The organism is Achromobacter sp. K91, from assembly GCF_003576205.1.
GTDB lineage: Bacteria > Pseudomonadota > Gammaproteobacteria > Burkholderiales > Burkholderiaceae_B > Achromobacter > Achromobacter aegrifaciens.
Genome location: NZ_QWFB01000036.1, coordinates 56,048 through 109,147 on the forward strand (window position 1 = coordinate 56,048; position 53,100 = coordinate 109,147).

A 53,100-nucleotide genomic window follows, 5' to 3' on the forward strand; every position below is an offset into this window, starting at 1 on the left:
TTCGACAAGGGCGGCGACGCGTTCTACGACCAGATCAGCGCACTGCACAAGTCGGTGCGCGGCTCCAACCCAGACGCCGCGCTGTACTGGTTCTGCCGCATGATCGACGGCGGCGCCGATCCCAAATACCTGTCGCGCCGGCTGGTGCGCATGGCGGTGGAAGACATCGGCCTGGCCGATCCCCGCGCCACCGACCTGGCCGTGAACGGCGCCGATATCTACGAACGCCTGGGCTCGCCGGAAGGCGAACTGGCGCTGGCGCAGGCGGTGGTCTACATGGCCTGCGCGGCCAAGTCGAACGCCGTCTACAACGCCTACAACCAGGCGCGCAAGTTCGCGGCCGAGCACGGCAGCGCGCCGGTGCCGATCCACCTTCGCAATGCGCCCACCAAATTGATGAAGCAGCTGGGCCATGGCAAGGCCTACCGCTACGCGCACGACGAGCCGCACGGCTACGCCGCCGCCGAGCAATATTTCCCCGATGGACTCAACCCCTCCTTCTATCGGCCGACCGATCGCGGCCTGGAGGCTAAAATCCAGCAAAAGCTGGCATTCCTGCGCGAGCTGGACGCACAGGAACGCGCCAAGAAACGGTAACGGGCGCCGCCCGTTGCTTCACGCAACCTCACCGATATCACCATGCTAGACCCGATACTGCTGCGCAAAGACCTGCAAACCGTCGTAGACCGCCTCAAAAGCCGTGGCGTGTCCTTCGACACGGAACGGTTCAATGAGCTGGAATCCCGCCGCAAGGCCGTCCAGACTGAAACCGAGTCCCTGCAAGCCCGCCGCAACGCGCTGGCCAAGCAGATCGGCCAGCTCAAGGCCAAGGGCGAGGACGCCAGCGCCGTCATGGCCGAATCGCAGGCCGTGCCCGTGCGCCTGAAGCAGCTGGAAGACGAGCTGGCCGCCTTGCAGCAGCCGCTCAATGAACTGCTGATGTCGGTGCCCAACCTGCCGCACGCCAGCGTGCCGCTGGGCGAATCCGCCGACGACAACGTCGAAGTGCGCCGCTGGCTGCCGGGCGCGGCCGGCGCCGACGGCAATCCGCCGGCCCTGGCGTTCGAGGCCCGCGACCACGTCGCCATCGGCGAGCCCCTGGGGCTGGACTTCGACATGGCCGCCAAGCTGTCCGGCGCCCGCTTCTCGTTCATGCGCGGCCCGATTGCGCGCCTGCACCGTGCGCTGTCGCAGTTCATGCTGGACCTGCAGACGGGCACGCACGGCTACACCGAGTGCTACACCCCCTACATCGTCAATGCCTCGACGCTGTACGGCACGGGCCAGCTGCCGAAGTTCAAGGACGATATGTTCGCCGTGTCCAAGGGCGGCGGCGACGACGATCCCAAGGTCGATGACCAGGGCAAGCCGTACGTGCGTGAAGACCAGTACCTGATCTCCACCTCGGAAATCACCTTGACCAGCGTGGCGCGCGACACCATCCAGGCCGCCTCCGACCTGCCGCTCAAGCTCACGGCGCACACGCCGTGCTTCCGCTCGGAAGCCGGCAGCGGCGGCCGCGATACCCGCGGCATGATCCGCCAACACCAGTTCGACAAGGTCGAAATGGTGCAGATCACCCAGCCCGATCAGTCCTACGAGGCGCTGGAAGACATGGTGGGCCATGCCGAGCGCGTGCTGCAACTGCTGGGCCTGCCCTACCGCGTTGTGCTGCTGTGCACGGGCGACATGGGCTTCGGTTCGGCCAAGACCTATGACCTGGAAGTGTGGCTTCCCGCGCAGAACACCTGGCGCGAGATTTCCTCGGTGTCGAACTGCGAAACCTTCCAGGCCCGCCGCATGCAGGCGCGCTTCCGCAATGCCCAGGGCAAGCCGGAATACGTGCACACGCTCAACGGTTCGGGCCTGGCCGTGGGCCGCGCGCTGGTCGCCGTGCTGGAAAACCACCAGCAGGCAGACGGCAGCGTGCTGATTCCGGAGGCGCTGCAGCCTTATATGGGCGGCCTGACGGTGCTGAATCCGGCACCGAAAGCCTGACGCTTTTCAGCTGTCCATCCGTCATTTGGCGGAGTAAAAGACGGAGCCTTCGGGCTCCGTTTTTTTTTATTATCTGTACATATTCCTGTCGCCTCGGGCCTTTAAGCTGCCTGCGCGAGTGTTTGATTATGATGTGAGCAATTGTGTATTCCAATAAAAGGGCCGGATAGTTACGGCACAATATGCCCCGTGTGCTACACGCTTCATTCACTTAAATAACAAGGAGTTGCCCATGACTTCAAGAATGATTGGAGATTTTCGTGTGAGATGCTCCGTGGCTCAGGAAGACGAGCAGGGCTACCGTGTGCAGATATGGACGCGCCGGGTTGGCGGCACCGCGCCGGAAAAGTGCTGGACCGTGCCCGGACAGGCGCCGTTTTCGAGCCTGCACGAAGCCGAGCAGGAAAGCCTGCAACTGTTCCAGGGCATCAACGGCGTGCGTTTCAACGGTGAACCGGAGTTTGCCCATGCGTCCGCATAATGGTTGGTGGCGGTCGTCGAGCGAGCCCCGCCGTTGGATCGATCTCGTTCAGGAAACGCCGCGGTGGAGCGATGCCAAAGCCAGCAAGGCTCCGCAGCAACCGGTGGTGTTGGTCGGCAAACCCGTGCAGGCTCCTGCGGCCTGAGGTGCTTTCCGCGCGGCACCGGACATTGCCCCGCAGAAAAAAAGGCCACTCGCAAGAGTGGCCTTTGCTTTTTCCGGCGCCTGGCGGCCGTCACGCGTTAATCGCGGTCATGTCCGCGGCCGCGGCCGTGGTGGTGGTCATGTCCGCGTCCGCGGCCATAGTAATAGCCGCGGTCGTAATAGCGGCCGCCGCCGCGGTAATACACCGGCGCCGGGTAGACCACCGGCGGCGCGACATACACCGGCGCGGGGCGGTAATAGACGGGCGGCGGGGGCGGCACATACACGGGCTGCGGCGCGACGTAGACCGGCGCGGGGTATACGATCCCCGGTATGCCGATCGAGATGCCGACGTCCACGCGAGCCAGGGCGACGCTGGAGATCAGCAGACCAGCGGCACCAGCACCAGCGATAAGCCATTTTTTCATCTTGCACCTGCCTGCCGCTTGACGCAGCAAAGTTGAGTATTCGTTGATGCCATTTTCGGGCTTTTCGATCAGGCAGACGTAAGCGGGCCCGCGTCAATCGCGACAATCCGCAACCGTCCCCGCCCATATGGCATGCGGCTTGCTGCTACGCAACAGCGTGAGTCCGCTCTGATGCGGCCGCGATTGAAATGGATTGAAATCGCCTGGAATCAGGTGAAGCCGAGTGGCCAGGTTACAGGCAGTCACCATCCGCCCCTGTTTCCGCGTAACGACGTTGCGCGGGCGCACCAGTTTTTTGGGGCCGGAGCTAGGCGTCCAGCTCCCCATCGGCCTGTTGGCGACGGAATTCGACCACCCAGACCCAGGGGTTCGCTGCCCAGGCGTGCGAGCCGTAACGCTCGCACCAGGTCAAGGCGAAGGCGGTCTGCAGCGGCACGCCCGGCAACAGGGCGGAGCTTTGGTACAGGGCTTGCGTGCCTTCGGCGCGGGCATCGGCTTCGGACAGCGTTTGCAGGCGCTGGACGCGCACCCCCACGATAACGGCGGTGGCGAAGGTATTGCCCGCTTCGTCGGTCAATTCGATACTGTCGCCGGATTTTCCAAATGGGCACCTGACCCAGCTTGAGGTCTTGCGCAATTCGGATGGATTATCCAGCGATGGGCCCATGGCCACCCATCTGCCGGAATCCGCGGCGTCCGCATACCAGACCGTGGTCAGTTTGGTCGGTTGCGGCTTCAGGATGCGCCGGCTCTGCACTTTACGGCCGTCCAAAACAGCTTGTTTAAGCGGCTCGCTGAATTGAAGAGACTGCCTTTTCATACGCTCGCGGTTCCTCCAACGGTCAAAGCATATGCGCCAATGCGGCGACAGCCTGGTCGACGCATGCCTACTGTGCGGGCGGTTTGGGCCTGGAATCGGGAAGTATGCCGCCTCAAGGCCATCATGTCAGGCATGAGCTGGATTTATGTGTCTTTTTGAATACGGCGCGGGGATGTTTGTATACTCGAAACATGACTACGAACCTGCATGATCTCAAGCCGGGTTACTACTGGTACACCATGGCAAATGACCCGCTCGCCATCATTCATATCCATGAGGATGGCGGCGCCACGCTGATGGGTACGGATTACCGCATCGGCGCCGAAGGCGTGGCCGACATGGTCCGCCAGGGTGAACGTTTCTTCTGGATAGAACCGCCCCAAGCCTGAGCTTGATGGCGCGTGCCGCCTGGTCTGCGCAAGGCCGGCCGCCACGCGCGGCGCCTGGAATCCTGCCATGACCAATCTGTTTTTGAAGAATGTCCGCGCCCCGCAAGGAGGCCCGGTGGACGTGCTGGTGCGCGACGGGCGCATTCAGGGTATCGGGCCGGGCCTCGCCGCCGCGCCCGGCATGCCTGTCGAGGACGGCGCAGGCGCCTTGCTGCTGCCTGGCCTGGTCGAAGGCCATACTCACCTCGACAAGACCACCTGGGATTCGCCCTGGTACGTGAACGAAGTGGGCCCGGCGCTGACCGACCGCATCGAGAACGAACGCGTCTGGCGCGCCCGCAGCGGCCATGACGCGGCCAGCCATTCGCGCGCCCTGGCGCTGGCCTTCCTGCGCGAAGGCACGACCCGCATCCGCACGCACGTGGACATCGATACCGACGCCGGGCTGCGCCATCTGGAGGGTGTGCACGCCACGCGCCAGGAGCTGGCCGGACGCGTCGAGATCCAGACCGTGGCCTTTCCCCAGTCGGGCCTGCTGGTCCGGCCCGGCACGGCCGAGCTGCTGGACCAGGCGCTGGCGCAGGGCGCGGATGTGCTGGGCGGGCTGGATCCCTCGGCCATCGACCGGGATCCGGCGAGGTCGCTCGACGTGCTGTTCGGCCTGGCGGACAAGCATCACAAGCCCGTCGATATCCATCTGCACGAGCCGGGCGAACTGGGCGCCTTTACCCTGGACCTGATCCTGGACCGCGTCCAGGCGCTGGGTATGCAGGGCAAGGTTGTCATCAGCCACGCCTTCTGTCTGGGAGGCGTCGACGCCAAGCGGCTGGACGGCCTGCTGCGGCGGCTGGCCGCGCTGGACGTGGCCTTGCTGACGACCGCGCCGCCGTCGCGGCCCGTGCCGGCCGTGCGCGCCTGTCGCGAGGCGGGGGTGACGATCTTCGGCGGCAACGATGGCATCCGCGATACCTGGACGCCTTACGGCAGTCCCGACATGCTGGCGCGCGCCATGCTGATCGGGCTGCGCAACGACCTGCGGCGCGACGACGAGGTCGAATGGGCGTTCGATTGCGTGACCGCCGCCGCGGCCCGCGCCTGTGGTTTCAGGGACTATGGCCTGGCGCCGGGCGCGCGCGCCGACCTGGTGCTGGTCGACGCCAGCTGTATTGCGCAAGCCGTGGCAACGCGCGCGCCGCGCCGCCTGGTGGTGTCGGGCGGCGTGGTCGTGGCGCGCGACGGCCGCGACGCAAACGCACAGGGCTGATCTTCCGCGCTCAGTCCAGGCCGAGCTGGGTCTCGGCCATTTCCACGAAGGCCTGCATCAGCGCCGAACGCACGCCGGAGCGCAGCCAGACCGCGCCCACGGTGCGCACCGGGCAGGGCGGCGGCAAGGGCCAGCGCCTGACGCGGGCTGACGGTTCACCGGTGGTCGCCCAATCCGGCAGCAGCGCCACGCCCAATCCTTCCGACACCAGTTTGGCAATGGAATCGATTCCATCCAGCTCGAAGCGCACGTGCGGCCGCAGGCTGCGCGCACGCAGGTAGTCGTCGGCCATCTTGCCGCCCACCACGCTGCGGTCATAGCAGATATAGGGTTCGCGAGCGATGACTTCCAGCGGATCGCGCACCTTCATGTCGGCCGGCGTGACCAGCACCAGCGGTTCTTGCCGCAGGTCGCGCCAGGCGCAGGTCTTGGGGATGGCGAATAGCGGATGCACCAGCAGCGCGCCGTCCAGTTCGCCGGACAGCACCTTGCCGTAGAGCAGGGTGGTGGGCGCGGGTTCTATGTAGATTTCAATGTGGGGATGGCGCGCGGTCCAGGCGCGCAGCACGGGCGGCATGATGCCGGTCAGCGCGGTGGGCGTGGCGCCCAGGCGCAAAGGGCCCGCCGGCAGTTCGGTGTCGGACGCGGCCGAACGCAGGTCGCGCACGTCGCGCAGGATGGCGCGGGCGCGCTCCAGGATCCGCATGCCGGCCTGGGTGGGCTTCACGGTGCGGCCGGAGCGCGCGATCAGGGCGCTGCCCATGTCCGCTTCCAGCGCGCGCAGGCGCTGCTGCACCGTGGCGGGCGTCAGCCCCTGGTGGCGCGCGGCCTGGGCGATGGAACCCAGCTCCACCACGTGCACATAGGTTTGCAGAAAGCGCGAATCCACGAACCAGCTTCTCCTGAAAAGATGTTTTTTCCATATTCTAAAGATGGATGAAGATAATTGTTGTTTTCTTTTGCCGCGGCAAGAATACGTTCAGAGCGTTGAGGCCCCGCAAGCCGCGCAGGCCCCGCCCGACCATCCCGATTACCAAGGAGCCAGTTGTGCCCATCATTGAATCCATAGACGTGTGCGCCGCCGCGGTGCCCCTGGACAAGGTCACCTCGTTTTCGAACCGCACCGTGTCCACGCGGCACTACGGCCTGGTGAAGGTTCGTTCCTCCGACGGCGTGGAAGGCATCGGCTTCTGCTACGTGGGCAGCGCCGGCGGCGCCATCTTCGAAGCCGCGGTGCAGAACCTGCTGGGCCCCGTGCTGCTGGGCAAGGATTCGCTCGCCGTCGAAGGCCTGTGGCAGGCGATGTACCAGGAAGCCCTGCTGCAAGGCAGGCAAGGCACGGTAATGCGCGCATTGAGCGCCCTGGACATCGCGCTGTGGGACCTGAACGCCAAGACCGTCGGCCTGCCGCTGCACAAGTACCTGGGCGCGGTCGAGCTCGAAACCGTGCCGGCCTATGCCAGCGGCGGCTATTACCTCGACGGCAAGACGCCCCAGCACCTGGGCGAGGAAATGGCGAGCTACGTGGACAAGGGCTTTCGCGCCGTGAAGATGAAGACCGGGCGCCTTTCCCCGGCCGAGGAAGAGGCGCGCCTGAAGGCGGCGCGCGAGGCCATCGGCCCCGACGTCGAGCTGATGATGGACTGCAACAACGCCTGGCAGGACGTGACCCAGGCCATGCAGTACATCCGCCGCTTCGAACAGTACGATCCGTACTTCATCGAAGAACCCTTCGGCCCCGACGACATCGACAGCCACGCCAAGCTCGCGCGCCTGACGCGCCTGCCCATCGCCACCGCCGAGATCGGCTATGGCCGCTGGTATCACAAGGAGCTGCTGGACAAGGGCGCAGCCGGCATCCTGCAGACCGACGCCGCCGTCTGCGGCGGCATCACCGAATGGAAGCGCATCGCCGCTACCGCTGCCAGCTACGGCGTCGTGGTTTGCCCGCACTGGTTCCATGACGTGCATGCGCCGCTGGTCGCCGCGACGCCGAATGCACGCTACGTCGAATTTTTCTGGGACGATCAGGTCCTGAACTTCCGCAGGCTGGTCGACCGCCAGTTGACGCACAAGCAGGGGCGCGTGGTGTTGCATCAGGAGCCCGGCCTGGGCTTCGGCTTCGACGAGCGCATGGTCGAGCGCTACGGCAAGTGGAGCCGGGTCGCTGGTTGAGGGCAGGGCGCGCGGCCTGCCGGCCGCGCGCAGCAGCGCAGGAGCATCGCAGCCAGGCCGCGCCAGACGGCCGCTTGCGGTGAGCGGTGACAGAGTTTCGAGAACCAGTCGCCGGCCATCGGACCGGCGCGCGAGGAGACAGCAATGCAACGTAGGCAATTCATGACCGGCGCCGCGGCGCTGGGAGCCGCGCTGGCCCTGCCGGCGGCGGCGCGGGCGCAAGACCTGCCGCAGGGGCCGGTGAAGATCGTGGTGGGCTTTCCCGCCGGCGGCGGCACCGACGTGCTGGCGCGCCTGCTGGGGCAGAAGCTGGGCGTGATGTGGAATATTCCCGTCATCGTCGAAAACCGCGCGGGCGCGGCCGGCATCATTGCCGCCGAACAGGTGGCGCGCCAGCCCAACGACGGCAACACGCTGTTGATGGCGCACGTCAACAGCCACGGCATCGCGCCGGGCCTGCAGCCCAAGCTGGCCTATTCGGTGGACCGCGACTTCACGCCCATCGCGCTGGTCGGAAAGACGCCCACCATCCTGATCGGCGGCGCCTCTCAGCCCGCCAGGACGCTGCCCGAGCTGGTCGCGCTGTGCAAGGCGCAGCCGGGCAAGATCGTGTTCGGTTCGGCCGGCAGCGGTTCGGCGCAGCACCTGGCGCTGGAGATCTTCAAGGCCCGCGCCGGGATTGACGTGCTGCACGTGCCCTACAAGGGTTCGGCTCCCTTGATGAACGACCTGCTGGGCGGCCACGTGCAGTACTGCTTCGAAGGCATGACCACCGCCACGCCGCTGGTGCAGTCCGGCAAGGTGATCGCGTTGGCGCAGACTCTGCTGCAGCGCTCCAAGAGCCACCCCAATGTGCCGACCGTGGCCGAACAGGGCTATCCCGGCTTCGAGGCCAGCATCTGGTTCGGCATGGTCGGTCCGGGCAAGATGCCCGCCGCCATGGTCCAGCGCATGAACCAGGACATCGACCGGGCGCTGGCGATGCCGGATGTGCAGGAAAAACTGGCGCAGGTGGGCGCGGAGGATGGCGGCGGCAGCGTCCAGCGCTTTGCCGACTTCATGAAGCAGGAGCAGCAGAAGTACGCCCAGACCATCCGCGACGCGAAGATCGTGGCGGAAGGCTGAAACGGCGGCTGCGAGCGGAAATTGATGGAGACACTGCCCCCTCAAAAAGTGTAAAAAGATATAACCTCGCCAGCCGGCGATCCCTGGGGACGGCCTCGATGCCGCGCAAGTTTGTAATCGGCATCGCCATCGCTCTCGCCGCCGCCGCGGCGCTGTTGCCCATCGGCTTCGCGCTGCACATGTCCTGGTCCCGCGCCGTCGCGGGCGAACAGCGCTATCTGGACGACCAGGCCCAGCGCATCCTGAGGGACACGCAGGACTTGCTGGACCAGACCGTGACCACGCTGCGCGATCTGGACGGGCTGGCATTCGAACCCTGTTCACCCCAGCACATCCGCCATATGCGGGCCCTGGCCCTGAGGGACCGGGCTGTGGACGATCTGGCCTACGTGGCGGGCGGCATCGTCCAGTGCACCACCTGGGGCGTGCCCAGCTACGAAGAGCCGCTGGTTCCGGCCCAGGTCGAACTGGCCAATGGTGGACGCCTGTTGCTGGACGCAGTGCCCGTCTTGAGCCCCGGCATCAGGATGGTGGCCGTGCGCCACGGCGATTACAGCGCCTTGTTCGAACCAGGCCGGTTCACCGAAAAGGCGCTCACGGACGGCGCGCAACTTGCCGTGGTCCTGCCGGGCGTGGGCATGCTGGGCACCCGCAACGACCCCGATCTCGTGCTGGTATCGCAGGCGCTGAATGGCGGCAAACTGGACATCGACGAGGCCTATCTCAGCGCCGTCGCCCGCAATGCGGACCTGGCCGTCGTCCTGCTCGAACCTCAAACCGAAGCGCTGGACATGCTGCCGCGCGAACGCCTGTTCTGGTTGCCCATGGGGACGCTGGTCGCGGCGGCCATGATCGCGCTGGTCGTCTGGCTGTCGCGCCGGCGCCTGTCGATCGCGGGCGAATTGGCCGCCGGCATCAGGCGGCGGGAATTCGTCGTCCACTACCAGCCCATCATCGACCTGCGCACTGGCCGCTGCATCGGCGCGGAGGCGCTGGTGCGTTGGATCAGGCGCGGCGGCAAGACCCTGAGACCTGATCTGTTCATCTCGATCGCCGAGGACAACGGCCTGATGGCCCGCATCACCGAAGAGGTGTTTCGCCTGGTGATCCGGGATATGGAGGATCTGCTGGGCGAGGACCGGGGAGCGCACATCTCGGTCAACCTGAGCGCCAGCGATCTCAAGGATGGCGGGGCGTTGCGGGTGTTGCAGCGCATGCTGGAAGGCACGGTCATCGATCCCCGGCAGATTTGGCTGGAAGCCACCGAACGCGGCTTCATGGACGTGGACAAGGCCTGCAGCGTGATCGAACAGGCCCGGGCGCAAGGCCATGCCGTGGCCATCGACGACTTCGGCACGGGTTACTCCAGCCTGTCCTATCTGCAGCGGCTGCCGCTCGACTCGCTGAAGATCGACAAGTCCTTCGTCGACACCATCGGCACCGATTCCGCGACCCACAAGGTCACGGACCACATCATCGACATGGCCAAGTCGCTGAACCTGCTGACCGTGGCCGAAGGCATCGAACGTCAGGAACAGGAAGACCACCTGAAAGCGCGCGAGGTGGATTTCGGCCAGGGCTGGCTGTACGGCAAGCCCATGCCGGCGCCGGAGTTCATCGCTTACTACAAGAAAAACGTGGCCAGCACGCCGCCGCCCAGCCGGCTGCCCGACGCGCGGAGGTGAGGGCGGCAGAAGCGCCTAGCGCGCCTGCGGCTCCACCCAGCCTGCCGTTGCCGAGATCGAGCGGGCTTTTTCACTGAGCAGCCGCGCCGTGTCGGATTGCAGGTCGTCGTCGATGGCGCCCACCGGGCCCATCAGCGTGATGGCCGCCTTCATCTCGCCCAGCATGTCGAAAATGGGCGCGGACAGCGACGTGAAGTGCGGCAGCAGCGCGTCGCGGCAACGGCTGAGGTGGTGTTCGAGCACTTCCTCGCGGATGGCCTGCACGTCCTTTTGCGTGTAGGACTTGCCGCCATATCCGTCCGAACCGGCCGAGGCCATTTCCTGTTCCAGCAGTTCGCGCGTGCTGGCTTCCGGCAGGTGCGCCAGGAAGTTGCGGCCCAGCGCCGAGGACAGCAGCGGCAGCACGCTGCCCACGCGCAGTTCCAGCAGGGGGCGGCTGCGGGCGCCTTCGACGCGGTAGACGATGGTCGGGCCCTTGTTGCCCCACACGCCCAGGAACACGGTGTGGCCGGTGACCGCGGCCACTTCGGCCATGATGGGCCGGGCGGTGGTGAATACGTCGAACTGTTCCAGGGCCGCCAGGCCCAGCCGCAGGGCATAGGGACCCAGGCCGTAATGGCCCGTATCCGCGTGCTGCTGCACCACGCCCACCTTCTGAAAGCTGACCAGGTAGTAGTGGACGTTGGGTACCGTCAGTTCACAGGCATCCGCGATTTCCTTCAGGGGCAGGGGGCGGCCGGCCTTGCGGATGACGTCCAGGATCCGGAATCCCACTTCGATCGACTGGATGCCCCTGCGCGCGGCGGCAGGCGCCTGTTCCGCGTTCTTTTCCATCTTGCCGGCGGGCCTTGCCATTGCTGCCTCCACTGTTTTTCTGGCGGGAGTGTAGCAGCGGGGCGGACCCTTGCCGCCCGGGCGCGCGGGCGGCTTCGCCGGGTTTCCCCTAGTTTTTCAGGTCCTGGGTTAAGTTTGATAATAGTTAATGAATACAGCATTATCAATCTAAAGCGATTGGGGAAAGCAAGCATGGAAGCGAATGTGGCAATGCCGCGGATCGACGCCGGTCCGACGCTCAGCAGGAAAGAGGAACGCCAGGTGGTGGTGGCCTCGACCCTGGGCACCTTGTTCGAGTGGTACGACTTTTTCATCTACGGGACCCTGGCCGTCTTCATGAGCCAGGTGCTGTTCCCGCAGGACAACCCCACGGTGGCACTGCTGGCCGCGCTGGGCGCGTTGGCGGTGGGCTTCATCATCCGGCCCCTGGGTGCCGTGATGTTCGGCTACCTGGGCGACAAGCTGGGCCGCAAGTACACCTTCCTCATCACCGTGGTGATGATGGGCGGCGCGACCGTCCTGATCGGCTGCCTGCCCACCTATGAATCGGCCGGCCACCTGTCGTGGATCCTGCTGCTGACCCTGCGCGTGGTGCAGGGCCTGGCGGTGGGCGGCGAGTACGGCGGCGCGGTCATCTATGTGGCCGAGCACTGCGAGCCCAAGCGCCGCGGGCTGCTGACGGGCTGGATCCAGATCACGTCCTCGGCGGGCCTGATCCTGTCGCTGATCGTGATCCTGTGCACCCAGGCGTCCATGAGCGCCGAGGATTTCCGCCAGTGGGGCTGGCGCCTGCCGTTCATCCTGTCGATCGTGATGCTGGCGATTTCGATCTACGTGCGCGCCAAGCTGCACGAGTCGCCCGTGTTCACGCGCATGAAGCAGCAGAACCGCCTGTCCAAGAACCCGGTCAAGGAGACCTTCGGCCAATGGTCCAGCCTGCGGCTGGTGCTGCTGGCGCTGATCGGCGTCACCGCCGGCCAGGGCGCTACCTATTTCACCGGCCAGTTCTACGTCATGATCTTCATGCAGCAGGCCGTGCAACTGGACCAGACCAGCGTCTACACGCTGATCCTGATCGGTTTCATCATCGGCGCGCCGACCTTCGTGCTGTTCGGCTGGCTGTCGGACCGCATTGGCCGCAAGTGGATCATGATGGTCGGCCTGTTCGTGGCGGCCATCGGCTACCACTCCATGTTCGACGTGCTGCTCAAGGCTGGCAACCCGGCCCTGGCGCAAGCCATGCAGACCACCCCGGTGCGCGTGCATGCCGACACCAGCGGCGGCGCCTGCGATTTCGGACTGCAGGCCGCCATGATCGGCAGCCATGCCGACCACAAGAAGGTCTGCGTGCAGGCCAAGAAATTCCTGGTCGGCAAGGGCATCAACTTCGAATACGCCGCGCCGCTGCCCGGGCAGAGCATCGCCATGAGCGTGGGCGGCACGACCGTCAACGGCTTTGACCGCGCCGCCTACACCAGCGCGCTGACGGCCGCGGGCTATCCGGAGCGGGCCGACCCCGCACGCGTCGACCGCACGACCATCATCCTGATCCTGGTGCTGATGACGGCCGTGGTCGCCATGGTCTACGGCCCGGTGGCGTCCTATCTGGTCGAACTGTTCCCGGCCCGCATCCGCTATACGGCGCTATCCTTCCCGTACCACATCGGCGCCGGCATCTTCGGCGGCATCGTGCCCTTTACCGCCACCTACCTGGCTCAGGCCAGCGGCAATATCTTTGGCGGTCTGATGTATCCGGTCGTCGTGACCGCGGTGGTCGGCGTCATCGGCAGCCTGTTCCTGCCGAACACCCGCGCCCGCGCCATCGACGAAGACGCTGCACACTGAGAAAGAGGAGAGACATGTCCACGCAACAGAGCTTCAAGGCTGCCGTCATCCAGGCGGCCTCCATTCCCACCGACAGCGTCGCCTGCGCCGAAAAGGCGGCATCGCTCATCCGCCAGGCGGCCGAGCAGGGCGCCCGCGTGCTGGTGTTCCCCGAGGCGTTCCTGGGCGGCTATCCCAAGGGCAACTCCTTCGGCGCGCCCATCGGCATGCGCAAGCCCGAAGGCCGCGACGCCTTCGCCAGCTATCACAACCAAGCCATCCGGCTGGATGGCGAAGAGGTCGCGCTAGTGGCCCAGGCCGCGGCCGACACCGACAGCTTCGTGGTCATGGGCTGCATCGAAGCCGATGGCGGCACGCTGTACTGCACGGTGCTGTACTTCAATGGCCGTGAAGGGCTGGCGGGCAAACACCGCAAGCTCATGCCCACCGCCGGCGAACGCCTGATCTGGGGCTTCGGCGATGGTTCCACCATGCCCGTCTTCGACACGCCCTACGGCAAGATCGGCGCGGTCATCTGCTGGGAAAACTACATGCCCATGCTGCGCATGTACATGTACAGCCAGGGCGTGGCGCTGTATTGCGCGCCCACCGCCGACGACCGCGATTCCTGGATTCCCAGCATGCGCCACATCGCGCTGGAGGGGCGCTGCTATGTGCTCACGGCCTGCCAGCATCTGCGCCGCGATGCCTATCCCGACGATTTCGAATGCGCACTGGGCGACGCGCCCGACACCGTGCTGATGCGCGGCGGCAGCGCCATCATCGATCCGCTGGGCGAAGTGCTGGCAGGGCCGGATTTCTCAGCCGAGACCATCCTGTACGCCGACATCAACCCCAACCAGATCCTGCGCGGCAAGTACGACTTCGACGTCTCGGGCCACTACGCACGCCCCGACGTGTTCCAGCTGCAGGTCGACACCCGTGAAAAGCGGGCCGTCTCGGCGCTGAATGCCGGGGAGGCTTGAATCATGCATTTTGATTTCAGCGCCTTGCCGACGCAGACGGTCTACAACGTGCTGACCTCGACCGTCACCCCGCGCCCGATCGCGTGGCTTACCACCATTTCGGACAAAGGCGTTGTCAACGCGGCTCCCTTCAGCTTCTTCAATGTCATGGGGCCTCAGCCGCCGACGGTCGCCATCGGCCTGATGCGCCATGCCAGCGGCGAACTGAAGGATTCCGGCGCCAACATCATCGAGAACGGCGAGTTCGTGGTGAACCTGGTGCCGGAGTCGCTGGTTGCGCAGATGAACCAGACCTGCGCCGATTACCCGGCGGACGTGGACGAGATGGCGGCGGCCGGCCTGACCGCGCTGCCGGCGACACACGTGCGTCCCCCGCTGATCAAGGGCAGTCCGGTGTCGCTGGAATGCGTCAGCCAGGCAACCATCGTGACCGGCCCGCGCCAGCTCGTGGTGATCGGCCGGGTGCTGGGCGCGCACGTCGACGATGCCTATGTGCAGGACGCCGAGCGCGGCTACATGGACACGCCGGCCATGGGGCTGATCGCGCGCATGCACGGCGGCGGCTGGTACGCGCGCAGCACGGACCTGTTCCAATTGGCGCGGCCAACGGCGCCCTTGTGATAGTCAGGCGGGGCGGCCCCGCCTTCGCTTGCTGCAATCCGATAGCGCTTCAGCAGGTTGAGGACATCGCCGGCGAAATTCGGATGATTGAACTGATGCGCGCTGACATTGACGCTCAACGTCCATTCGGAGGTTGTCGGATGTGTGGACCATCGCTCCTACTGCTGGCAGCCTGTTGCCAGGGCCCAGGCGCCCATGCTCATGATGGCGCCGGTTCGCTCCGCCAGCGGCACGAAATCCGAGGGCGGAACCTGGCCGTATTCCGCCGAGTTCCAGCGCATCAGGGCCTCCATGCCTATGATCTTCTGTCATCGATCCACAATGGGTTGATATTGCAGAAACAACTCATCGTGCACCAGCGCATTGCTCAACGCATCCTGCAGCGCATGGAATGACTGAATGGCAGCATGGTGATACATGGGCCCTCTCTAGCTGTTGGAGGGATTGCGGGCGTCGAAAGAACTGGGCGTCGGCCTAGGTTAGGAGAATGCCGCAGCCGGGTCTTGCCATTCGATGCCAAGTACGAAGCAGCCGTTCAAGCCGGTCTCGAAAAGGCATGGGAGACGCCGATCTTCCTGTCTTGACAGGTATTGCCTCGCTCTGAATACTCCTGGCGCGCCGATGGGGGGCTCGAGTCTGCGGCTTGCCATATGGTGCCAAAGTGACATGGGTCCATATCTGGCGATGGGGCGCTGTCGGGCATTTCGATGCTCGCCCCGGTGGGGCTGCACTTCGGATCCCTCCGTCCGGCCACCGGCTCAAGGCATCTACCCATGAACGGGGTCCAAACCCAACGCATTAGGCAACTGCCAGCCGAGGACCCCGGAGCCATCCGAAGCGCAGCCCCACCGGGGCGAGCATCGGAATGGCGCAGGGCAGCCTCGGCGGCTAAAGGACTCTGGCATCCGCAAGCTCGAAGCCCTACCGCCCCGCACTTCGGTTTTGTGAGGCAGCGTTCTTGAGTCGCCGCCGTCCGGACTGCGGGATTCCGATGCTCGCCCCAGTGGGGCTGCGCTTCGGATCCCTCCGTCCGGCCACCGGCTCGCGGCATCTGCCCATTACGGGATCCAAAACCAACGCATTAGGCGCCTACCAGCCGAGGACCCCCGGAGCCATCCGAAGCGCAGCCCCACCGGGGCGAGCATCGGAATGGCGCAGGGCTTGCCTACACGCAAGCCGGCGCGCGCCGAGCCTGTGCGTTTTTAGTTTTTATGAAGTCCGAAGGAAAAAGAAAAAGGCCAATCCCGAGGGATTGGCCTTTTTTGCAATACTTGGCGGAGAGGGTGGGATTCGAACCCACGGTACGGGGATACCGTACGCCTGATTTCGAGTCAGGTACATTCGACCACTCTGCCACCTCTCCGTGGCTGGGTTTCGTAACGGTGGTGTCCCTGGCTGGCCTGGGTTACCCCAAGAGCCGGGTCTTCCACTAAAGATCCCTGGTCGGAAGGATCTCGTTGTCGAAGCAGCGAAGCCCGCAATTCTACAGGATTTTTTTTGTTTGTGTAAAGGGGGTGGTTGAAAGTCCCCCACAGCGGGTTTCAACCGACTTTCAGCGGCGGCGATCTTTGCCCAGAATTCCGACATGCCCGGCGTCCCTGCCCGGCACTCTTCTCTTCTCGGCGCTCATCCCGGAACCGCTAGTCCCATGGATCTCATCCTTATCCTTTTGCTTGCGGCGGTGCTGTGCGTGCCCCTGACCCAGCTGCTGGGCCTGGGCGCGATCCCGGGCTATCTGCTGGCCGGCGTGCTGGTGGGGCCGTCCTGCCTCAGGCTCGTCACCAATGTGGACACCATGATCAATGTGTCCCAGTGGGGCGTGGTGATGATGCTGTTCATCATCGGGCTGGAGCTCTCGCCCAAACGCCTGTGGGCCATGCGCAACGAAGTCTTCGTGCTGGGTTCCTTGCAGATGCTGGCCTGCGGGCTGCTGCTGGCGGTGGTGTTCGGCGCGGCGCTGCGGCATCTGGCCGGCATGGAATGGCAGGCGGCAATCCTTTGCGGGCTGTCGCTGGCCCTGTCGTCCACGGCGGTGGCCTTGCGGCTGCTGGACGAACGCGTGCTGACGCGCACGCCGCTGGGCAGGTCGGCGCTGGGAATACTGCTGTTCCAGGACATGGCGGCGATCCCGATGCTGGTGGCGGCGGGCCTGCTGGGTTCGGATGGCGCCTCGGCGCCTTCCTTCAAGGAGGCGCTGATCGCCGTGGTGGTGGTCGCGGCGGCGTACCGGCTGCGGCTGCTGGGCTGGGCTGCCAAGGCGCAGTTGAATGAATTGTTCACGGCCGCCGCCCTGCTGATGGTGGTGGGCGCTGCTCAACTGTTCGACTACGCCGGCCTGTCCGCGGGCCTGGGCGGGTTCCTGGTGGGCGTGCTGATGGCCGAGTCGCGCTATCGGGATGACCTGGAAAAGGCCATCGACCCGTTCAAGGGGCTGCTGCTGGGCCTGTTCTTCGTAGCCATCGGCATGTCCGTGAATCTGAAGGTGGTGGCCAACCACTGGCCCTTCATTCTTGTAGGCGTATTCGCGCTGCTGCTGGTCAAGGCCTTGATTCTGTACGGCTTTTCGCGCTTTCTGGGCCTGCCGCGCTATCACCGCCTGCTATTCGCGCTGGCGCTGGCGCAGGGCGGGGAGTTCAGCTTCGCCATCTTCAACGAAGCCTGGGACAACAATCTGATGAACCTGGAACAGCGCGACTTGCTGTCCGTCATCGTGGCGATTTCGATGGGCGTGGTGCCGATGCTCATCAAGCTGCTGGAACGCATACCCGAGAACCGGGGCGGCATGGCCGATCTGCCGGCAGCGGAACCGGTCCAGGACGAGGCGCCGAAACCTCCTGCGCCGCGCGATCCTCCTCCCGCTGCTTGACCCTGCGGGCCGTACGGGCATGGCATGATTGCCGTCATGCCGGGCAGCTACACTTGACCCTTGCTTGGCCCGTCCAATGTGCCCGACCACAGGAGAATGCTCATGCTTAAAGGAAAAGTCGCCCTTGTCACCGGTTCCACCAGCGGCATCGGCCTGGGTATCGCCACTGCCTTCGCCCAGCAAGGCGCCGATATCGTCTTGAACGGCTTCGGCGATGCGGCCGAAATCGAAAAGCTCCGCGCCGGCCTGGCCGACAAGCATGGCGTGAGGGTCATCTACGACGGCGCCGACCTGTCCAAGGGCGCGGCCGTGCGCGAGCTGGTCGAGAACGCGGTGCGCCAGTTGGGCCGCATCGACATCCTGGTCAATAACGCCGGCATCCAGCACACCGCGCTGATCGAGGATTTCCCCGCTGAAAAATGGGACGCGATCCTGGCGCTGAACCTGTCGGCAGTGTTCCACGGCACCGCCGCCGCCTTGCCGCACATGAAGAAGCAGGGCTTCGGCCGCATCATCAACATCGCCTCGGCCCATGGCCTGGTGGCTTCGGCGAACAAGTCGGCCTATGTCGCCGCCAAGCACGGCGTGGTCGGCTTCACCAAGGTCACCGCGCTGGAAACGGCCGGCCAGGGCATCACGGCCAACGCCATCTGCCCGGGCTGGGTACGCACTCCGCTGGTCGAAAAGCAGATCACCGCGCTGGCGGAAAAGGATGGCGTGGACCAGGAAACCGCCGCGCGCGAACTGCTGAGCGAAAAGCAACCGTCGCTGCAATTCGTGACGCCGGAGCAACTGGGGGGCACCGCCGTGTTCCTGGCCTCGGACGCCGCCGCGCAAATCACAGGTACGTCCGTCTCGGTCGATGGCGGCTGGACGGCACGCTAAAAAAGGAATTCCCGAATGCTGTTTTTGCTTTCTCCCGCCAAGAAGCTGGATTACGACTCGCCGCTGCACATCGAGACGCATACCCAGCCGCTGTTCGTGGACCAGGCCGCCGGCCTCATCAAGGTGCTGAAGACCAAGTCGGCCGAGGACATCTCCGAGCTCATGAGCTTGAGCCCGGCGCTGTCCGAACTCAACGTGCAGCGCTATGCCCACTGGAAGCGCAGCTTCACGCAGGCCAACTCGCGCCAGGCGGTGCTGGCCTTCAACGGCGACGTCTACGAAGGGCTGGAGGCCGCGACCCTGTCGGCCAAGCAGCTGGACTGGGCGCAAGAGCACGTGGCCATCCTGAGCGGCCTGTATGGCGTGCTGCGCCCGCTGGACCTGATGCAGCCCTACCGCCTGGAAATGGGCACGCGCCTGGCCACGCCCAAGGGCAAGAACCTGTACGAGTACTGGGGCCCGGCCATCGCTGACTATCTCAACGAACGGCAGGCCGGCCAGAAGGCGCCCGTGATCGTCAACCTGGCGTCCGAGGAATACTTCAAGTCGGTCGACCTGAAGACGCTGAAGGCGCGCGTCGTGCAATGCGTATTCCAGGACTGGAAGAACGGCGCCTGGAAGGTCATCAGCTTCCACGCCAAGCGCGCGCGCGGCCTGATGGCGCGCTACGCGATCCTGCACAAAGTGTCCAAGCCCGAAGGCCTGCAAGGCTTCGACCTGGAAGGCTACAAGTTCGACGCCTCTGCCTCGTCGGAAGATAAGCTGGTGTTCCGCCGCAAGGTCTGATCCGGTCCCGGGCCTTGCGCCCGGGACTCCCCATTCCCGTCAGAGCCATCCACGCCGGTCATGCTGCCGCCGCCACCGGCGGCGCGTGCGTGGGATCGGCCAGCGCGTGCAGTTCCTGGCGGATCATGTGCGCCGCCTTCAGCATCTGCTTGACCGGATAGACCAGCGCCGCCTGTTCGCCTTCCGTGTCGAACTGGGTCGGCAGGCCGGCCGGCGCCTGTGCGCGGTTCTCATCCAACAGGTCCACCATGCCGGTCAGCGCCCGCTGTACCGCTTCGGGCGTAGCCGGCAGGCTGGCCAGAATGGGGATGGCCGCTGTGATCTGCGAAGCCAGGATGTGGTTCTGGATCAGCAGGTTGTTCAGCTCCGGCACGCTTACCTGATGCGACGTGGGCTCGCTCATCATCCGGTAGAAAGCCTCGGCGAAATTGCTGAAGGAGATGTGCACGTTCTTGCGCGCCAGCCGCCAGGCCAGGTCGGCGTCCGTGACCGCCGGAGTCTCGCCGGCGGCGGCGCCCACGGGCGCGCCGTGGGCCTGCATGGCCTCGACGTAGCGCAGGCCGGCGATCAGGTATTCGCGGTTGGCGCGCGTGGCCGCGGCCGCCAGCGGTTTCAGGTAGCGGGCCTCCCACCAGGGCAGGATGTAGCTGCAGATCAGCGCCAGCGCGCAGCCGATCAACGTGTCGATGGCGCGTTCGCCGATCACCGACATGGACACCGTGCCCGGCGACACGAAGTGGAACACCAGCACCACGAACAGCGTGTTGAAGGTGGCGCTGGCCATGTAGTTCAGCTGCACCAGGCTGTTGCCCATGATGCAGGCGCCCAGCAGCGCGGCGAACAGCAGTTCGGGCCGGTCGGTCAGGTTGAACAGCAGCAGGGCCAGGATGCAGCCGATCAGCGTGCCCGTCAGGCGCCAGCTATTGCGCTGGCGGGTCAGCGCGAAACCCGGCTTCATGATGATGACGATGGTCAGCATGATCCAGTAGTTGTGCGCGGAAAACGCCGGCGAAAGCCATTGGCTGGCCAGCGTCATGGCGATGGCCGCGGCCGCGGTGACGCGCAGCGCATAGCGGAAGTGCGGCGAATCCAGGCGCAGGTTGCTGGTCAGGAGCCCCACGCGGAATTCCTGCCGCGAAATGAAGCGCGTCAGCGACTTGTTGATGCGCAGCACGTCGGTGGGCTTGGCGTCGGGCGAAGCCGCGGTGTGGTCGGCCAGGCGGTCGACGATGCGCGCCGAATTGCGCAGCCGGCGCAGCACCTGGACGATCAGCGCCAGCATCTCGGGCTCGCGCTCGCCCAGGCCCTGCTGCTTGAGCTGTTCGATCTCGTATTCGATGGCGCGCAGTTCGGCCTTGGCGCTGCTGCGGTACTGCACCTTGCGCCCGCGCGACACGTCCAGCGCGATGCGGTTGAGCTCCAGCGACATCTTCACCAGCGCATCGCGCATGAACATCAGGCAGTCGCTGCCGGCCAGCGCGCGGCGCAACGCCGCGTAGTCGGTATGCGTGGCCACCAGCGTATCCAGCAGCTGCAGCATATCGACGAACATGTTCCAGATCATCACGCGCTGGCGGTCGCCCAGGCCTTTGCCGCGGGGCAGGGCGCGCAGCACCATGTCGCGCGCCGCCTGGTGCTTTTCCGTCATGACGGATTGGCGCTGGATCAGCTCGCGGTAGGCGTCGTCCAGATCGGCGGTTTCATCGTAGAAGGTGGCGCGCGCCGCCACGTAGTCGGCGGTGGCGAAGAGCGCCACCGACATGGCCTGCTGCTCCTCGCGCAGCCAGAACAGGCGCGAGAACCCCAGGCTGAATGCGACGTAGAACAGCGCCCCGCCCAGCGTGGCCGCGGCGTGCGCCAGCACCTCATGGGGCGCCAGCGGCGAATGCATGGTCAGGGTCATCAGCAACAGGCCGGCAAAGCCGATCAGCCCGCCGCGTTTGCCGAACACCGTGAACATCGAATAGACGAAGCACTGCGCGATGACCGCCAGCCAGATCAGCACGGGGTGCGATGACGCCAGCCCTGTGATGATGACCGTCAGCGTGCCCAGCGCGGCGCCGCCCAGCATCTCGTTGGTGCGGTGGCGCTGCGGCCCGCCCGGCTGGTCGATGATGGCCAGGCATTGCGCCCCGAACGTTGCAACCAGACCCGTGGTGTAGTTGCCGAACAGGCCGCCCAGCACCAGCACGGGCAACAGCATCCCCACCCCCTGGCGCACCCCTCCGAAGAAGTAGTGGCTGTAGAGGAAGCGGCGGATGCTGGCAATGCGCAAATCCATGAGGCGGCGGCTCGGTTTCGGATGACGAAACAAGTATAGAGAGACTGCCTAAATTTTTGGGGTCGGATAGTTACCGAACCTTCCAAGCAACGGTCGAAGAAAAGTCGATTTGCTACCTTTGACGCAACGCGGTAAATTGCTCCACTTGCATCGGTCTGCCTATCCGAAACCGGTGCGTTGAGGCGGATTGCCAGGGTCACCTCCCAGCCATCCCGCAGCAGTTACACCTGCCGTTGGCCGCGCCACAAGCGTGTGTTGCCAAGGCTTCCATTTCGACCTCCAGCGTCCCCCAGGGGCGTTTGCACTGCGTTCTGTCGAGCGTGTGCCGGGTCGGCAAGGTGTCCGGGTGGCGTGGCTCCGTGAGCCGCAAAGCGCCGGATCATGTTGTCGGGACCGGTATGGGTTCAGTTGCCGCCGTATCCGGGCGAGCAGCAGTCAGGGTTGCAGGGCCGGTACTGAAAGGAATGACAACATGGAACTGAATGGCGCCGATATCGTCGTGCGCTGCCTGGCCGATGAAGGCGTGGAACACGTTTTCGGCTACCCCGGCGGCGCGGTGCTTTACATCTACGACGCGATTTTCAAGCAAGACAAATTCCAGCATATCCTGGTTCGTCACGAGCAGGCCGCCGTGCACGCCGCCGATGCCTATTCGCGCTCGTCGCAAAAGGTCGGCGTCTGCCTCGTGACCAGCGGACCGGGCGTGACCAATGCCGTCACCGGCATCGCCACCGCCTACATGGATTCCATCCCCATGGTCATCATCAGCGGGCAGGTGCCCACTGCGGCCATTGGCGAGGACGCCTTCCAGGAATGCGACACCGTCGGCATTACGCGTCCCTGCGTCAAGCACAACTTCCTTGTGCGCGACGTCAAGGACCTGGCCGAAACCATGCGCCGCGCGTTCTACATCGCGCGCACCGGCCGTCCCGGCCCGGTGCTGGTGGATATCCCCAAGGACATCACCATCGCGCAGTGCAAGTACACGCCGCCCAAGGGCGAGATCTCGATGCGCTCCTATGCGCCCGTCAACAAGGGCCACCAGGGGCAGATCAAGAAAGCCGTGCAGATGCTGCTGGCCGCCGAGCGGCCCATGATCTACACGGGCGGCGGGGTCATCCTGTCGAACGCCGCGCCCGAGCTGAACAAGCTCGTGTCGCAACTGGGCGCGCCCTGCACCAGCACCCTGATGGGTCTGGGCGGCTACCCGGCCAGCAGCGGCCAGTTCGTCGGCATGCCCGGCATGCACGGCACGTACGAGGCCAATATGGCGATGCAGCACTGCGACGTGCTGCTGGCCATCGGCGCCCGTTTCGACGACCGCGTGATCGGCAACCCCAAGCACTTCGCCCAGAACGCCCGCAAGATCATCCATATCGATATCGATCCCTCGTCGATCTCCAAGCGCGTGCGCGTGGACGTCCCGATCGTCGGTAACGTCAAGGACGTCCTGGCCGACCTCAGCGCGCAGTACGACATCGCCGCGGCCGAGCACAAGCCTGCTCCGATCGCCAAGTGGTGGGAGCAGGTCGAGTCCTGGCGCGGCAAGGAATGCCTGAAGTTCGCCAACTCGGACGAGGTCATCAAGCCGCAGTTCGTGGTGGAAAAGCTCTGGGAAGTGACTGGCGGCGACGCCTTCGTGACTTCCGACGTGGGCCAGCACCAGATGTGGGCCGCGCAGTACTACAAGTTCGACAAGCCGCGCCGCTGGATCAACTCCGGCGGCCTGGGCACCATGGGCGTGGGCCTGCCGTACGCCATGGGCGTGCAGATGGCCAATCCTGGGCACGACGTCGCCGTCATCACGGGCGAAGGGTCGATCCAGATGAACATCCAGGAACTGTCGACCTGCCACCAGTACCGCCTGACGCCGAAGATCATCTGCCTGAACAACCGCTTCCTGGGCATGGTCCGGCAGTGGCAGCAGATCGACTACGGTTCGCGCTATTCCGAGTCCTACATGGATTCGCTGCCCGATTTCGTCAAGGTGGCCGAGGCCTATGGCCACGTGGGTCTGCGCATCGAACGACCGGCGGACGTCGAGCCGGCGCTGCGCGAAGCGTTCAAGAAGCACAAGGATCGCCTGGTTTTCCTGGACTTCATCACCGACCGCACCGAAAACGTGTGGCCGATGGTCAAGGCCGGCCGCGGGCTGACCGAAATGCTGCTCGGCTCTGAAGACCTGTAAGGAGGCCACCCATGAAGCACGTGATTTCCGTCCTCCTCGAGAACGAACCCGGCGCGCTGTCGCGCGTGGTGGGCCTGTTTTCCGCGCGGGGCTACAACATCGAGACCTTGACCGTGGCGCCCACCGAGGACTCCACGCTGTCGCGCATGACCATCGTGACCACCGGTTCCGATGAAATCATCGAGCAGATCACCAAGCACCTGAACCGCCTGGTGGATGTGGTCAAGGTGGTCGACCTGACCGAAGGCGCGCACATCGAGCGTGAGCTGATGCTCGTGAAGGTGCGCGCGGTCGGCAAGGAGCGCGAGGAAATGAAGCGCATGGCGGATATCTTCCGCGGCCGCATCATCGACGTGACCGACAAGTCCTACACCATCGAATTGACCGGGGTGCAGGAAAAAGTACAGGCCTTCCTGGAGGCCCTGGACCGCAGTGCAATCCTTGAAACCGTGCGCACCGGCGTGTCCGGCATCGGACGCGGTGAACGGATTTTGAAGATTTGACCGGCCTTCCAGGCCAAGCCGCACCCTACATCTGAATTAAACAAATATCCAAAATACTGGAATCTGGAGCACAACCATGAAAGTTTTCTACGACAAAGACTGCGATCTCTCCCTGGTCAAGGGCAAGACTGTTGCCATCATCGGCTACGGCTCGCAAGGACACGCGCACGCGCAGAACCTGCATGAGTCCGGCGTGAAGGTCGTGGTCGGCCTGCGCAAGGGCGGCGCCTCGTGGAACAAGGCCGCCAACGCCGGCCTGGAAGTCAAGGAAGTCGCCGACGCGGTCAAGTCCGCCGACATCGTCATGATGCTGCTGCCCGACGAGAACATCGCCTCGGTCTACAACAAGGAAGTGCACGCCAACATCAAGCCCGGCGCCGCCCTGGCGTTCGCCCACGGCTTCAACGTGCACTACGGCCAGGTCGTGCCGCGTGAAGACATCGACGTCATCATGATCGCCCCGAAGGCCCCGGGCCACACCGTGCGCAACACCTACAAGCAAGGCGGCGGCGTGCCCCATCTGGTGGCCGTGTACCAGGACAAGTCGGGCGCCGCGCGTGACGTGGCCCTGTCGTACGCCAGCGCCAACGGCGGCGGCCGTGCCGGCATCATCGAAACCAACTTCCGCGAAGAAACCGAAACCGACCTGTTCGGCGAACAGGCCGTGCTGTGCGGCGGTACCGTCGAACTGATCAAGGCCGGTTTCGACACGCTGGTGGAAGCCGGCTACGCGCCCGAAATGGCGTACTTCGAATGCCTGCACGAACTGAAGCTGATCGTCGACCTGATCTATGAAGGCGGCATCGCCAACATGAACTACTCGATCTCGAACAACGCCGAGTTCGGCGAGTACGAAACCGGCCCGAAGATCGTCACCGACGAAACCCGCAAGGCCATGCGCCAGTGCCTGACGGATATCCAGACCGGCGAATACGCCAAGAAGTTCATCCTGGAAAACACCGCCGGCGCTCCGACGCTGACCTCGCGCCGCCGCATCAACGCGGAATCGCAGATCGAGCAAGTGGGCGGCAAGCTGCGCGCCATGATGCCCTGGATCGCCGCCAACAAGCTGGTGGACAAGTCCAAGAACTGATCCATGCCATTGCGCGGGGCCTGCCCCGCGCAATCAGGGTCGAAGCGGCATGCCTGCGAGGGCATGCCGCTTTTTTTGCAGGCTTCCCCTCGATTGGCCAGGCACGCGGCTTGCTCCGCCCCGCAAGCGGGGCCAGATGGGTTAACCTTTCAATGTTCGTTGTAAGTTATTGAGACCATGCCCAATTTTTCCATGCGCGATTCCGAGAACCGCCACCGCAGCATCTACCTGCTGCCCAACGCGTTCACCACCGCGGCACTGTTCGCGGGGTTCTACGCCGTCGTGCAGGCCATGAACGACCGCTTCGAAGTGGCCGCCATCGCCATTTTCGCGGCGATGGTGCTGGACGGCATGGATGGCCGGGTTGCCCGCCTGACCAACACCCAGTCCGCCTTCGGCGAGCAGTACGACTCGCTGTCCGACATGACCTCCTTCGGCGTTGCGCCCGCGCTGGTCATGTACGAATGGATCCTGAACGACCTGGGCCGCTGGGGCTGGCTGGCCGCGTTCGTCTATGTCGCCGGCGCCGCGCTGCGCCTGGCGCGTTTCAACACCAACATCGCCGTGGTCGACAAGCGCTACTTCCAGGGCTTGCCCAGCCCGGCTGCCGGCGCGCTGGTGGCGGGTTTCGTCTGGCTGGCCGTGGACAACAAGCTGCCCATCCATGACAGCCTGATGGCCTGGGCGGCGTTCACGCTGACCATGTACGCGGGCATTTCCATGGTGTCGAATGCGCCGTTCTTCAGCGGCAAGAGCTTCGCCCTGGGCCGCAGCGTGCCGTTCTGGGGCATCCTGCTGGTGGTGGCCGTGTTCGTGTTCGTGTCCAGCGATCCTCCGGTCGTGTTGTTCGGCCTGTTCGTGCTGTACGGCCTGTCGGGCTGGATCATGTGGGCCTGGCGCTGGAACCGCGCGCGCCGCCTGACGCAGGAACGCCGCAACCAATCGTCCTGATTGGTGAACGCCTTGAAAACAAAACCCGCCTGATGGCGGGTTTTGTTTTTTAGAGAGGCGGGGGAATCAGCGCCACATGAACCGGTCGTCGTCGTACATGGGATCCGGGCCGGGATGGAAGTGCGTCAGCTTGCTGCCGTCGCGGCTCATGTAGACATACATCAGCGAGTTCCAGACGCCGTTTTCCTTGTAGCGGTACGACCAGACCACCTCGCGCTTTTCTCCCAGGCCGGCTTCCTCGATCTTGGCGGGCGGGCCGAATTCGCAGCGCACGCGGTCGGGACCCCATACGCCTTCGCTCAGCACCTTGAAGTGTTCGTCCGTCAGCAGCGGCACCACCTGGCCCACGCGTCCGTCGGCGCCGACGTTGGTGCCCCAGGCGTACTGGCCCATGGGCTGCTGGGTCCAGATCACGCGCCGCCCGCCATTGGCTTGCGGGCATTCGAAGTTGGGCCGGCCGAACTGGGCTTGCACGTCGGCGTAGGGCGTGCCGGGAGGAATCTGGGCCATGTTTGCGCAGGCGGCCAGGCCGGCCAACGCGGCGGCAGCCAGTGCCAGGCGCGCGCTTCTGTAATATTTGGACATATCTTCTCCTTACGTGGCATCGCGGCCTGCGGCGGGGCAGGCGGCCCTCATTGGGGTAATTCTAGCGAATCGGCTATAATCATCGAGCTTTATCAAGTGTATTGATCTTGCAACATCCTTTGCGCTGGCCGCAGAGCTGGTCCAGGTGCCAGGCCCCGGTGTCGAAACACCGCGTCCAACACCCGGATTCCAGGCTTCTGTTTGAGTCATCAATGGCAGCAGTGAGAAAGCGAATTCCGCCAGGTTCGCGCAAATTTTTTCCAAACCACGTCAGGGCGCCTCGGCCCTGTCGCATGTCCGAAGAGGTCATAAATGTCTGTAGCTGACATCAAGAAATCCGATATCGTCGCGCAATTCCAACGCGCTCAAGGCGATACCGGCTCCCCCGAAGTTCAGGTGGCTCTGCTCACCGCCCGCATCAACGAACTGACCGGTCACTTCAAAGAACACATGAAGGACCATCACTCGCGCCGCGGTCTGCTCCGTATGGTCAGCCGTCGCCGCAAGCTGCTCGACTATCTCAAGGGCCGCAATCCCGATTCGTACCGCGCACTGATCGAAAAACTCGGTCTGCGCAAGTGATCGACGGGGCTGGCTCCCCATGACGCAACCGTGGTCGGTGCGACGTATGTCGCGACGGCCACGGTTTTTCATTTGTAAGGAATAATCGTCATGTTCAACAAAGTGACAAAATCGTTCCAGTACGGCCAGCACACGGTCGTCCTGGAAACTGGCGAGATCGCTCGCCAGGCCTCCGGCGCCGTTGTGGTGTCGATCGAGGACACCGTCGTCCTGGCCACCGTCGTGGCTTCCAAGAAGGCCAAGCCGGGTCAAACGTTTTTCCCGCTGACCGTTGACTACATCGAGAAGACCTACGCCGCCGGCCGCATCCCGGGTGGCTTCTTCAAGCGCGAAGGCAAGCCCTCCGAGAAGGAAACGCTGACCTCGCGCCTGATCGACCGTCCCCTGCGTCCGCTGTTCCCCGAAGACTTCTACAACGAAGTCCAGGTGGTCATCCACACGCTGTCGGTCAATCCTGAAATCGATCCCGACATTCCCGCCATGATCGGCGCCTCGGCCGCGCTGGCCATCTCGGGCATCCCGTTCAACGGCCCCATCGGCGCCGCGCGCGTGGGTTACATCGATGGCCAGTACGCCATCAACCCGACCGCCTCGCAGCTGAAGTCGTCCAAGCTGGACCTGGTCGTCGCCGGCACCGAAAACGCCGTGCTGATGGTGGAATCCGAAGCCGACCAGCTGTCCGAAGAAATCATGCTGGGCGGCGTGGTCTACGGCCACCAGCAAATGCAGGCCGTCATCAACGCCATTCACGAACTGGTGAAGGACGCCGGCAAGCCCGATTGGGACTGGCAAGCGCCCGCCAAGGACGAAGCCCTGATCGCCGCGGTCACCGCAGCTGCCCAGGAAGGCCTGAACGCCGCCTACCAGATCCGCGAAAAGCAGGCCCGTACGACCAAGCTGCGCGAAGTGTCGGCTGACGTGTCGGCCAAGCTGGCCGCCGCCGCCGCCGAAAAGGGCGAAGCGCTGCCGGACGCCGTCGCTGTCGACAACATCATGTTCTCGCTGGAATCCGCCATCGTGCGCGGCCAGATCCTGAACGGCGAGCCGCGCATCGACGGCCGCGATACCCGCACCGTGCGCCCCATCAGCGTGCGTCTGGGCGTGCTGCCCCGCGCACACGGCAGCGCGCTGTTCACCCGCGGTGAAACCCAGGCGCTGGTCGTGGCCACGCTGGGCACCAAGCAGGACGAGCAGATCATCGACGCGCTCATGGGCGAATACCGCGACCGCTTCATGCTGCACTACAACATGCCTCCGTTCGCCACCGGTGAAACGGGCCGCATCGGTGTGCCCAAGCGCCGCGAAATCGGCCACGGCCGCCTGGCCAAGCGCGCGCTGATCCCGCTGCTGCCGGCTCCGGAAGACTTCCAGTACACCATCCGCATCGTGTCGGAAATCACCGAGTCCAACGGCTCGTCGTCGATGGCTTCGGTCTGCGGCGGCTCGCTGGCCATGATGGACGCCGGCGTGCCGGTCAAGGATCACGTGGCCGGCGTGGCCATGGGCCTGATCCTGGACGGCGGCAAGTTCGCCGTGCTGACGGACATCCTGGGCGACGAAGATCACCTGGGCGACATGGACTTCAAGGTTGCGGGCACCGAGAACGGCGTCACCGCACTGCAGATGGACATCAAGATCCAGGGCATCACCAAGGAAATCATGCAAGTGGCGCTGGCTCAGGCCCGCGAAGGCCGCCTGCACATCCTGGGCAAGATGAAGGAAGCGCTGGACGGTTCGCGCGGCGAGCTGTCGGCTTTCGCTCCGCGCATGCTGACCATCAAGATCAACCCCGAGAAGATCCGCGACGTGATCGGCAAGGGCGGCGCCACCATCCGCGCGCTGACCGAAGAAACCGGCACGCAGATCGACATCTCGGACGACGGCACGATCGTGATCGCCAGCGTCGACGAAGCGCAGGCCAAGGAAGCCCAGCGCCGCATCGTCGAACTGACCGCCGACGTCGAAGTGGGCCAGATCTACGAAGGCGCCGTGCTGCGCCTGCTGGATTTCGGCGCCATCGTGCAAGTGCTGCCGGGCCGTGACGGCCTGCTGCACATCTCGGAAATCGCCAACTACCGCATCGCCAACATCAACGATGTGCTGAAGGTCGGCCAGCAAGTCCGCGTCAAGGTCATCGAGGCCGACGACAAGGGCCGCCTGCGCCTGTCCATCAAGGCGATTGGCGGCATCGAGCAGCAGCAAGCCGCTGCGGCTCCCGAAGCTGCCCCGCAATCGGAACCGCAAGCTGAATAAGCCTGCTTGACCGGTAGCATGAAACGGCGCCTGCGGGCGCCGTTTTTCATGGGCCGGCGCGCGCGCTTGGGGCCGGCATGATTCATCTTCTTGCTTCTTCAGACCCCGGACATCTCCCAACTGCGCTTACCTTCCTGTAAAGTCTTGCGCGAGAGCAAGGCCCCCCGACCACGGAGGATGGCCTGCGCGACGTGGCAAAGAAGGGGGAAACGGATGGGCAAGGCATGACGGCGTGGGCCAGATCCGCCAGTGCCGCGGCGCTGCTTGCGGCCGTGCTGAGCGGCTGCATGAGCAGCCCCGCGCCGGGCAAGGGCGGTCCCAAGAGCGAGGACATGTCCGCCGACCAGTTCGGCCAGACCGACTTCAACCGCACCGTCACGCTGGAGGTGCGCGACAACCTGGCCAGCCTGTATGTCCTGCTGGACAAGCTCTACCGCCGCAATCCGCGCGAATGGCGCAAGTCCGGCGCGCCCGACCTGGCCAAGGCGGTGTCGCTGGTCAAGCATTCCATCGAAGTCCGCATCCCGCCCAAGGACCTGGCGGGACTGCGCGACATCCAGATCCTGGCCGTGTCCCTGGACCCCAACTATTCGGGCGACCGGGTCGGCGCTTTCATCTACGGCCTGGCCGACACCATCATCGCCGCCCACAACGGCAAAACCCGCCTGTACGCCACCGACGCGCTGGACGGGCAGCGGGTCTACAATGCCGCACGGAACGTCGAGGCAGCCGCCTGGCTGCTGGCGTCGCGCCGCAATACCCAGGGCGAACCCTTGCTGCTGGCCAACGAAATGTCCCAGAACGCCACCAACCTCAGCTTTGAACGCGAATTCGGCGCCATCATCGGCCGCCTGGATCTGATCGCGAACCTGCTGGGCGAGAACACGCGGCGCATCGGGATCAACTACGCGCAGGGCCTGCTGCTGTTCAATTTCCTGCCGGTGCGCTAACAGGATTTCCATCGTGATCGATATCGCCTCCATTCAGACCGCCCGCGAGAACCTGCGCGGCCAGGTGCTGAAGACCCCGTTTACCCTGTCCCGCACGCTGTCCGACATCTTCGGCGCGGAGATCTGGCTGAAGTTTGAGAACCTGCAGTTCACGGCTTCGTTCAAGGAGCGCGGCGCGCTCAACCGCATGCTGACGCTGTCGGAAGCAGAACGCGCCAAGGGCGTGATCGCCGTGTCCGCCGGCAACCACGCGCAGGGCGTGGCCTACCATGCCCAGCGCATGGGCGTGCCGGCCGTGATCGTGATGCCGCGGTTCACCCCCACCGTCAAGATCGCCAACACGCGCCGCTTCGGCGCCGAGGTGGTGCTGGCCGGCGACACCTTCGACGACGCCAAGGCGCGCGGCTACGAGTTGGCGCAGGAGCGCGGCCTGATCATGATCCACCCGTACGATGACGAGGCGGTCATATCGGGGCAGGGCACGGTGGCGCTGGAGATGCTGGAAGACCAGCCGCAGCTGGACACCCTGGTCGTCGCCATCGGCGGCGGCGGCCTGATCTCCGGCATTGCCACCGCGGCCAAGGCGCTCAAGCCCGGCATCGAGATCATCGGCGTGCAGACCGAGCGCTTTCCGTCCATGTACGCCGCCGTCAAGGGCGTGTCCATGCCGCAGGGCGCCTACACCATCGCCGAAGGCATCGCGGTGAAGTCGCCGGGCGCGCTGACCCAGCCCATCGTCACCCAGCTGGTCGATCGACTGGAGCTGGTCAGCGAAAGCGATATCGAGCACGCCATCGTGGTGCTGCTGGAGATCGAGAAATCGGTGGTCGAAGGCGCGGGGGCCGCCGGCCTGGCCGCGCTGCTGCGCGCGCAGGAAGAGGGCAGCGACCGCTACAAGGGCAAGCGCATCGGCCTGGTGCTGACGGGCGGCAACATCGACCCGCTGATGCTGGGCGAACTGATCGAGCGCGGCATGGTGCGCGCCGGCCGCCTGGCGCGCATCCGCGTGGACCTGCGCGATCTGCCGGGCGCGCTGGCACACGCCACCAAGCTCATCGCCGACGCGCAGGCCAACATCACCGAAGTGCACCACCAGCGTGCGTTCACGTCATTGCCGGTGCGCAATGTCGAGGTGGATTTCGTGCTGCAGACGCGCGGCCACGAGCACATCCAGGAAGTGATCGACATACTGAACGCGGCGGGCTTTGCCGCCAGCAACCACGACCACTGAGCACGCTGGCGCGGTTCAGGCGCCGCCGTTCTGCGCGGCGTCGCGCGCCAGCAGGTTCTTCAGGCCATACAGGCGCTCGCGGTGCAGGGTCGCCAACAGCGGCTCGGGCTCACGCCCCAACGCCACATAGTCCGCGGGCACCTGTGCCGCCGCCGCACGGATGGCGTCGGGCGCGGCCTGCCACCATTGCGTCAGCATGCGGTCGGGGTTGTAGACGTCCAGCCCCTGGCGCCGCAGTTCGGAACGGTTGAAATCCTTCAGATTCCAGGTCAGCACCTGCACCACCGGCGGCTGTTGCAGACCGCAGCGCGCGCGCCGCGCCAGGCCGGCCGCGATCACGTGGAAGTCCTTGGGGTCGCTGTAGCGCAAGGAGGCCTCGTAGACCTGGGTGTCCGTCTCGCGGGCGCCGGGAAAGCGCGCGTTCATGTCGTCCCACATCTCCATCATCACCTCGGGCGGGATCTCCCAGATGCGCGAGGCGTTGCGGCGCCATTCCTCGCCGATGCGGTCGGTCCAGACCGGCGTGTACACGCCGGCCTCGGCCAGCCTGAGCAGCAGGCGGCGCAGGATGCCTGACATGAGGACGCAGGCGTCGAGGACGATGAAGGGCGGGGAGGAGGAAGCGGCGGTCAAGTGAGGTCTGAAGCCCCGCCGGCGCATGGCGGGCAGGGCGAAAACGTGGAAAACGAGGCGCAAGAATAACGTTTTTGGAAGCCGTCCGGGGCGGGCGGCCGCGCGCGGGAAGGGCGTCAGGCCTTAACCGAGTTCGGCGCGCACGGCATTGCACAGGCTCACCAGGTTGCGCCGCGATACCAGGCACTGTTTGAGCGGCGTGTCGATGGCGTAGAAATAGATATTGGCGAGAAAGCCGTAGAGCCCCGCGTCCACGCTACCCGGATTGGGGCCGAACATGAAGCCGTTGTCGCCCAGCAGGCTGGAGACGGCCTCCAGGTCGGCGATCCCGCGCGCATAGGCGTCTTCGGGGGCGTAGCGGCCTATGCCTTGGTAGTGGTAGCGCTGGAAGTTGTATTGGCGGGCGGCTTCCAGCTGCTCGGGCGTGACGTCCGGGTGGGCGTCCAGCAGCGCGCGGCGGAAGGTCGGCCAATAGCGGTCATCGCGCCAGCGCGAATAGGACATGACCCAGTACAGGTCGTCCAGCGCGCGGCGCACCAGCAAGTCCTGGCGCTGCTGCTCGGGCGTGAGGGAATCGTCGATGGTCAGTTCGTACTGGCGCTTCAGGTAGGCGATGATGGCGTCGCTGTCGCCGATGCGCAGATCGCCGTCGGCGATGTAGGGCAGCTGGCCACGCGGGGCGGACTGCACGTCCAGCGTATGCCGGTGGTCGAACGGCAGCCGGCAGAGCTTCAGGAAGGCGTAGATCTTCAGGCCGTAAGGGTTGTTGTCTTCCAGCCCATAGAGTCCGGGGTACGAGTAGAGGGTGATCATGGCGCGCTCCCTGGTTACCGGACTAGATTAGATCGGCGGGGGCAATTTTGCGCGCTTCAGTTTGACGAGGCAGGCGTTCGCCGGTTTGCGACGAAGGATGGACGCCTGGCCTGTGGCGGGGTGGTGCCCGAGACCGGAATCGCAGACTCAATAATAATGCGGGTCTCGGGCTGGTGTGGGGAAATTATGGGGAGTCTGCGAGCAGGAGAGCATCCACTTGCTCGATGGGGATCAAACCGCAGCTGTTGAGGCGCAGCTTACCCGATTGCATGAGCTTCCTCACGGTCGGGCGGCTCAGCCCGAGCATTTCGGCGGCCTGCGTGATGTTGACTTGTACGGGGCGGGGGTGGCGCTGCGCGTAAAGCTCAACGGCGCGCATCGCGACCTGTAAATCGCTGTACGCCTTGGAGTGGTCGAGAGTGGTCGCTTGCATGGTCATGCGCCTTACCTCCTAATTGCGTTGGGGGCGCTTCGCCCTGTTCGGCATCATCAGCCCTACGGCGATGCCTATGATGATTGCGAGCGGGACCGCGAGTGCATAGAGTGCAGTCATGATTGCTCCGGTTGCGCGGACAGGGCGGCACTAGGCTGCGTCTTGAGTGCGCGGATGAATAAGACGGCCTCGGATAGAACCTCTTTGCCTGGTCGTGAAATGAATTCGTTGGCGATTTGGCCCGCAGATGCGCGAGAGACGAAGTAGGTGGCGGGTATATGGTTTTCGAGCAGAGCTGCAACTTGCTCCAGCGTTGCGTTACGGACATCCGCGATTCCATTGGCAGTGAGGTCAATGCCCATCCAAGGCACCGCCTCGCTGGCCTGGGGCGCGGCATGATCGTAAAGCGGCTTCCCGCCCTTGCGGCCACCGCTGAAGCTGTCCGAGCCGTTGTATTCGACATCCAGCAGCAGCCCGTCCCTGTCGCGAGTTTCCAACACGTAGCAGTAGGGCTGTTGCGCCTCCCCGGCTACAGGGGCGCTTGCCAAGCCCAGCACGCGGCGCAACGCCCATTCCGCTTTGTTGCTCGGCCCCATCGAGTACCCCGGCTGGTCGTCCGGCAACTCATCGAGTGCGTCGAGCGCGTCACCCAGCGCCGAGGCGTTGGCGCGATCAACCTTGACGCAATCGCCATCGTCCTCCGCATCGTCGGCAACGTTGAACGCGGCGCGCGCCACGGAGATCAATCCTGTGATGGCGGTTCTTTCGATATCAGAAAGCCGCTCATCGGCTACAGGGGCGCGCAGCTTGGACAGCAGGGCGGATTCGATGGCGCGGGCGAACGCGATCTTGTCGGCGTCGGTCAGAGGATAGGCGGCGCTGGGGTCGCTGACATAGCAAGCCCAGCGGTGCAGGATCATGGCATCCGTCAGCACGGCTCCGTGCGGTGCCGCCTGGGCGGCGGGGGTATTGGTCTTGTCGGTCATTTCAGCCACCATTGAGCATGAGTTCGTGATAGGCCACGCGCATCAGATCGCGGCCCCTTTTGAGAACGTTGTGGTTGGCCCCGATAAGCTTCAAGCCAATCATGATTTGCGTGAGGGTGTGCCCGGAGCAGTAGCCGCAGGCCGCTTTGAGTACGCCGATTTCGATCAGCTTGCGGTGGTCAGCGCCGCCGAAGTTCGTGCCATGAAACGCGGTTTCCAGCTCCTTCTCGCTGACGACTTTTGCGGTGTCTGTCATCATCCCTCCTGCCCAGCGGCATTGTTGAACGAAGGATGCGGCGGCAGCGGGCACCAGTCAGGAACAGCCGACGCGATGCCGTTTTGCGTGCTCTGCTCGGGCAGCGGCTGAAAGTTGAACTTGGCGCACTCGAAGCGGCCGTAGTGCCGTTGCTGGAAAGGGCAATCGGCGCATGTCGATACAGGGATGCAGCGGATCATGTCTCACCCCTCCTGCTGCTGAGAGGCGGAAAGGGCGGCGAGGCGGCGGCGCTCAATGTCTTCATCCGCCTTCTCGGCCCACTGGCTGCCGTGCTTGAGGTAGAAGCCCAGCAGGTAGTGGATAACGGTGGCTTGCTCTGCCTCGGCCTTCTTGGCGATCTCGACGCCGCCCAACCGCAGCAGTTGAGCGATCCGAATGCAGGCGAAGTTCGGGCGGCCCAGGATGTCGATCAGGTCGGCATTCAGTTCAGGCAGGTCCTGCGCATCGCTAGCAGCGGGAGCGGCAGCGCGCTGTACGAACTCGACCGACCGTTCCGTGGGCTTCTCGACTTCGATCCACGGCCCGAACCGGCTGCGCTGCTCGAAGTGATAGACCTTCGCATCGTCCTGTGCGCTGGCGGGAGGGGTGGGGGCAGCCGCGAGCATGGCGCGATAGTTGGCCTTCCAGTCGGGAAAAGTTTCGCCTCGCTGTTCGTAGTCGTCCTCGGCAGCGGTTTCCATTTCGTCGGTCGGCCCAACGGGGACAAGCTTCCATTCGTTCTTTTCAGACATTGTTCAGGCTCCGGTGATATTGGGATACGATGCGGCCTCCGAATGCGAAGATTGAGGGCAAAGGCCGTGTTCCATGACTTCATGACTCTTAGCCAGACCGCCGCTGCGTGGGCGTCTGCAATTGGCACTACTTTTGCCGCCTGCGTTGCGCTATGGCTGGGGCTTGCCGAAACCAGGAGGCGCGAAGAGATAAGGCAGGCTGATGCGAAAGTTCTGCGTCTTATGGCCGCGCCTGAACTTCACAGCATCGACGTTGCCTTGAGTTTTTTCCCGAGGGCTCTGAATGAGATAGTCCAGACTGCAGGCATGGCGGACTACAAGCACCTGCACATCGACGCCCTACACACGATTGCCGCGAAATTGCATACACCGGTACTCGATCGTGGCTTCGACAAGATCAGCAGCCTGGAAGCCGATGAGACAGTCGTCGTCTCGCTCCTTTGCGGTGAGATTCCCCGTTTACGCTTGGCTTTGGAGGACTGGATCGCTAGGTACGACACTTTGGACAGCTTTGTGACGCTCGCAAGCAACTGCAAAGAGCGTACGAGCGACATCCGCGAACTGATCCGCCAGCTTCCATTTGTTGACTACTGAGACATGCCCGACGGCTATTACCCATTGCCCCGTGTAGTCGGCATGTTTTTCTTCGGTTTATTAGTGCTTTGGCCTTGAGCTTTAGGTAGGATGCGCGCTCGTAAAGGAGATGGACATGCCTAGGCGTTACCAATTCATTTTGGCAGTGCTGGTTCTTGGTTTTTGCTCGGTGCTGGCGAGGTATTGGCCGACTAATAGCGGTGAGTGGGCCAGTTGGGTTCAGGCTATTGGCTCAATCGGCGCTATTCTCATCGCGGTTTGGGTATCCCATCGGGACAACCGAAACGCGGTGGATCGTGCAGCACTTGCGGAGCAGGAAGAGGGAAGGAGAGCGCCGGAGGCGCTCGCCACCGAACTAACAGTCCATTGGAAACACTATCAAGATGTAGCGGGAGCAGCAATCGAGAGGCATCCCGCGGGGATGGCCTTTAAAAACTACTGGTTGCCACCTGAAAATCCGTTCCCGATGTTTCATGGCTATGCCGGGAAGATGCATCTAATAGCGAACGCGGACCTCCGTAGGCAGTTGGTGTATGCGTACTCAAGCTTCCAGACATTGTTCACGGCGTATAAATCTAACAACAAATCCATGGACGAGTTGAATGAAATTAATCGCCTGATGTCGCAGAATCACAATCAGGCGAACGCATTGGGCTCAGTCGTCATAGAGCGAATGACCCGCTATAGCGCATCCATTAGGAATGCGCACGAACGGGCGAAGGATGCCACTGCTAAAGTGGCAATGCTCCTCGAAGGGTAGGAACTAGAACGGGATGTCGTCGTCCATGTCGGCGAGGTTGGCTGCCGGCGTCGACTGGGGCGCCGCGCCGCGCCGCTGGCTCGCATACTCGTTGCGTTGGGGCACCGGGCGTTGCGCCGGCGCGCGCTGCTGGCGTGGCGCGTCGTCGTAGCCACCGCCGCCGCCCTCATCGCGGCCGCCCAGCATCTGCATCTGGTCCGCGATGACCTCGGTGCTATAGCGGTCGGCTCCGGTGTCCTTGTCCTGCCACTTGCGCGTCTTGAGCCGGCCCTCGATGTAGACCGAGCGGCCCTTCTTCAAGTACTCGCCGGCGATCTCCGCCAGGCGGCTGTACATGACGACTCGATGCCATTCAGTTTCGTCCCGCTTCTCGCCGCTCGTCTTGTCCTTCCAGGACGACGTGGTGGCGACGGACAGATTGCAGACGGCCGCGCCGTCCGTGCTGTAACGGACCTCGGGGTCGCGGCCCAGGTTGCCCACCAGGATGACTTTGTTGACGCTGGCCATTACGCGGCTTCCTTGAACAGTTGGGGATGGACCTGGTCGAAGTCTTGGATGACCTCGGCGAAGTAGTCGCGGGCGGCTTTGACCTTGGCGATCATCTCGCGCTCTTTCTCGAAGTCGCGCTCGATGATCCAGGACGTGAGCCGTTGGTGTTCGGGGATGTGCGACACCAGGTGCATCTGGATCGGCTCGAAGCCGATCAGCCGCTCGGGTGTGTCGACCAGCGCGTAGTTCACCTCCCACTGATCGGCGTCCCACAGCATCATGTAGCCGCGCATCTGCCACTCGTAGCCGCTGTCGATCGCGTCAACCAGCCAGCCCGGGAATGTCTTCGCTGACCATGACGACTTGAGGTCATGACCGCGCCGGCGCTCGGCGTCGTAGAGGTCGCATTCCCCGGTAATCCAGTCGTTGGTGCGGCGCTCGGCATTCTTCACCAAGGACAGGCCGCGCACGCGGTTCAGAAGGGCGATCGACTGGTCCTCGACCTCCAGACCCTTCTGGATTTCCTTGCTGGAGAATTCGAAGTCGATGCCCAGAATCTCCTGCTGGGCCAGCTCGCGGATGTAGGTCTTGGCGCCGACCGAGAGGACTTCACCCGCCTTGATGGCGGCGGCGGTCGGGTTAGCCATCAGCTTGCCGATGCTCGAGCAGCGGAACTTGATATCACGCATTGCTATCTCCTTGGGGTTGCTTGATCTCTGCGCCGCGCTTCTGCACCGCGGCGGCGAATTGCTTGTATCCATCCTGGTCGCGCGCGGCCTGGAACACCTTCACCCCAGCCTTCATGGTGGCGCGCAGCTCGTCTTCGGTTGCGGCGGCGTGGGCGCGGGTGACCCATTCCGTGCGGACCTCTTGCATGTGCGCCTCGCGGTCGTCTTCGGCCAGGTGCCGCACGAGTTCGGCGTCCAGGTCTTCCAGGTCCTGGCTGAACATGTCGCTGGCGGCGGTCACGTTCAGAACCATGGCGATCTTGGCGCGCTTGCAGGCCATCTTCAGGACGGTGTTCGCAAGGTCTGCGGGCTCGGTGCGGATCTGCTGGACGGTGTAATGTCCGCCCGACTTGCGCCCGTATTTCGTGCGCTTCATGTCGGCCGGCGTGCCTTCGAACTCCGCGTCGCAGACCGCCTTGCGCCAGCGGTACTTCTCTTCGTCGGTGGACGCCTCTCCCAGCCCAGACCCGAGGGCCACGCCCGTGGCCTGGTGTCGGCCGATGCACTTCACGCGATACCGCACCGCGCCGGCCGTGGAAAGGTCGACGATCTCGTACTCATCGGCGATGCGGAAGGTCATGCACAGCACCTCGGCGCCGGGCTTCAGCAGTGTCGGCTTCTCGCCCGCGCCGGGAATCGCTCCGTAGTGCACGTTCGGCTTCATCACCGAACGCATCACTTCCTGCACAGCGATCACGTGGCGCGTGACGTCGGCGACCGAACTGCGGCCGTCCTGCTGCGGGACGATGCCGGGCTGCCGGGCGGGGGCTTCGATAACGTCGTTCATGGCATCCTCAGTAGGTGATTCGGATGTTGGGGATCAGGCCCTTGGCGATCAAGGTGACCGCCTGCTTGGCGCAGTCCTCAGGCACGCCGCCGGCGACGAACGCATCCAGGGCGGCGCGGTTGATGCTTGCCTTGTGCGCCTTGTCTTCCTCGCGGCGCCGGATTTCGGCTTCTTCTGCTGCCTTGGCGTCGGCCTGGCGCTTGATTTCGGCGTGGCGCGCGTCCTCGGCGGCCTGGACCCGGTCCCGCTCGGCCTGCTCAGCGGCCAGGCGTTCACGTTCCGCCGCGGCCGCGCGGTCGATCTCCGCCTGTTTCTCGGCGGCGATGCGGCGCTGATCGGCCAGCTCGGCTTCCAGGCGGGCCGTCTCGGCAGCAGCCAGCGCAACAGCTTCTCGGCGCGCGGCGGCGTCGCGCTCCGCCTGGGCCCGCTGATCCAGCGGTGCGCGGACCTCATCAGCCAGCGCGTCCAGGACGTCGCGCATGCGCTTGCGCTCTGCGTCGATCTTCTTCGGGATATCCTTCAGGCGGTCGACCTGCTCCTTGCCGACGCCATCCAGAGCGGTCTTCACCTTGCGGACCTTGAAGGCCAAGCTGGCGATCGCGTCACGGCCTTTCTTGGTCTTCAGGTCCGGAACGTGGCCCGTCACCTCGGCGCGGATCTTGTCGAGCCAAGGGTCCAGGCCGCCGGGCTTGGAGTAAACCTGCAGCGCAGTTTCCGCCGGCGGCAGCTCGGCAAGTTGGGTCGCTTCGGTCATGTCAGTCCTTGGCTGCGTATTTGGTTGTTCCATCACCCGCGAGGCGGGCAGCTTCGTCTTCCTGTTGCAGGACAGACATGACCCCGACGATGGCGCAGATGATCGAAAAAATGCCCACGGCGGTGTGGGCATCGGTTTGAAGCAAACGGCGAATTAGTTTCTTCATGTCATCCATCCAGTTCGATCTGCACGGCGTCTAGAATCTTTCGTTGGAGGCGCGCTATCTGCGAATCGCCGCTGCGCATCACTGCGCGCAGCATGTGTTCGGCGTCGTACACGTCCAGATCTCGGAACAGGTCCGTCTCCATCAACCGTGCCGCCCACCAGTGCGAGTTATGCCCATCAGAATCCCAGGCATGGATTGACTGCATGACCTCGCCAACCTCTTGAGGCGAAGTCGTCAAGGCTTCTAGGTGTTCGTCACCGTGGATTCGGTCCATATCACCACCCGATCAGAAGAAATAGGACGCCGAACGGCACGAGCAGTTAGGGCGCCCAGTATTTGAAGTTGTGGAACATGGCTGCTCCGTAGGAAGAGGTGCAGCCCTCTGGCCAATCCTTCACGGCGTTCGGCCGGTCACGCTCCGTGCGCACAGATTGCTGTAGGCCGATTGCTTGAAAGGCGGGAGAGGGCTGCGGTAAGACGTAGATGCTCAAGTCAGCGCACCCCAATGCCGGAGGGACGCACTTTTCGCGGAGTGGGTTGTGGCATGGCGGATGCCGTAGGGATGCGTTGGCCTGAGCAGCCAATGGGAGATCGCCCCGGCAGGCCGGGGCAAAGGGATTAATTGATCAAGCGATGATGCTGCGGACGGGACGAACTCGGAACTCGTGGAAGCGGCCCCAGCGGCTGACGTAGCCGTCCTCGAAATACACCGCCCAGGCGGTGCCGGAGCCATAGGGCGTCGAGGTCCAGGTGTATTCGCCGTCGTCATTGAAGCCTTCCGCAGCTACCACTTGCAGCAGCTCACGATGGGCCGGCAGGTAGAAGTCGGCGTGGCTGTCGGCCGTGTATTCGGAGGCAGCCAGGGCTGCAGGATGGCCGCCACGCTCCAGCAGCTTGCGGGTATTCTCGGCGCCGTCCAGATCCGAGTAGCCTTCCAGCTTGTCGCCGTAGCCGCCGAATTCGAATTCACCATCCAACGGAGCGACCGCGGCGAAGAGGTGGCGACCTTGGGCCGTCAGGCCGATGTAGATACCGCCTTGGCCTTCGGCGTACTGGCCAATTACGAATGCATTGCTCATGGTTTCTCCAAGTTCATGAAAATGCCGGAACTCGGATGAGTTGGCATTCAGATGAATCTGGGGCAACGCACCACCTAGCTACTCCCGCTCATCGCGGCTCCAGGTAGTGCGCTGCCTCTTCAACCAAGCCGCGTTCTATAGCTCCACTCCCGGAGCCAGGCGCGACCTGGTAGCCGTCGATCTTCTTCAGGGGTAACGGGTTGAGCCCTGGGCCTATACGCGCTTTCGCGCCATTGGCTTGTTTATCTCTTGCGGTTTGTTAAAGAGCAGTACTGCTGGTGCTGCAGCGTCGCGGTGCTGGCCTTTGGCCTAAGCGGTGCGAGTTGTGCTGCGTTGAAAGAATAGTAGCAATCGCTACGCACCAGAGCAATAGCAAATGCTACGCTTTTTTGTAACAGGCGAAAAAATGCCCGCTCGAGGCGGGCTGGTTGACGGGAAGACTTAGTAGGCTGGTGTGGCCCAGAGCGCCACTAGCACTACTAAGAGCCAGATTATGATGCGGGTCATCAAACGCTCCTGTAGCTAGGCTACTGTTCACCTAGTACATGGATAGTCATGATCAATTGGAGATATTCGTGGCGCGACTCCAGCGGTAGGCTACGATCGAGAATCGTCTAGTTACAGGGAGCTGGCAATGGGTACCGCTTGGCAAAGCGCCGTGTTGGGGCTGATCGTCTTGATGCCGTTGTCTGTGAGGGCAGCGGAAGCGCCAGCTGGCGCCAACAGTAGATGCATTGACGTGGCGGCGGCGCATCAAATCGTGGCGGGATCCAGGAACGCGCAGCTGTATCCCGACCAAGCCCTGGCCCAAATGAAGGGCGACAAGTCGTTCAAGTTCTCGGACAGCGAATTGAAGGCGATAGTCAACAACGTCTACTTCGGCAGCGCGAGCCAAATTGCGCAACCGATGACCCTGTACAAGGCCATTTATGAGGCATGCCTGAAGGGCGGAACTGACACGCGCTGGAAGCCGCTCAAATAAAAAGGCCACCCGCAGGTGGCCATGACACATGATGTCAGGTGGTCATCACTGGCGTATCCATTGGCCAGCTTCGTCATCCCGGAGCCTGGCACCAGCCCAGACGACCTGACCCAGCACGCGCACAGGCGTGCCATTCTCGAGCGGGATGTCAGGGTAAGCCGGATTGAATGACCGCGCCACCCATTGCTTGGTCAGGCGATCCCGCGTCACCGTCTTCACGATCATCTTGCCGTCGTAATTGATGGCGTAGACGCCGCCCGCGGCTAGGTCGCGTACGGTCAGATACTCATTCGGCACAACCAGGAGCGCAGCTCCATCACGAATGATGGGCTCCATGCTGTCGCCTTTGGCGTAGACAACCCTGGCTTTCCCTGCATCCGCGCCCACGGCACGCAGGAACGAGCGGCGGAAGTGCATCACGCCGGTCTGCTCCTCAAGGTGGTTCTCGATGCCGTCGCCCGCAGCTAGGCGAACGTCGGCCATCTCCGGCACCTTTTCGAACTTGTCGTTCGCTGCATATGGCTCGCCAGGGCCGACATTGGCCACCACTCCAGTCTGAGTGCTAATCCGGATCTTGGGATTGGCTTCTGCCTGGTGTGTTGTATTTCCGCCTTCCCAGGGGGCAGGGGGGAGGCCTTGGATTCGCATGGGGAATGCATCGTCTGCATGGTCCATGTCGACCAAGCCGCCGGGCTTATGTGAACGCAGTGGGATGACAACTGCGTGCTGCGGCGCAGGCGGTGGGGAGACGTTCAGGCCGATTTTCAGTTGTGCGATGGCAAGCGCCAGTGCGCCCTCCAGCGCCGTGAGCTGGCTGGCCGGAAGGGCTCGGACATCCGCAGCCGCGATGGTCTTAAAGGGCCAGTCGGCATGGTCAGAAGCGGGCGCAACTGGCGCCTCAACCCCCTCCAAATCAAACCAGCCCTTCATTCCAGGCATCGCCTCAATGGCCCAGATGGTCTTTTCTGTGACGGGGCGAATGCCCGAAAGCATTTGACGAACGAATGCGCCGTCTTTGTAGCCAAGGCGGCGTCCAAAGTCGGTCTTATTCCCTTTTGATACGTGGTCCACGGCTGCCGAAAGACGTGCGATCCGGAACTCGTTTAGCTCTATCTCGTTCATGGGCGGAAAAGTAGCATGTGCTACGGGTGCATTTGCTACTTGCGAAACGTAGCAAACGCTACTAGTATGTGCGCATGGACCTGAACTCATACCTGTCTTCCCCTGGCGCCCTGACTGTGGCGCAGCTCCGTGCGCGCATGGTTGAGCTTGGCTACGACGTCAAAAATGACGCCCAGATACGACAGTGGCGCACTCGGTACAAGGACCGCCTTCCGTCGCCCGAGAACTGCGTTGGCCTGGAATTGGCTACGGATGGAGCTATCCGCCGTCAGGATCAGCGCCCAGACGACTTTCTCCGCATCTGGCCCGAATTGGCCGAAGAGGCGAGGGCGGCATGACATCAATGCACCGTCGCCTGTTCGCGACCCTCTGTCGCCCAAGCCATGCGGTCACGCTCGGCGCACAGCTCCTGAAACAAGTCCATGACTGCCTTTTCGCTCGGATCTTCAAAGACCCGGCGGGCCAAGTCCTGGGCGCTGATCAACAACTTTTCCGTTTCGGTCACGAAACACACCTCGCTCTTTGTTCATAAGGAAGTACTCGATGAGCACGCAACCAGTATCAGCCGAGCAGGTTGAAAGCACACGCAAGAACGGTGCACGGATTCAAGGTGAAGTTTTGCGGCGACTTGCAGAAGTCACCCAAGACCGTGCAGCCGATTTCATGGGCACCTCCGCCAGCACTATTAGCCGGGCGAAAAATGACCTTGAACAGATGTGCCAATTGCTCGCCGCACTGGGTTTCCAGTTGTCGCCGTCTAACGCCATGGTTATCAGCCGGCAGGAACTATTCGCCATGAAGACGATGTTGGCGAAGTACCTGCAGGCCGAAGTCGAAAACCAAAATCGGAGCTTGTAATGACCGTCCCTGTCGCTTTCCAAGGCGAGGTCATGCTCGCCGGCTGGTCCCAGACCCACAACGGGGGGGCCAAGGTCACGTTCTGGCTTAGCGACGAGGATGACTTGGCGGCCTTCAAGGCCATGACGGTTGCCAAGGGCAAGACGGCGGGCCAGCGCCTCGCAGTCGTGGCGGTCGAGATTGGCGACGACGAACAGCCTAAGCCTCAGCCTGAACAGCCCAAGGGTGGAGAGCTGGCAAAGCTGGCTGGAATGTTCTGCCAGTCAGTGGAGTTCTGGGAATTCTGCCGCGCTGACGACGCCGACGAAGCCCGCGACTGGATCCTGCGCGTGTGCGGCGTTCAAAGCCGCCGAGACCTGGATCACAACCCTACTGCCGCGAAGCTCTTCCATGAGCGCATTCGCAAGCCCTACATGGAGTCGCGGAAATGATGCAAGGTATTTTGTTCTGCATCTCGCTTTGGATCGCCTTTTATGGCGGCTGGATGTTCGCGCATTCAACTGTGGCGGCTGAATGCGAGCGGCTGGGGTCGTTCTACGTTGGAAATAAGACCTACAAGTGCGTCGAGGTCGGAGACAAACAATGACCTGGAACTGCACCCTCAAGCGCACGACGCCTTTCCGTTCGCGTGGCGTGATCGCCCGCCGCAGCCACCCCATCAAGTCCAAGGGCATGAAGGGCGCTCCGGTGTCAGCCGCTCAAAAATCTTTCCATGATCAGCTCGCATGCCGAATTGGGTGCGTGGCGTGTCGCATGGACGGCAATTTCAACGACTACGTGTCGATCCACCACATCGACGGTCGCACGAAGCCAGACGCCCACTGGAAGGTCTTGCCGCTGTGCGGAAGTCATCATCAAGACGACGGCCTGGCTATCGCTGTCCATCCCCGCAAGACCGTGTTCGAGACGCGCTACGGAAAGCAACTGGATTTGCTGGTGTGGTGCATTGAGCAACTGCAATTGCAGGGCCAGAGCGTGCCGGAAGGTGCCTTGCAGGCCGCAGGAATGCTGGAGGTAGCGTAATGGCCAATGAATGGTTCCGACTCTGGCACGACATGCCGAACGATCCCAAGTGGCGAACGATCGCACGAGCATCTGGACAACCCATCGCGCTTGTCTTGTCTGTCGCTTTGCACGTCATGACGGATGCGTCACGCAACGTCACGCGAGGTCACGTTGATGTCACGGCGGAAGACGTCGCCAGCGCATTGGACGTGACCGAGGCTGATGTTCAGGCAATCCTCGATGCGATGCAGGGCCGAGTTTTGGACGGAGAAAGGCTTACCGGATGGGAAAAGCGCCAGCCCAAGAAGGAAGACGTTGGCAACCCGGAAACCCGCGCCAAGTCTGCCGCTGAGAGGAAACGGGATCAGCGCGAACGAGAGCGACAAGCTGCCTCTGAGGGCGCGTCACGTACAAGTCACGACGAGTCACGCGAAGTCACGACAGATAAAGATAAAGAAGAAGATAAAGATAAAGAAGAAAAACAAACACCCCCTACCCCCCGCAAGCGGGGGCAAGGATTCGACGCATCGGCGATCGAGCTGCCGGATTGGCTTGACCGGGAAGACTGGGAAAGCTGGGTTGCAGACCGGAAGGCCCGCAAGAAGCCGGTGACGGAAGAAGGCGCCAAGCGTCAGCTGGAGCAGCTTGCTGGATACCGGGCCGAAGGGCATCCGGCCCGCGCGGTGATCGGCAACAGCATCGCCGGGGGCTACCAGGGGCTTTTCCCGCCCCGGGCGCAGCCCCGCGGCGCCGCGACTGCAGCAGCCGGACTGAACCGCCAGGAAGCCCTGGAGGCCCGCAACCTCGAGGCCGCTGAACGCGCCGCAAGGATGATCCAGTGATCGACACCGACAAGACCGACTTTTTCCGCCTGATCGCCGGCGTGCATTCGTTTTACCGCCAGGAGATTTCCGACTTCGCCAACGGCGTCTGGTGGGCGGCCATGAAGCCCTTTGACCTGGCCGCAGTACGTGATGCCCTGAACCGGCACTGCGTGAACCCAGACAACGGGCAGTTCATGCCGAAGCCGGCTGACGTGGTGAAGCTGCTGCAGGGCTCGTCCCAGGACGGCGCGCTGGTCGCGTGGGCGAAGGTCGACCGCGCGATCCGCCAAGTCGGCACGTATAGCACCGTGGTGTTCGACGACCCGATCATCCATCGAGTGGTGCAAGACATGGGCGGCTGGGTGGCGTTGGGCGACAAGCAGGAGAAGGAATGGCCATTTGTCGCCAGGGAGTTCGAGAACCGGTACCGCGGCTACAGGACGCAGGGAGGGGCCGGGGAGTACCCGCGCGCGCTGGTGGGAATCGCCGAGGCCCAAAACGGCCAAAACGGCTTCAAGTCTCAGGCGCCGGTGCTGATCGGCAACCCGACCAAGGCCAAGCAGGTTTTGGTGGGGGGCACGGACAAGCCGATGCTCGGTTTCGAACGGATGACGGCCGGGGACTACATCGCGCTCGCAGCGCCTCAGCGAGGTGCTGCATGAGTACGTTTATTTGGGTGGTGCTCACCTTCACCGTGATCGAGATCCTTTGCAAGCTAGTGCTGCTGGCGACCGACTCATGGAGTCGCCCCAGCAAATTCACCGCGATCTTGGATATCGCGCTCAACATCACCATGTCGGGCTGGGCGATTGCGTTGCTCGCAAAGGCGGCTGCATGAACCTCGACCGACTGACCATCCGCTTGCCTTGGCCAGACACCAGCCTGATGGCGAACCGCAAGAGCGGGAAGCACTGGGGCTCAACTCATGCGGCGAAGGTGCGCGCCCGCGAATCCGCATTCTTCGCCGCCAAGGAAGCACTGGGCCGGAACAGCCTGGCTTCTGCCGGTCGGCTTCCAGTGTCGATTACCTGGGTAGCGCCCAACCGGATCCGCCGCGATCTGGACGGCCTCCTGCATGCCGAGAAGCCCAGGCTGGACGGAATTGCCGCGGCGCTGGGCATCGATGACAGCCAGTTCAGACCCATGACGCTGGATGGCGCCTTGGACGTGGAGAAGAAGGGCTTCGTGCTCGTGGAGATCGGACGATGACGGCAGACCTGCAGAAGTGGGAATTCCGCGACCCCATGCTGGTCGTGATGAGCCGACAGCAGGCTGCGGCGAATCGCTCGTGCAAGGGCTGCGCCCATGCCAAGACCATAGAGACGCCGTTCGGCGACACGATCACGCGTTGCCTGAAGGGCAAGCCCTATGGGAAGAAATGCAACAGGTACGAGGTGGCCGATGAATAGCCTGACAGGTGACGACCTGCTCTGGAACTGGGCCCGCTGGACGTGGTCGGGGACCACGGTGGGCAACATGGAGGCGTATGTGTCCTGGGAAGATGACCACCGCCCGATCCTAACGGACCATGCCCTGGTCGTGGAGAGCATGCATGCGGCGTTGCCGTGGCATGAGCGCATGGTGATCATCGCCGAGTATCCACAGAAGAACGCCATGTTCGGCCACCTTGACGCCCGGGCCCGGGTCAAGGCTGCGCGGGAATGGATCGCCAACACCACCGGCGTGGCGCTGACCGAAACCGAATACAAGCTGTACCTGGGGCTCTTCCGCAGCCAGGTCGAAAGGAGGCTGGCGTGAAGTACGCGCACGAGGTGATGGACCTGATGGAGGCGTATCCGGCGCGGTCGTTCAGGGTGGGAGAGTTGGTGCGGCATGCCACGCGTGGTAGGTTGCTTGCCGCGGCAGAGCGTGAAGCCGCCCGTAAAGCGGTGAAGCGCGTGCTGGATGCGCTGATCGCGACCGGCGCGGTATCGATCACCCAGCCGGCGGAGGTATCAGGCGCATCGGCTGAATACTCTGTGTCCCGCTTCCGGGACATGGACCCAACAAAAGCGGGACAAGAAGCGGGACAATACGTGCGGGCTATTGCGCCATGAATAAATGAGTACATGGCACCTGCGTCGATCTGTATTGCGGGTTTTCCCTGGGCTTGATTAGTAGTTGGTTGCCCCAATGATTAAGGTCCAACCAATGTAGGAGATATCAATGTTCCAGCAGGGCGATGTGGTGCAACTGAAGAGCGGCGGGCCCTTGATGACCGTGACTTCCATCTCCGGGAACGACGTAAGTTGCACCTGGTTTGATGAGAAGAACAAAGTGAATACTCGCTCGTTCCCAGCGGCTATTCTCGAGAAGTACGACGCGAACGCTGCCTACGGAATTGCCTGATCGACCGTAGTAGCAAGAATGCCGCCTTCGGGCGGTTTTTGTTTTCAGAGAGCAGGGGCCAGAGAGAACCGTCAGACGGGGCCCTCCAGGAGAAGGCCCCGTCTGCGAACTCTTCCTAGTCTTCGAGTTCTACGTCGCGATTCTCCGTGTAGTCGAGGTCATCGGAAACGATGAGAATTTTGACCACATTTTCTGCAGAAGCGCGGGCTTCAATCTTCAGCTCCGGCGCTTCCGTGATCAGGTCAAAGCCATCGCAAAACGCGATGAACTGTTCCTGAGCCACAAACTCGCTACTGCCCGGCGTGCCTTGATACCGGGACTCCTCCAAGCCGAACTGGTCGGCTGTGACGACTTCCTCGTTGGTGACAAGAAAGCGCTTCTTGTCCGGTGAAAGCACCTTTTCGTGATCGTCCGGCAGATACGAAAGATCGTCGTTCAGATCATATTCGCGCGTGATTGCCACAGTGACGTCGCCTTCCAAGACAAAGTAAGCCATCAGAACTCCTTCACAAAGTTGCATTGCGACAATGTCGCGTGTCGATAATCGCAAAGCCGGATGACCGGAATGCGATGCAAGAGCGGATAACGCCGCTGGTGGGTGGTGGTGACGCTATCAACTGGGGCCGGGCTGGTTGAAAACAAGTGGCAAGAATTGCTGGCTTCCCCTAGCTTGACAAAGGCGTTCGAACGATGAGCGCTCTTTCTGTATGGGCCTATTCCCCGCGAGCACATAGCGCGGGGCGATAGGCCCCATATCTCTACAACACCCCCCATGAGTCGCCTCAGCAGGCCTGGCGCCCGCGCAGGGGCAAATGCGCGGGACACTTCTTGCCGGTCTTGTCGCCGGTGGCCAGCACGACGAGAACCGCGGCGCCCAGCTCGCTACGGCGGGTAGTCGGATGGGCGCAACCCAAGGAACAGATATGGCGCTGACAGACAAACAGCGCCGCTTCGTGGATGAGTACCTCGTTGACCTCAACGCCACGCAAGCGGCGATAAGGGCGGGGTACAGCCAAAAGACTGCTGGCCAGATAGGCGAGCAGAACTTGAAGAAACTTGAAATCGCCGCGGCGGTTCAGGAAGCACAAGCGGCCCGCGCAAAGCGGACCGAGATCACCCAGGACATGGTCCTGCGCGAGTTGGCCAAGATCGGATTCAGCGACATTCGCAAGATCGTCCGCTGGGGAAAGACGGAGTTGCGAGTCACCGACGCAGGCGACGACGAGGGCGAGGTGACCGAGGCCTATCACGGCCTTGCACTGGTCAGCGCCGACGACATCGACGACGACACCGCTGCGGCCATCTCTGAAATCTCCGAGGGCCGAGAAGGGCTGAAGGTCAAGCTGCACGACAAAAAGGGCGCCCTGGTGGATATCGGGCGCCATCTTGGCATGTTCAAGGACCGGGTGGAACACTCCGGCCCTGACGGCGGACCGATCCCCACAATGCCCACAACGATCCAACTGGTTGCTCCAGGTGACGACGGCTAGACTCGAAATCCCCCCGAAGCTGATCCCGGTGTTCTCCGGGCCAGCGCGATACCGGGGGGCAAAGGGTGGCCGTGGTTCAGCAAAGACGCGCACCTTCGCCAAGATGACTGCCGTGCGGGCATACATGTTCGCGGAGGCAGGCGTCTCCGGCGTGATCCTTTGCGGCCGGGAGTACATGAACAGCCTGGAAGACTCCTCGATGGAGGAGGTCAAACAGGCCATTCGCGCCGAGCCCTGGCTGGATGCCTATTTCGATATTGGCGAGCGGTACATCCGTACCCGCAACCGCAGGGTGTCTTACACCTTCGCTGGTCTGCGCCACAACCTGGACAGCATCAAGTCGAAGGCTCGGATTCTGATCGCGTGGCTCGACGAAGCCGAGAACATCAGCGAGGTGGCATACCAGAAGCTGTTGCCGACCGTCCGGGAAAGCGACTCCGAAGTCTGGCTGACCTGGAACCCTGAGGTGGACGGCAGCCCAACGGATCAGCGATTCGTGAAGAGCCCGCCAGCCGGCGCCAAGATTGTCGAGCTGAACTATACGGACAACCCGTGGTTCCCGGACGTGCTCGAGCAAGAGCGTCTGGCGGACCGGGAGCGGTTGGACGACCAAACATATGCCTGGATCTGGGATGGCGCCTATCGCGAGAACAGCGAAGCCCAGATTCTCGCTGGCAAGTATCGCGTGGCAGAGTTCGAACCCGCCGCGCACTGGGACGGCCCGTATTACGGACTGGACTGGGGCTTCAGCCAGGACCCGACTGCTGGCGTCAAGTGCTGGGTGGGAGATGGTCGTCTCTGGATTGAATACGAGGCGGGGAAGGTCGGGCTCGAGAACGACGATATCGCCTCCTTCATGATCGAACGCTTGCCGGACATCGAGCGCCACGTGGTGCGAGCTGATTCGGCGCGGCCGGAGACGATCAGCCACGTGAAGGCGACAGGGAACAGTGTTCGTCTGTCGCTGCCCCGCATCGTAGGGGTCGATAAATGGAAGGGGAGCGTAGAAGACGGCATTGCCCACCTGCGTTCCTACAAAGAGATCGTGATTCACCCGCGCTGCTCTCACACGCTGCGGGAGGCGCGGCTCTATAGCTACAAGGTGGATCGCCTGTCTGGCGACGTGCTGACTGACATCGTTGACGCGAACAACCACTACATGGACGCGACTCGGTACGCGCTAGGTCCTCTCATCCAGGGTAAGCGCCCCATGAAGATCAACCCATCAGCCATGAGGCGTGCATGAAATTACTCGACTGGATCCTGCGCAGGAAGCCGGAGACGGCTCCCGCGGCGGAGCCGGCCGTGCGCCGCGAGCCGGGGATGAAGATCAGCGCGGAAGCCCTGGGCCGTTCCAACGTGCCGCCCGCTGAGCCGCCTGCCCCCAAAGGGGAGTTCAAGCGCCCAGCAGTCGCCCCGTTCGTGATCCCGGCGGACAAGGAAAAGGCCCTGCTGGCGATGGACGAGGCCATGAGCCCCGTCTATGCCTATGTGAGCGAAGCCTACGCTGGGATGGGTTTCATTGGCTATCCATACCTGGCCGAACTGTCCCAGCGCCCTGAGTACCGGAAGATGTCCGACGTCATCGCCAAGGAGATGACTCGGAAATGGATCAAGCTGGAAGTCAAGGGTGACGACGACAAGGCCGACAAGCTGGAAGTCATCGAGAAGGCCATGCGCCGGCACCGCCTTCGCGCCAAGTTCCGCCTGGCGGCCCTGCAGGATGGTCTGTTTGGCCGGTCGCAGATCTACATCGACGTGAAGACGCCCAGCGGCACTCTGGCCTGGGCCGACCCCGACGAGCTGCAATCGATCCTGGTCAAGAGCCCGGCGAAGGTCACCAAGGGCTCCCTGGTTGGCTTCAAGGTCATTGACCCTGTATGGACCACGCCGTACCTGTACAACAGTGACAACCCGATGCGGCCGGACTTCTACAAGCCGACCTCCTGGTTTGTACTGGGGCGCCAGGTGCACAGCAGCCGCCTGTTGAACATCGTGTCGCGCGAGGTGCCGGACCTGCTGAAGCCGTCGTACAACTTCGGCGGCATGTCGCTGACGCAGCTGACGATCCCCTACGTCAACAATTGGCTGAAGACGCGGCAAGCGGTGGCCAACCTGATCGACGGTTTTTCGGTTGGCATCTTGAAGACCAACCTGGCGTCCGTCCTGTCGGGTGACCCTGGTGATGATGTATTCGCCCGCATTGACATGTTCAATCGGACGCGTACGAACCGCGGTGCCTGGGCTATCGACAAGGATTCGGAAGAGTTCAGTTTCGAGAACGTCCCATTGTCGGGGCTTGATGCTCTGCAGAACCAGTCGCTGGAGCAGCTTTGCGTCGTGCCAGGCATCCCGCTGGTGAAGTACACGGGCATCACGCCCAGCGGCCTGAATTCGACGGCAGACGGAGAGATCCGCGTCTTCTACGACGAAATGCTCTCGGTTCAGGAGGCGGTGTTCCGCGATCCGCTGCAGCAGTGCCTGGAGGTGATCCAGCTGAGCGAGTTCGGGGAGATTGACCCGGACATTTCCTTCAGCTTCGTGCCGCTGTGGCAGCTGAGCGAGAAGGAACAGGCCGAGATTCGCAAGTACGACGCCGACACCGGAGCAGTGCTTATCGAATCCGGCGCCATCAGCCCGCAGGAAGAGCGCGAGCGCGTGGCAGCAGACGAGACGAACGGCTACCACTCGCTGGACGTGAGCGACTTGGACGAAGACGGCGTTCCCGACGCAGTGCCGGTCGAGCCGCCACCCTTGGAAGACGTACCGCAGGGACAAGCCTATGCCTGACCTCGTATCCCCGACTGGCCGCGAGGTGCCGCTGCGCCCCGTGCATGCCAACCAGGGGATCGAGGCGGCCTACCGCAAGCGCCTGGACCGGTTGATCGACGAGATGCAGCGGTCGGTCGTGTACTGGCTGACTGCGGCCTACCGGCGAAACGTGCCGGAGATCGCCCAGGACGAAAGCCCGGCGATGGCGTTGACCAAGATGATGCGGCGCTTGGCCAAGCAGTGGCAGCGGCGCTTCGAGGAGGCCGCCCAGCCGGTGGCTACCGAGTTCGCGGAAACCTCGATGAGCGCGGCGGACTTGTCCCTGCGCAACGCCCTGCGGCAGAAAGGCTTCAGCGTGCAGTTCCAGATGACGCGGGCGGCCAATGACGTTTTCCAGGCCACGGTGCAGGAAAACGTCGGACTGATCAAGTCGATCGCCGACGAACACCTGCAGGACGTCCAGGGGCTGGTCATGCGGTCAGTGACCCAGGGGCGCGACTTGGAAGGCTTGGTCGAGGACCTGCAGAAGCGGTACGGCGT

Annotated in this window: 64 protein-coding genes and 1 tRNA gene (2 of these 65 only partly in view); 40 read left to right on the forward strand and 25 right to left on the reverse strand. The window is 63.5% G+C overall.

Features of this window, described 5'->3' with window-relative positions; all coding sequences use genetic code 11:
- The 3 genes from DXK93_RS18345 to DXK93_RS18355 form a co-directional block, all read left to right on the forward strand.
- Positions 1–597, forward strand: partial view of a replication-associated recombination protein A gene (locus DXK93_RS18345; RefSeq protein ID WP_054450116.1) — the end only. It extends 744 nt beyond the left edge of the window; only the last 597 of its 1,341 coding nucleotides appear in the window; its start codon lies beyond the left edge, outside the window; the stop codon is at positions 595–597.
- 42 nt (positions 598–639) lie between these two features.
- The gene (gene serS / locus DXK93_RS18350) at positions 640–1,998 is read left to right on the forward strand and encodes a serine--tRNA ligase (RefSeq protein WP_119450777.1); all 1,359 of its coding nucleotides are present in this window, start codon (positions 640–642) and stop codon (positions 1,996–1,998) included.
- A 232-nt stretch (positions 1,999–2,230) separates the two neighbouring features.
- The gene (locus DXK93_RS18355) at positions 2,231–2,479 is read left to right on the forward strand and encodes a hypothetical protein (protein WP_082400638.1); all 249 of its coding nucleotides are present in this window, start codon (positions 2,231–2,233) and stop codon (positions 2,477–2,479) included.
- A 242-nt stretch (positions 2,480–2,721) separates the two neighbouring features.
- Here the strand turns inward: DXK93_RS18355 and DXK93_RS18360 are convergent, their stop codons facing one another.
- Both DXK93_RS18360 and DXK93_RS18365 read right to left on the reverse strand, forming a co-directional pair.
- Complete coding sequence (locus tag DXK93_RS18360) at positions 2,722–3,051, reverse strand: virulence factor (protein ID WP_119450778.1); 330 nt, start codon at positions 3,049–3,051, stop codon at positions 2,722–2,724.
- Between the two features lie 307 nt (positions 3,052–3,358).
- A complete protein-coding gene (locus DXK93_RS18365) occupies positions 3,359–3,871 on the reverse strand; it encodes a hypothetical protein (protein ID WP_054450123.1) in 513 nt (170 codons plus the stop codon).
- Positions 3,872–4,062: 191 nt separating this feature from the next.
- Between DXK93_RS18365 and DXK93_RS18370 the strand changes: the two genes are divergently transcribed.
- Positions 4,063–4,260: a hypothetical protein gene (locus DXK93_RS18370; RefSeq protein ID WP_013391913.1), complete on the forward strand. Its 198-nt coding sequence runs from the start codon at positions 4,063–4,065 to the stop codon at positions 4,258–4,260.
- A gap of 67 nt (positions 4,261–4,327) precedes the next feature.
- On the forward strand, positions 4,328–5,524 hold the full coding sequence (locus DXK93_RS18375; RefSeq protein ID WP_119450779.1) for an amidohydrolase family protein: 1,197 nt from the start codon (positions 4,328–4,330) through the stop codon (positions 5,522–5,524).
- Between the two features lie 10 nt (positions 5,525–5,534).
- Here the strand turns inward: DXK93_RS18375 and DXK93_RS18380 are convergent, their stop codons facing one another.
- Positions 5,535–6,413 (reverse strand): LysR family transcriptional regulator, encoded by an 879-nt coding sequence (locus DXK93_RS18380; protein ID WP_054450126.1) that lies wholly within the window; start codon positions 6,411–6,413, stop codon positions 5,535–5,537.
- Positions 6,414–6,571: 158 nt separating this feature from the next.
- Here DXK93_RS18380 and DXK93_RS18385 point away from each other — a divergent pair, with 158 nt between their 5' ends.
- The 3 genes from DXK93_RS18385 (at position 6,572) to DXK93_RS18395 (ending at position 10,509) form a co-directional block, all read left to right on the forward strand.
- Positions 6,572–7,699: a mandelate racemase/muconate lactonizing enzyme family protein gene (locus DXK93_RS18385; protein WP_054450128.1), complete on the forward strand. Its 1,128-nt coding sequence runs from the start codon at positions 6,572–6,574 to the stop codon at positions 7,697–7,699.
- 144 nt (positions 7,700–7,843) lie between these two features.
- Positions 7,844–8,824 (forward strand): tripartite tricarboxylate transporter substrate binding protein, encoded by a 981-nt coding sequence (locus tag DXK93_RS18390; RefSeq protein ID WP_119450780.1) that lies wholly within the window; start codon positions 7,844–7,846, stop codon positions 8,822–8,824.
- A gap of 98 nt (positions 8,825–8,922) precedes the next feature.
- Positions 8,923–10,509, forward strand: coding sequence for an EAL domain-containing protein (locus DXK93_RS18395; protein WP_054450132.1), 1,587 nt, complete (start codon positions 8,923–8,925; stop codon positions 10,507–10,509).
- Positions 10,510–10,524: 15 nt separating this feature from the next.
- Here the strand turns inward: DXK93_RS18395 and DXK93_RS18400 are convergent, their stop codons facing one another.
- Positions 10,525–11,364: an IclR family transcriptional regulator gene (locus tag DXK93_RS18400; RefSeq protein WP_054450135.1), complete on the reverse strand. Its 840-nt coding sequence runs from the start codon at positions 11,362–11,364 to the stop codon at positions 10,525–10,527.
- 171 nt (positions 11,365–11,535) lie between these two features.
- Here DXK93_RS18400 and DXK93_RS18405 point away from each other — a divergent pair, with 171 nt between their 5' ends.
- From DXK93_RS18405 to DXK93_RS18415, 3 genes are read left to right on the forward strand one after another with little or no spacing between them, the layout of a single operon-like run.
- On the forward strand, positions 11,536–13,188 hold the full coding sequence (locus DXK93_RS18405) for an MFS transporter (protein ID WP_119450781.1): 1,653 nt from the start codon (positions 11,536–11,538) through the stop codon (positions 13,186–13,188).
- 14 nt (positions 13,189–13,202) lie between these two features.
- On the forward strand, positions 13,203–14,153 hold the full coding sequence (locus DXK93_RS18410) for a carbon-nitrogen hydrolase family protein (RefSeq protein WP_054450139.1): 951 nt from the start codon (positions 13,203–13,205) through the stop codon (positions 14,151–14,153).
- Positions 14,154–14,156: 3 nt separating this feature from the next.
- Positions 14,157–14,774 carry a flavin reductase family protein gene (locus DXK93_RS18415; RefSeq protein ID WP_119450782.1) on the forward strand — a complete coding sequence of 206 codons (618 nt, stop codon included), beginning with the start codon at positions 14,157–14,159 and terminating at the stop codon, positions 14,772–14,774.
- A 158-nt stretch (positions 14,775–14,932) separates the two neighbouring features.
- On the opposite strand, the gene DXK93_RS18420 is transcribed toward DXK93_RS18415, so the two are convergent.
- Together DXK93_RS18420 and DXK93_RS18430 are read right to left on the reverse strand one after the other, a co-directional pair.
- Positions 14,933–15,067, reverse strand: coding sequence for an EAL domain-containing protein (locus DXK93_RS18420; protein WP_119450783.1), 135 nt, complete (start codon positions 15,065–15,067; stop codon positions 14,933–14,935).
- A 979-nt stretch (positions 15,068–16,046) separates the two neighbouring features.
- A tRNA-Ser gene (locus tag DXK93_RS18430) sits at positions 16,047–16,137 on the reverse strand.
- Positions 16,138–16,422: 285 nt separating this feature from the next.
- Here DXK93_RS18430 and DXK93_RS18435 point away from each other — a divergent pair.
- From DXK93_RS18435 to yaaA, 3 genes are all read left to right on the forward strand, one after another.
- Positions 16,423–17,640, forward strand: a complete 1,218-nt coding sequence (locus DXK93_RS18435; RefSeq protein WP_054450164.1) for a cation:proton antiporter — start codon at positions 16,423–16,425, stop codon at positions 17,638–17,640.
- A gap of 102 nt (positions 17,641–17,742) precedes the next feature.
- Positions 17,743–18,525, forward strand: coding sequence for a 3-hydroxybutyrate dehydrogenase (locus DXK93_RS18440; RefSeq protein WP_119450785.1), 783 nt, complete (start codon positions 17,743–17,745; stop codon positions 18,523–18,525).
- Positions 18,526–18,540: 15 nt separating this feature from the next.
- Entirely contained in the window at positions 18,541–19,311 is a 771-nt protein-coding gene (gene yaaA / locus DXK93_RS18445) for a peroxide stress protein YaaA (protein ID WP_054450168.1), read from the forward strand.
- Between the two features lie 58 nt (positions 19,312–19,369).
- On the opposite strand, the gene DXK93_RS18450 is transcribed toward yaaA, so the two are convergent.
- Positions 19,370–21,592, reverse strand: a complete 2,223-nt coding sequence (locus tag DXK93_RS18450; protein WP_119450786.1) for an FUSC family membrane protein — start codon at positions 21,590–21,592, stop codon at positions 19,370–19,372.
- Between the two features lie 418 nt (positions 21,593–22,010).
- On the opposite strand from DXK93_RS18450, the gene DXK93_RS18455 reads away from it, so the two are divergent.
- From DXK93_RS18455 to pssA, 4 genes are all read left to right on the forward strand, one after another.
- Positions 22,011–23,780 (forward strand): acetolactate synthase 3 catalytic subunit, encoded by a 1,770-nt coding sequence (locus DXK93_RS18455; RefSeq protein ID WP_255423500.1) that lies wholly within the window; start codon positions 22,011–22,013, stop codon positions 23,778–23,780.
- An 11-nt stretch (positions 23,781–23,791) separates the two neighbouring features.
- Positions 23,792–24,283, forward strand: coding sequence for an acetolactate synthase small subunit (gene ilvN / locus DXK93_RS18460; RefSeq protein ID WP_054450173.1), 492 nt, complete (start codon positions 23,792–23,794; stop codon positions 24,281–24,283).
- A 76-nt stretch (positions 24,284–24,359) separates the two neighbouring features.
- On the forward strand, positions 24,360–25,376 hold the full coding sequence (gene ilvC, locus DXK93_RS18465; RefSeq protein ID WP_013391929.1) for a ketol-acid reductoisomerase: 1,017 nt from the start codon (positions 24,360–24,362) through the stop codon (positions 25,374–25,376).
- 177 nt (positions 25,377–25,553) lie between these two features.
- A complete protein-coding gene (pssA, locus tag DXK93_RS18470) occupies positions 25,554–26,327 on the forward strand; it encodes a CDP-diacylglycerol--serine O-phosphatidyltransferase (RefSeq protein ID WP_054450175.1) in 774 nt (257 codons plus the stop codon).
- A gap of 66 nt (positions 26,328–26,393) precedes the next feature.
- On the opposite strand, the gene DXK93_RS18475 is transcribed toward pssA, so the two are convergent.
- Complete coding sequence (locus tag DXK93_RS18475) at positions 26,394–26,912, reverse strand: hypothetical protein (RefSeq protein ID WP_054450177.1); 519 nt, start codon at positions 26,910–26,912, stop codon at positions 26,394–26,396.
- A gap of 312 nt (positions 26,913–27,224) precedes the next feature.
- Here DXK93_RS18475 and rpsO point away from each other — a divergent pair, with 312 nt between their 5' ends.
- The 4 genes from rpsO (at position 27,225) to DXK93_RS18495 (ending at position 31,928) form a co-directional block, all read left to right on the forward strand.
- Positions 27,225–27,494, forward strand: coding sequence for a 30S ribosomal protein S15 (gene rpsO, locus DXK93_RS18480; RefSeq protein ID WP_006223612.1), 270 nt, complete (start codon positions 27,225–27,227; stop codon positions 27,492–27,494).
- Positions 27,495–27,584: 90 nt separating this feature from the next.
- Complete coding sequence (gene pnp / locus DXK93_RS18485; RefSeq protein ID WP_054450179.1) at positions 27,585–29,747, forward strand: polyribonucleotide nucleotidyltransferase; 2,163 nt, start codon at positions 27,585–27,587, stop codon at positions 29,745–29,747.
- A gap of 287 nt (positions 29,748–30,034) precedes the next feature.
- The gene (locus tag DXK93_RS18490; RefSeq protein WP_370127071.1) at positions 30,035–30,697 is read left to right on the forward strand and encodes a hypothetical protein; all 663 of its coding nucleotides are present in this window, start codon (positions 30,035–30,037) and stop codon (positions 30,695–30,697) included.
- Between the two features lie 13 nt (positions 30,698–30,710).
- Complete coding sequence (locus tag DXK93_RS18495; protein ID WP_054450181.1) at positions 30,711–31,928, forward strand: threonine ammonia-lyase; 1,218 nt, start codon at positions 30,711–30,713, stop codon at positions 31,926–31,928.
- Positions 31,929–31,943: 15 nt separating this feature from the next.
- Here DXK93_RS18495 and DXK93_RS18500 read toward each other — a convergent pair whose 3' ends face one another.
- The 7 genes from DXK93_RS18500 to DXK93_RS18530 form a co-directional block, all read right to left on the reverse strand.
- The gene (locus DXK93_RS18500) at positions 31,944–32,588 is read right to left on the reverse strand and encodes a PIN domain-containing protein (RefSeq protein ID WP_199728314.1); all 645 of its coding nucleotides are present in this window, start codon (positions 32,586–32,588) and stop codon (positions 31,944–31,946) included.
- Positions 32,589–32,684: 96 nt separating this feature from the next.
- A complete protein-coding gene (locus DXK93_RS18505) occupies positions 32,685–33,374 on the reverse strand; it encodes a glutathione S-transferase family protein (protein ID WP_054450186.1) in 690 nt (229 codons plus the stop codon).
- 184 nt (positions 33,375–33,558) lie between these two features.
- Positions 33,559–33,813 carry a helix-turn-helix domain-containing protein gene (locus DXK93_RS18510; protein WP_199728305.1) on the reverse strand — a complete coding sequence of 85 codons (255 nt, stop codon included), beginning with the start codon at positions 33,811–33,813 and terminating at the stop codon, positions 33,559–33,561.
- 110 nt (positions 33,814–33,923) lie between these two features.
- Entirely contained in the window at positions 33,924–34,793 is an 870-nt protein-coding gene (locus DXK93_RS18515; protein ID WP_147400250.1) for a hypothetical protein, read from the reverse strand.
- A 1-nt stretch (position 34,794) separates the two neighbouring features.
- The gene (locus DXK93_RS18520; protein ID WP_119450789.1) at positions 34,795–35,049 is read right to left on the reverse strand and encodes a hypothetical protein; all 255 of its coding nucleotides are present in this window, start codon (positions 35,047–35,049) and stop codon (positions 34,795–34,797) included.
- The gene (locus DXK93_RS18525; RefSeq protein WP_119450790.1) at positions 35,049–35,249 is read right to left on the reverse strand and encodes a hypothetical protein; all 201 of its coding nucleotides are present in this window, start codon (positions 35,247–35,249) and stop codon (positions 35,049–35,051) included. The genes DXK93_RS18520 and DXK93_RS18525 overlap by 1 nt, the downstream gene beginning before the upstream one ends.
- Before the next feature lie 3 nt (positions 35,250–35,252).
- Positions 35,253–35,801, reverse strand: a complete 549-nt coding sequence (locus tag DXK93_RS18530) for a hypothetical protein (protein ID WP_119450791.1) — start codon at positions 35,799–35,801, stop codon at positions 35,253–35,255.
- Between the two features lie 66 nt (positions 35,802–35,867).
- Here DXK93_RS18530 and DXK93_RS18535 point away from each other — a divergent pair, with 66 nt between their 5' ends.
- Together DXK93_RS18535 and DXK93_RS18540 are read left to right on the forward strand one after the other, a co-directional pair.
- Positions 35,868–36,395, forward strand: coding sequence for a hypothetical protein (locus DXK93_RS18535; RefSeq protein ID WP_147400251.1), 528 nt, complete (start codon positions 35,868–35,870; stop codon positions 36,393–36,395).
- A gap of 115 nt (positions 36,396–36,510) precedes the next feature.
- On the forward strand, positions 36,511–37,155 hold the full coding sequence (locus DXK93_RS18540; protein WP_119450793.1) for a hypothetical protein: 645 nt from the start codon (positions 36,511–36,513) through the stop codon (positions 37,153–37,155).
- A gap of 3 nt (positions 37,156–37,158) precedes the next feature.
- On the opposite strand, the gene ssb is transcribed toward DXK93_RS18540, so the two are convergent.
- From ssb to DXK93_RS18570, 7 genes are all read right to left on the reverse strand, one after another.
- Entirely contained in the window at positions 37,159–37,662 is a 504-nt protein-coding gene (ssb, locus tag DXK93_RS18545; RefSeq protein ID WP_119450794.1) for a single-stranded DNA-binding protein, read from the reverse strand.
- Positions 37,662–38,333, reverse strand: a complete 672-nt coding sequence (locus DXK93_RS18550; RefSeq protein ID WP_119450795.1) for a hypothetical protein — start codon at positions 38,331–38,333, stop codon at positions 37,662–37,664. Before DXK93_RS18550 ends, ssb begins: the two co-directional genes overlap by 1 nt.
- The gene (locus DXK93_RS18555) at positions 38,326–39,159 is read right to left on the reverse strand and encodes a hypothetical protein (RefSeq protein WP_119450796.1); all 834 of its coding nucleotides are present in this window, start codon (positions 39,157–39,159) and stop codon (positions 38,326–38,328) included. The genes DXK93_RS18550 and DXK93_RS18555 overlap by 8 nt, the downstream gene beginning before the upstream one ends.
- A 7-nt stretch (positions 39,160–39,166) precedes the next feature.
- A complete protein-coding gene (locus tag DXK93_RS18560; RefSeq protein ID WP_119450797.1) occupies positions 39,167–39,913 on the reverse strand; it encodes a hypothetical protein in 747 nt (248 codons plus the stop codon).
- 1 nt (position 39,914) lies between these two features.
- Positions 39,915–40,079, reverse strand: coding sequence for a hypothetical protein (locus DXK93_RS32010; protein WP_158598564.1), 165 nt, complete (start codon positions 40,077–40,079; stop codon positions 39,915–39,917).
- A 1-nt stretch (position 40,080) separates the two neighbouring features.
- Entirely contained in the window at positions 40,081–40,353 is a 273-nt protein-coding gene (locus tag DXK93_RS18565; protein ID WP_119450798.1) for a hypothetical protein, read from the reverse strand.
- A gap of 352 nt (positions 40,354–40,705) precedes the next feature.
- Entirely contained in the window at positions 40,706–41,158 is a 453-nt protein-coding gene (locus tag DXK93_RS18570) for a DUF1566 domain-containing protein (protein WP_119450799.1), read from the reverse strand.
- A gap of 634 nt (positions 41,159–41,792) precedes the next feature.
- On the opposite strand from DXK93_RS18570, the gene DXK93_RS18575 reads away from it, so the two are divergent.
- Positions 41,793–42,140 (forward strand): hypothetical protein, encoded by a 348-nt coding sequence (locus tag DXK93_RS18575; RefSeq protein ID WP_147400253.1) that lies wholly within the window; start codon positions 41,793–41,795, stop codon positions 42,138–42,140.
- A gap of 45 nt (positions 42,141–42,185) precedes the next feature.
- Here the strand turns inward: DXK93_RS18575 and DXK93_RS32345 are convergent, their stop codons facing one another.
- Positions 42,186–43,262, reverse strand: coding sequence for a S24 family peptidase (locus DXK93_RS32345; protein WP_233564567.1), 1,077 nt, complete (start codon positions 43,260–43,262; stop codon positions 42,186–42,188).
- Between the two features lie 340 nt (positions 43,263–43,602).
- On the reverse strand, positions 43,603–43,767 hold the full coding sequence (locus tag DXK93_RS32155; RefSeq protein WP_199728306.1) for a hypothetical protein: 165 nt from the start codon (positions 43,765–43,767) through the stop codon (positions 43,603–43,605).
- Between the two features lie 38 nt (positions 43,768–43,805).
- Here DXK93_RS32155 and DXK93_RS18590 point away from each other — a divergent pair, with 38 nt between their 5' ends.
- The 11 genes from DXK93_RS18590 (at position 43,806) to DXK93_RS18640 (ending at position 48,298) form a co-directional block, all read left to right on the forward strand.
- The gene (locus DXK93_RS18590) at positions 43,806–44,120 is read left to right on the forward strand and encodes a CII family transcriptional regulator (protein WP_119450801.1); all 315 of its coding nucleotides are present in this window, start codon (positions 43,806–43,808) and stop codon (positions 44,118–44,120) included.
- Positions 44,120–44,551 carry a hypothetical protein gene (locus DXK93_RS18595; RefSeq protein ID WP_119450802.1) on the forward strand — a complete coding sequence of 144 codons (432 nt, stop codon included), beginning with the start codon at positions 44,120–44,122 and terminating at the stop codon, positions 44,549–44,551. The genes DXK93_RS18590 and DXK93_RS18595 overlap by 1 nt, the downstream gene beginning before the upstream one ends.
- A gap of 151 nt (positions 44,552–44,702) precedes the next feature.
- Entirely contained in the window at positions 44,703–45,143 is a 441-nt protein-coding gene (locus DXK93_RS18600) for a Ref family recombination enhancement nuclease (RefSeq protein ID WP_233564568.1), read from the forward strand.
- Positions 45,143–45,967, forward strand: a complete 825-nt coding sequence (locus DXK93_RS32160) for a hypothetical protein (RefSeq protein ID WP_199728307.1) — start codon at positions 45,143–45,145, stop codon at positions 45,965–45,967. The genes DXK93_RS18600 and DXK93_RS32160 overlap by 1 nt, the downstream gene beginning before the upstream one ends.
- The gene (locus DXK93_RS18610) at positions 45,964–46,611 is read left to right on the forward strand and encodes a DUF6475 domain-containing protein (RefSeq protein ID WP_119450803.1); all 648 of its coding nucleotides are present in this window, start codon (positions 45,964–45,966) and stop codon (positions 46,609–46,611) included. The genes DXK93_RS32160 and DXK93_RS18610 overlap by 4 nt, the downstream gene beginning before the upstream one ends.
- Positions 46,608–46,787 (forward strand): hypothetical protein, encoded by a 180-nt coding sequence (locus tag DXK93_RS18615; protein ID WP_119450804.1) that lies wholly within the window; start codon positions 46,608–46,610, stop codon positions 46,785–46,787. Before DXK93_RS18610 ends, DXK93_RS18615 begins: the two co-directional genes overlap by 4 nt.
- The gene (locus DXK93_RS18620) at positions 46,784–47,158 is read left to right on the forward strand and encodes a hypothetical protein (protein WP_054435389.1); all 375 of its coding nucleotides are present in this window, start codon (positions 46,784–46,786) and stop codon (positions 47,156–47,158) included. The genes DXK93_RS18615 and DXK93_RS18620 overlap by 4 nt, the downstream gene beginning before the upstream one ends.
- Entirely contained in the window at positions 47,155–47,358 is a 204-nt protein-coding gene (locus DXK93_RS18625) for a hypothetical protein (RefSeq protein ID WP_119450805.1), read from the forward strand. The genes DXK93_RS18620 and DXK93_RS18625 overlap by 4 nt, the downstream gene beginning before the upstream one ends.
- A complete protein-coding gene (locus DXK93_RS18630) occupies positions 47,351–47,707 on the forward strand; it encodes a hypothetical protein (protein ID WP_119450806.1) in 357 nt (118 codons plus the stop codon). The genes DXK93_RS18625 and DXK93_RS18630 overlap by 8 nt, the downstream gene beginning before the upstream one ends.
- Positions 47,704–48,006 carry a hypothetical protein gene (locus DXK93_RS18635; RefSeq protein ID WP_233564569.1) on the forward strand — a complete coding sequence of 101 codons (303 nt, stop codon included), beginning with the start codon at positions 47,704–47,706 and terminating at the stop codon, positions 48,004–48,006. The genes DXK93_RS18630 and DXK93_RS18635 overlap by 4 nt, the downstream gene beginning before the upstream one ends.
- 109 nt (positions 48,007–48,115) lie before the next feature.
- Positions 48,116–48,298, forward strand: a complete 183-nt coding sequence (locus DXK93_RS18640) for a YodC family protein (RefSeq protein ID WP_199728308.1) — start codon at positions 48,116–48,118, stop codon at positions 48,296–48,298.
- Positions 48,299–48,413: 115 nt separating this feature from the next.
- On the opposite strand, the gene DXK93_RS18645 is transcribed toward DXK93_RS18640, so the two are convergent.
- Positions 48,414–48,794 (reverse strand): hypothetical protein, encoded by a 381-nt coding sequence (locus DXK93_RS18645; RefSeq protein ID WP_119450808.1) that lies wholly within the window; start codon positions 48,792–48,794, stop codon positions 48,414–48,416.
- Between the two features lie 427 nt (positions 48,795–49,221).
- Here DXK93_RS18645 and DXK93_RS18650 point away from each other — a divergent pair, with 427 nt between their 5' ends.
- The 4 genes in view from DXK93_RS18650 to DXK93_RS18665 are tightly spaced (at most 28 nt apart) and all read left to right on the forward strand, a layout consistent with a single transcriptional unit that may run on beyond the window.
- Positions 49,222–49,788 (forward strand): terminase small subunit, encoded by a 567-nt coding sequence (locus DXK93_RS18650; RefSeq protein WP_119450872.1) that lies wholly within the window; start codon positions 49,222–49,224, stop codon positions 49,786–49,788.
- Positions 49,789–49,816: 28 nt separating this feature from the next.
- The gene (locus DXK93_RS18655; RefSeq protein WP_233564573.1) at positions 49,817–51,034 is read left to right on the forward strand and encodes a PBSX family phage terminase large subunit; all 1,218 of its coding nucleotides are present in this window, start codon (positions 49,817–49,819) and stop codon (positions 51,032–51,034) included.
- Positions 51,031–52,578, forward strand: a complete 1,548-nt coding sequence (locus DXK93_RS18660) for a DUF1073 domain-containing protein (protein ID WP_199728309.1) — start codon at positions 51,031–51,033, stop codon at positions 52,576–52,578. Before DXK93_RS18655 ends, DXK93_RS18660 begins: the two co-directional genes overlap by 4 nt.
- A protein-coding gene (locus tag DXK93_RS18665) for a phage minor head protein (RefSeq protein ID WP_199728310.1) crosses the window boundary here: on the forward strand, positions 52,571–53,100 show its 5' portion. Its footprint extends 274 nt past the window's final position; 530 of the gene's 804 nt are visible here — the first part of the coding sequence; its start codon is at positions 52,571–52,573; the stop codon falls past the right edge of the window. The genes DXK93_RS18660 and DXK93_RS18665 overlap by 8 nt, the downstream gene beginning before the upstream one ends.

What these genes read in the sequence shown, in the direction of transcription:
- serS (WP_119450777.1), top strand. Translation starts at nt 640, where the DNA reads ATGCTAGACCCGATACTGCTGCGCAAAGACCTGCAAACCGTCGTAGAC.
- DXK93_RS18355 (WP_082400638.1), top strand. Translation starts at nt 2,231, where the DNA reads ATGACTTCAAGAATGATTGGAGATTTTCGTGTGAGATGCTCCGTGGCT.
- DXK93_RS18360 (WP_119450778.1), bottom strand. Translation starts at nt 3,051, where the DNA reads ATGAAAAAATGGCTTATCGCTGGTGCTGGTGCCGCTGGTCTGCTGATC.
- DXK93_RS18365 (WP_054450123.1), bottom strand. Translation starts at nt 3,871, where the DNA reads ATGAAAAGGCAGTCTCTTCAATTCAGCGAGCCGCTTAAACAAGCTGTT.
- DXK93_RS18370 (WP_013391913.1), top strand. Translation starts at nt 4,063, where the DNA reads ATGACTACGAACCTGCATGATCTCAAGCCGGGTTACTACTGGTACACC.
- DXK93_RS18375 (WP_119450779.1), top strand. Translation starts at nt 4,328, where the DNA reads ATGACCAATCTGTTTTTGAAGAATGTCCGCGCCCCGCAAGGAGGCCCG.
- DXK93_RS18390 (WP_119450780.1), top strand. Translation starts at nt 7,844, where the DNA reads ATGCAACGTAGGCAATTCATGACCGGCGCCGCGGCGCTGGGAGCCGCG.
- DXK93_RS18395 (WP_054450132.1), top strand. Translation starts at nt 8,923, where the DNA reads ATGCCGCGCAAGTTTGTAATCGGCATCGCCATCGCTCTCGCCGCCGCC.
- DXK93_RS18400 (WP_054450135.1), bottom strand. Translation starts at nt 11,364, where the DNA reads ATGGCAAGGCCCGCCGGCAAGATGGAAAAGAACGCGGAACAGGCGCCT.
- DXK93_RS18405 (WP_119450781.1), top strand. Translation starts at nt 11,536, where the DNA reads ATGGAAGCGAATGTGGCAATGCCGCGGATCGACGCCGGTCCGACGCTC.
- DXK93_RS18410 (WP_054450139.1), top strand. Translation starts at nt 13,203, where the DNA reads ATGTCCACGCAACAGAGCTTCAAGGCTGCCGTCATCCAGGCGGCCTCC.
- DXK93_RS18415 (WP_119450782.1), top strand. Translation starts at nt 14,157, where the DNA reads ATGCATTTTGATTTCAGCGCCTTGCCGACGCAGACGGTCTACAACGTG.
- DXK93_RS18420 (WP_119450783.1), bottom strand. Translation starts at nt 15,067, where the DNA reads ATGGAGGCCCTGATGCGCTGGAACTCGGCGGAATACGGCCAGGTTCCG.
- DXK93_RS18435 (WP_054450164.1), top strand. Translation starts at nt 16,423, where the DNA reads ATGGATCTCATCCTTATCCTTTTGCTTGCGGCGGTGCTGTGCGTGCCC.
- DXK93_RS18440 (WP_119450785.1), top strand. Translation starts at nt 17,743, where the DNA reads ATGCTTAAAGGAAAAGTCGCCCTTGTCACCGGTTCCACCAGCGGCATC.
- yaaA (WP_054450168.1), top strand. Translation starts at nt 18,541, where the DNA reads ATGCTGTTTTTGCTTTCTCCCGCCAAGAAGCTGGATTACGACTCGCCG.
- DXK93_RS18450 (WP_119450786.1), bottom strand. Translation starts at nt 21,592, where the DNA reads ATGGATTTGCGCATTGCCAGCATCCGCCGCTTCCTCTACAGCCACTAC.
- ilvN (WP_054450173.1), top strand. Translation starts at nt 23,792, where the DNA reads ATGAAGCACGTGATTTCCGTCCTCCTCGAGAACGAACCCGGCGCGCTG.
- ilvC (WP_013391929.1), top strand. Translation starts at nt 24,360, where the DNA reads ATGAAAGTTTTCTACGACAAAGACTGCGATCTCTCCCTGGTCAAGGGC.
- pssA (WP_054450175.1), top strand. Translation starts at nt 25,554, where the DNA reads ATGCCCAATTTTTCCATGCGCGATTCCGAGAACCGCCACCGCAGCATC.
- DXK93_RS18475 (WP_054450177.1), bottom strand. Translation starts at nt 26,912, where the DNA reads ATGTCCAAATATTACAGAAGCGCGCGCCTGGCACTGGCTGCCGCCGCG.
- rpsO (WP_006223612.1), top strand. Translation starts at nt 27,225, where the DNA reads ATGTCTGTAGCTGACATCAAGAAATCCGATATCGTCGCGCAATTCCAA.
- pnp (WP_054450179.1), top strand. Translation starts at nt 27,585, where the DNA reads ATGTTCAACAAAGTGACAAAATCGTTCCAGTACGGCCAGCACACGGTC.
- DXK93_RS18490 (WP_370127071.1), top strand. Translation starts at nt 30,035, where the DNA reads ATGAGCAGCCCCGCGCCGGGCAAGGGCGGTCCCAAGAGCGAGGACATG.
- DXK93_RS18500 (WP_199728314.1), bottom strand. Translation starts at nt 32,588, where the DNA reads ATGCGCCGGCGGGGCTTCAGACCTCACTTGACCGCCGCTTCCTCCTCC.
- DXK93_RS18505 (WP_054450186.1), bottom strand. Translation starts at nt 33,374, where the DNA reads ATGATCACCCTCTACTCGTACCCCGGACTCTATGGGCTGGAAGACAAC.
- DXK93_RS18510 (WP_199728305.1), bottom strand. Translation starts at nt 33,813, where the DNA reads ATGACCATGCAAGCGACCACTCTCGACCACTCCAAGGCGTACAGCGAT.
- DXK93_RS18515 (WP_147400250.1), bottom strand. Translation starts at nt 34,793, where the DNA reads ATGACCGACAAGACCAATACCCCCGCCGCCCAGGCGGCACCGCACGGA.
- DXK93_RS18520 (WP_119450789.1), bottom strand. Translation starts at nt 35,049, where the DNA reads ATGACAGACACCGCAAAAGTCGTCAGCGAGAAGGAGCTGGAAACCGCG.
- DXK93_RS18525 (WP_119450790.1), bottom strand. Translation starts at nt 35,249, where the DNA reads ATGATCCGCTGCATCCCTGTATCGACATGCGCCGATTGCCCTTTCCAG.
- DXK93_RS18530 (WP_119450791.1), bottom strand. Translation starts at nt 35,801, where the DNA reads ATGTCTGAAAAGAACGAATGGAAGCTTGTCCCCGTTGGGCCGACCGAC.
- DXK93_RS18540 (WP_119450793.1), top strand. Translation starts at nt 36,511, where the DNA reads ATGCCTAGGCGTTACCAATTCATTTTGGCAGTGCTGGTTCTTGGTTTT.
- ssb (WP_119450794.1), bottom strand. Translation starts at nt 37,662, where the DNA reads ATGGCCAGCGTCAACAAAGTCATCCTGGTGGGCAACCTGGGCCGCGAC.
- DXK93_RS18550 (WP_119450795.1), bottom strand. Translation starts at nt 38,333, where the DNA reads ATGCGTGATATCAAGTTCCGCTGCTCGAGCATCGGCAAGCTGATGGCT.
- DXK93_RS18555 (WP_119450796.1), bottom strand. Translation starts at nt 39,159, where the DNA reads ATGAACGACGTTATCGAAGCCCCCGCCCGGCAGCCCGGCATCGTCCCG.
- DXK93_RS18560 (WP_119450797.1), bottom strand. Translation starts at nt 39,913, where the DNA reads ATGACCGAAGCGACCCAACTTGCCGAGCTGCCGCCGGCGGAAACTGCG.
- DXK93_RS32010 (WP_158598564.1), bottom strand. Translation starts at nt 40,079, where the DNA reads ATGAAGAAACTAATTCGCCGTTTGCTTCAAACCGATGCCCACACCGCC.
- DXK93_RS18565 (WP_119450798.1), bottom strand. Translation starts at nt 40,353, where the DNA reads ATGGACCGAATCCACGGTGACGAACACCTAGAAGCCTTGACGACTTCG.
- DXK93_RS18570 (WP_119450799.1), bottom strand. Translation starts at nt 41,158, where the DNA reads ATGAGCAATGCATTCGTAATTGGCCAGTACGCCGAAGGCCAAGGCGGT.
- DXK93_RS18575 (WP_147400253.1), top strand. Translation starts at nt 41,793, where the DNA reads ATGGGTACCGCTTGGCAAAGCGCCGTGTTGGGGCTGATCGTCTTGATG.
- DXK93_RS32345 (WP_233564567.1), bottom strand. Translation starts at nt 43,262, where the DNA reads ATGAACGAGATAGAGCTAAACGAGTTCCGGATCGCACGTCTTTCGGCA.
- DXK93_RS18590 (WP_119450801.1), top strand. Translation starts at nt 43,806, where the DNA reads ATGAGCACGCAACCAGTATCAGCCGAGCAGGTTGAAAGCACACGCAAG.
- DXK93_RS18595 (WP_119450802.1), top strand. Translation starts at nt 44,120, where the DNA reads ATGACCGTCCCTGTCGCTTTCCAAGGCGAGGTCATGCTCGCCGGCTGG.
- DXK93_RS18600 (WP_233564568.1), top strand. Translation starts at nt 44,703, where the DNA reads ATGACCTGGAACTGCACCCTCAAGCGCACGACGCCTTTCCGTTCGCGT.
- DXK93_RS32160 (WP_199728307.1), top strand. Translation starts at nt 45,143, where the DNA reads ATGGCCAATGAATGGTTCCGACTCTGGCACGACATGCCGAACGATCCC.
- DXK93_RS18615 (WP_119450804.1), top strand. Translation starts at nt 46,608, where the DNA reads ATGAGTACGTTTATTTGGGTGGTGCTCACCTTCACCGTGATCGAGATC.
- DXK93_RS18620 (WP_054435389.1), top strand. Translation starts at nt 46,784, where the DNA reads ATGAACCTCGACCGACTGACCATCCGCTTGCCTTGGCCAGACACCAGC.
- DXK93_RS18625 (WP_119450805.1), top strand. Translation starts at nt 47,155, where the DNA reads ATGACGGCAGACCTGCAGAAGTGGGAATTCCGCGACCCCATGCTGGTC.
- DXK93_RS18630 (WP_119450806.1), top strand. Translation starts at nt 47,351, where the DNA reads ATGAATAGCCTGACAGGTGACGACCTGCTCTGGAACTGGGCCCGCTGG.
- DXK93_RS18640 (WP_199728308.1), top strand. Translation starts at nt 48,116, where the DNA reads ATGTTCCAGCAGGGCGATGTGGTGCAACTGAAGAGCGGCGGGCCCTTG.
- DXK93_RS18645 (WP_119450808.1), bottom strand. Translation starts at nt 48,794, where the DNA reads ATGGCTTACTTTGTCTTGGAAGGCGACGTCACTGTGGCAATCACGCGC.
- DXK93_RS18650 (WP_119450872.1), top strand. Translation starts at nt 49,222, where the DNA reads ATGGCGCTGACAGACAAACAGCGCCGCTTCGTGGATGAGTACCTCGTT.
- DXK93_RS18660 (WP_199728309.1), top strand. Translation starts at nt 51,031, where the DNA reads ATGAAATTACTCGACTGGATCCTGCGCAGGAAGCCGGAGACGGCTCCC.